This is a genomic window from Methylosinus sp. LW3 (assembly GCF_000527115.1).
Classification (GTDB): domain Bacteria; phylum Pseudomonadota; class Alphaproteobacteria; order Rhizobiales; family Beijerinckiaceae; genus Methylosinus.
Map to the genome: position 1 here is coordinate 3,823,100 of NZ_AZUO01000001.1, position 54,737 is coordinate 3,877,836.

General features: G+C 64.6%; 57 protein-coding genes, 2 tRNA genes and 1 pseudogene (2 of these 60 running past the window's edge). 27 read left to right on the forward strand and 33 right to left on the reverse strand.

Features of this window, described 5'->3' with window-relative positions; genetic code table 11:
- The 8 genes from moaA to METLW3_RS25915 all read left to right on the forward strand — a co-directional run.
- Positions 1–308: the final stretch of a GTP 3',8-cyclase MoaA gene (moaA, locus tag METLW3_RS0119195; protein WP_024881440.1), read on the forward strand. 733 nt of this gene lie to the left of the window's left edge; the window shows 308 of its 1,041 coding nt (coding positions 734–1,041); its start codon lies beyond the left edge, outside the window; it ends in the stop codon at positions 306–308.
- Positions 305–1,072, forward strand: a complete 768-nt coding sequence (locus METLW3_RS0119200) for a transporter substrate-binding domain-containing protein (RefSeq protein ID WP_024881441.1) — start codon at positions 305–307, stop codon at positions 1,070–1,072. The genes moaA and METLW3_RS0119200 overlap by 4 nt, the downstream gene beginning before the upstream one ends.
- Before the next feature lie 65 nt (positions 1,073–1,137).
- A complete protein-coding gene (locus METLW3_RS0119205) occupies positions 1,138–2,013 on the forward strand; it encodes an NAD(P)-dependent oxidoreductase (protein WP_036309046.1) in 876 nt (291 codons plus the stop codon).
- Positions 2,014–2,186: 173 nt separating this feature from the next.
- Complete coding sequence (locus tag METLW3_RS0119210) at positions 2,187–2,417, forward strand: hypothetical protein (protein ID WP_018267602.1); 231 nt, start codon at positions 2,187–2,189, stop codon at positions 2,415–2,417.
- Between the two features lie 89 nt (positions 2,418–2,506).
- On the forward strand, positions 2,507–3,352 hold the full coding sequence (locus METLW3_RS0119215) for a DUF692 domain-containing protein (RefSeq protein WP_024881443.1): 846 nt from the start codon (positions 2,507–2,509) through the stop codon (positions 3,350–3,352).
- Positions 3,349–4,140 carry a DNA-binding domain-containing protein gene (locus METLW3_RS0119220; RefSeq protein WP_024881444.1) on the forward strand — a complete coding sequence of 264 codons (792 nt, stop codon included), beginning with the start codon at positions 3,349–3,351 and terminating at the stop codon, positions 4,138–4,140. Before METLW3_RS0119215 ends, METLW3_RS0119220 begins: the two co-directional genes overlap by 4 nt.
- Positions 4,141–4,364: 224 nt before the next feature.
- Positions 4,365–6,692 (forward strand): UvrD-helicase domain-containing protein, encoded by a 2,328-nt coding sequence (locus METLW3_RS0119225; protein ID WP_024881445.1) that lies wholly within the window; start codon positions 4,365–4,367, stop codon positions 6,690–6,692.
- 299 nt (positions 6,693–6,991) lie between these two features.
- Positions 6,992–7,537, forward strand: a complete 546-nt coding sequence (locus METLW3_RS25915; RefSeq protein WP_024881446.1) for a transcription termination/antitermination NusG family protein — start codon at positions 6,992–6,994, stop codon at positions 7,535–7,537.
- A gap of 77 nt (positions 7,538–7,614) precedes the next feature.
- Here METLW3_RS25915 and METLW3_RS0119235 read toward each other — a convergent pair whose 3' ends face one another.
- From METLW3_RS0119235 to METLW3_RS0119290, 12 genes are all read right to left on the reverse strand, one after another.
- On the reverse strand, positions 7,615–8,028 hold the full coding sequence (locus METLW3_RS0119235; protein WP_245267418.1) for a hypothetical protein: 414 nt from the start codon (positions 8,026–8,028) through the stop codon (positions 7,615–7,617).
- 17 nt (positions 8,029–8,045) lie between these two features.
- On the reverse strand, positions 8,046–9,398 hold the full coding sequence (locus METLW3_RS0119240) for an O-antigen ligase family protein (protein ID WP_024881448.1): 1,353 nt from the start codon (positions 9,396–9,398) through the stop codon (positions 8,046–8,048).
- An 18-nt stretch (positions 9,399–9,416) separates the two neighbouring features.
- Positions 9,417–9,935, reverse strand: coding sequence for a hypothetical protein (locus METLW3_RS0119245; protein WP_024881449.1), 519 nt, complete (start codon positions 9,933–9,935; stop codon positions 9,417–9,419).
- Between the two features lie 70 nt (positions 9,936–10,005).
- Positions 10,006–11,328 carry a hypothetical protein gene (locus tag METLW3_RS0119250; protein ID WP_024881450.1) on the reverse strand — a complete coding sequence of 441 codons (1,323 nt, stop codon included), beginning with the start codon at positions 11,326–11,328 and terminating at the stop codon, positions 10,006–10,008.
- Between the two features lie 103 nt (positions 11,329–11,431).
- Complete coding sequence (locus METLW3_RS0119255; RefSeq protein ID WP_024881451.1) at positions 11,432–12,721, reverse strand: sialidase family protein; 1,290 nt, start codon at positions 12,719–12,721, stop codon at positions 11,432–11,434.
- Positions 12,722–12,785: 64 nt separating this feature from the next.
- Complete coding sequence (locus METLW3_RS0119260; protein ID WP_245267419.1) at positions 12,786–13,172, reverse strand: energy transducer TonB; 387 nt, start codon at positions 13,170–13,172, stop codon at positions 12,786–12,788.
- A gap of 54 nt (positions 13,173–13,226) precedes the next feature.
- Positions 13,227–13,742, reverse strand: coding sequence for a hypothetical protein (locus METLW3_RS0119265; RefSeq protein WP_024881453.1), 516 nt, complete (start codon positions 13,740–13,742; stop codon positions 13,227–13,229).
- A 27-nt stretch (positions 13,743–13,769) separates the two neighbouring features.
- Positions 13,770–14,138, reverse strand: a complete 369-nt coding sequence (locus METLW3_RS27030; protein WP_024881454.1) for a hypothetical protein — start codon at positions 14,136–14,138, stop codon at positions 13,770–13,772.
- 27 nt (positions 14,139–14,165) lie between these two features.
- Positions 14,166–14,885: a hypothetical protein gene (locus METLW3_RS0119275; protein WP_024881455.1), complete on the reverse strand. Its 720-nt coding sequence runs from the start codon at positions 14,883–14,885 to the stop codon at positions 14,166–14,168.
- The gene (locus METLW3_RS0119280) at positions 14,882–15,412 is read right to left on the reverse strand and encodes a biopolymer transporter ExbD (protein WP_024881456.1); all 531 of its coding nucleotides are present in this window, start codon (positions 15,410–15,412) and stop codon (positions 14,882–14,884) included. The genes METLW3_RS0119275 and METLW3_RS0119280 overlap by 4 nt, the downstream gene beginning before the upstream one ends.
- Positions 15,412–16,053 carry a MotA/TolQ/ExbB proton channel family protein gene (locus METLW3_RS0119285; RefSeq protein ID WP_024881457.1) on the reverse strand — a complete coding sequence of 214 codons (642 nt, stop codon included), beginning with the start codon at positions 16,051–16,053 and terminating at the stop codon, positions 15,412–15,414. Before METLW3_RS0119285 ends, METLW3_RS0119280 begins: the two co-directional genes overlap by 1 nt.
- A gap of 178 nt (positions 16,054–16,231) precedes the next feature.
- Positions 16,232–16,612, reverse strand: a complete 381-nt coding sequence (locus METLW3_RS0119290; RefSeq protein WP_051465462.1) for a hypothetical protein — start codon at positions 16,610–16,612, stop codon at positions 16,232–16,234.
- Between the two features lie 139 nt (positions 16,613–16,751).
- Between METLW3_RS0119290 and METLW3_RS0119295 the strand changes: the two genes are divergently transcribed.
- Both METLW3_RS0119295 and METLW3_RS0119300 read left to right on the forward strand, forming a co-directional pair.
- Positions 16,752–17,117: a DUF2946 family protein gene (locus tag METLW3_RS0119295; RefSeq protein ID WP_024881459.1), complete on the forward strand. Its 366-nt coding sequence runs from the start codon at positions 16,752–16,754 to the stop codon at positions 17,115–17,117.
- An 80-nt stretch (positions 17,118–17,197) separates the two neighbouring features.
- A complete protein-coding gene (locus METLW3_RS0119300) occupies positions 17,198–19,705 on the forward strand; it encodes a TonB-dependent receptor (protein ID WP_024881460.1) in 2,508 nt (835 codons plus the stop codon).
- A 67-nt stretch (positions 19,706–19,772) separates the two neighbouring features.
- On the opposite strand, the gene gor is transcribed toward METLW3_RS0119300, so the two are convergent.
- The 5 genes from gor to METLW3_RS0119325 form a co-directional block, all read right to left on the reverse strand.
- Positions 19,773–21,140: a glutathione-disulfide reductase gene (gene gor / locus METLW3_RS0119305; RefSeq protein ID WP_024881461.1), complete on the reverse strand. Its 1,368-nt coding sequence runs from the start codon at positions 21,138–21,140 to the stop codon at positions 19,773–19,775.
- 92 nt (positions 21,141–21,232) lie between these two features.
- Positions 21,233–21,784: a DUF2059 domain-containing protein gene (locus tag METLW3_RS0119310; RefSeq protein ID WP_051465463.1), complete on the reverse strand. Its 552-nt coding sequence runs from the start codon at positions 21,782–21,784 to the stop codon at positions 21,233–21,235.
- A 47-nt stretch (positions 21,785–21,831) separates the two neighbouring features.
- Positions 21,832–22,548 (reverse strand): ribose-5-phosphate isomerase RpiA, encoded by a 717-nt coding sequence (gene rpiA, locus METLW3_RS0119315; protein ID WP_024881463.1) that lies wholly within the window; start codon positions 22,546–22,548, stop codon positions 21,832–21,834.
- A gap of 111 nt (positions 22,549–22,659) precedes the next feature.
- The gene (locus METLW3_RS0119320; RefSeq protein ID WP_024881464.1) at positions 22,660–24,474 is read right to left on the reverse strand and encodes an ATP-binding cassette domain-containing protein; all 1,815 of its coding nucleotides are present in this window, start codon (positions 24,472–24,474) and stop codon (positions 22,660–22,662) included.
- Between the two features lie 80 nt (positions 24,475–24,554).
- The gene (locus tag METLW3_RS0119325) at positions 24,555–25,958 is read right to left on the reverse strand and encodes a M23 family metallopeptidase (RefSeq protein WP_024881465.1); all 1,404 of its coding nucleotides are present in this window, start codon (positions 25,956–25,958) and stop codon (positions 24,555–24,557) included.
- A 240-nt stretch (positions 25,959–26,198) separates the two neighbouring features.
- Between METLW3_RS0119325 and METLW3_RS0119335 the strand changes: the two genes are divergently transcribed.
- Positions 26,199–26,288: transfer RNA gene (locus METLW3_RS0119335), tRNA-Ser, on the forward strand.
- A 373-nt stretch (positions 26,289–26,661) separates the two neighbouring features.
- On the opposite strand, the gene METLW3_RS0119340 is transcribed toward METLW3_RS0119335, so the two are convergent.
- Positions 26,662–27,135, reverse strand: a complete 474-nt coding sequence (locus tag METLW3_RS0119340) for a hypothetical protein (RefSeq protein ID WP_024881467.1) — start codon at positions 27,133–27,135, stop codon at positions 26,662–26,664.
- Positions 27,132–27,740 carry a TetR/AcrR family transcriptional regulator gene (locus METLW3_RS0119345; RefSeq protein ID WP_245267420.1) on the reverse strand — a complete coding sequence of 203 codons (609 nt, stop codon included), beginning with the start codon at positions 27,738–27,740 and terminating at the stop codon, positions 27,132–27,134. The genes METLW3_RS0119340 and METLW3_RS0119345 overlap by 4 nt, the downstream gene beginning before the upstream one ends.
- A gap of 428 nt (positions 27,741–28,168) precedes the next feature.
- On the opposite strand from METLW3_RS0119345, the gene METLW3_RS0119350 reads away from it, so the two are divergent.
- Positions 28,169–29,125, forward strand: a complete 957-nt coding sequence (locus METLW3_RS0119350) for an S-adenosyl-l-methionine hydroxide adenosyltransferase family protein (RefSeq protein ID WP_051465465.1) — start codon at positions 28,169–28,171, stop codon at positions 29,123–29,125.
- Here METLW3_RS0119350 and METLW3_RS0119355 read toward each other — a convergent pair.
- The 4 genes from METLW3_RS0119355 to METLW3_RS0119375 form a co-directional block, all read right to left on the reverse strand.
- Positions 29,106–29,510 carry a rhodanese-like domain-containing protein gene (locus tag METLW3_RS0119355; protein WP_036309047.1) on the reverse strand — a complete coding sequence of 135 codons (405 nt, stop codon included), beginning with the start codon at positions 29,508–29,510 and terminating at the stop codon, positions 29,106–29,108. The genes METLW3_RS0119350 and METLW3_RS0119355 overlap by 20 nt on opposite strands.
- 78 nt (positions 29,511–29,588) lie before the next feature.
- Complete coding sequence (locus METLW3_RS0119360; protein WP_024881471.1) at positions 29,589–31,370, reverse strand: ABC transporter ATP-binding protein; 1,782 nt, start codon at positions 31,368–31,370, stop codon at positions 29,589–29,591.
- 360 nt (positions 31,371–31,730) lie between these two features.
- A complete protein-coding gene (locus tag METLW3_RS0119370; protein ID WP_024881472.1) occupies positions 31,731–32,579 on the reverse strand; it encodes a DUF6456 domain-containing protein in 849 nt (282 codons plus the stop codon).
- The gene (locus tag METLW3_RS0119375; protein WP_024881473.1) at positions 32,576–32,947 is read right to left on the reverse strand and encodes a helix-turn-helix domain-containing protein; all 372 of its coding nucleotides are present in this window, start codon (positions 32,945–32,947) and stop codon (positions 32,576–32,578) included. The genes METLW3_RS0119370 and METLW3_RS0119375 overlap by 4 nt, the downstream gene beginning before the upstream one ends.
- A 141-nt stretch (positions 32,948–33,088) precedes the next feature.
- On the opposite strand from METLW3_RS0119375, the gene METLW3_RS0119380 reads away from it, so the two are divergent.
- Both METLW3_RS0119380 and METLW3_RS0119385 read left to right on the forward strand, forming a co-directional pair.
- Entirely contained in the window at positions 33,089–33,424 is a 336-nt protein-coding gene (locus METLW3_RS0119380) for a hypothetical protein (protein ID WP_024881474.1), read from the forward strand.
- Between the two features lie 116 nt (positions 33,425–33,540).
- Positions 33,541–34,434 (forward strand): hypothetical protein, encoded by an 894-nt coding sequence (locus tag METLW3_RS0119385; protein WP_024881475.1) that lies wholly within the window; start codon positions 33,541–33,543, stop codon positions 34,432–34,434.
- A gap of 2 nt (positions 34,435–34,436) precedes the next feature.
- Here the strand turns inward: METLW3_RS0119385 and yidD are convergent, their stop codons facing one another.
- On the reverse strand, positions 34,437–34,763 hold the full coding sequence (gene yidD, locus METLW3_RS0119390; RefSeq protein ID WP_051465467.1) for a membrane protein insertion efficiency factor YidD: 327 nt from the start codon (positions 34,761–34,763) through the stop codon (positions 34,437–34,439).
- 186 nt (positions 34,764–34,949) lie between these two features.
- Here yidD and METLW3_RS0119395 point away from each other — a divergent pair.
- A tRNA-Met gene (locus tag METLW3_RS0119395) sits at positions 34,950–35,026 on the forward strand.
- Here the strand turns inward: METLW3_RS0119395 and METLW3_RS27650 are convergent.
- A complete protein-coding gene (locus METLW3_RS27650; protein ID WP_084484901.1) occupies positions 34,983–36,605 on the reverse strand; it encodes a recombinase family protein in 1,623 nt (540 codons plus the stop codon). The genes METLW3_RS0119395 and METLW3_RS27650 overlap by 44 nt on opposite strands.
- Before the next feature lie 46 nt (positions 36,606–36,651).
- Between METLW3_RS27650 and METLW3_RS0119415 the strand changes: the two genes are divergently transcribed.
- The 3 genes from METLW3_RS0119415 (at position 36,652) to METLW3_RS0119425 (ending at position 37,767) form a co-directional block, all read left to right on the forward strand.
- Positions 36,652–36,939 (forward strand): hypothetical protein, encoded by a 288-nt coding sequence (locus tag METLW3_RS0119415; RefSeq protein WP_024881479.1) that lies wholly within the window; start codon positions 36,652–36,654, stop codon positions 36,937–36,939.
- A 139-nt stretch (positions 36,940–37,078) separates the two neighbouring features.
- Entirely contained in the window at positions 37,079–37,330 is a 252-nt protein-coding gene (locus METLW3_RS0119420; protein ID WP_024881480.1) for a type II toxin-antitoxin system Phd/YefM family antitoxin, read from the forward strand.
- A 2-nt stretch (positions 37,331–37,332) separates the two neighbouring features.
- On the forward strand, positions 37,333–37,767 hold the full coding sequence (locus METLW3_RS0119425) for a type II toxin-antitoxin system VapC family toxin (RefSeq protein WP_024881481.1): 435 nt from the start codon (positions 37,333–37,335) through the stop codon (positions 37,765–37,767).
- A gap of 49 nt (positions 37,768–37,816) precedes the next feature.
- Here METLW3_RS0119425 and METLW3_RS0119430 read toward each other — a convergent pair whose 3' ends face one another.
- The 7 genes from METLW3_RS0119430 to METLW3_RS0119465 all read right to left on the reverse strand — a co-directional run bounded on the left by METLW3_RS0119430 (position 37,817) and on the right by METLW3_RS0119465 (position 43,158).
- Entirely contained in the window at positions 37,817–38,485 is a 669-nt protein-coding gene (locus METLW3_RS0119430) for a hypothetical protein (protein WP_024881482.1), read from the reverse strand.
- Positions 38,482–39,648 carry a toll/interleukin-1 receptor domain-containing protein gene (locus METLW3_RS0119435; RefSeq protein ID WP_024881483.1) on the reverse strand — a complete coding sequence of 389 codons (1,167 nt, stop codon included), beginning with the start codon at positions 39,646–39,648 and terminating at the stop codon, positions 38,482–38,484. The genes METLW3_RS0119430 and METLW3_RS0119435 overlap by 4 nt, the downstream gene beginning before the upstream one ends.
- 15 nt (positions 39,649–39,663) lie before the next feature.
- Positions 39,664–40,161 carry a TIR domain-containing protein gene (locus tag METLW3_RS0119440; protein ID WP_024881484.1) on the reverse strand — a complete coding sequence of 166 codons (498 nt, stop codon included), beginning with the start codon at positions 40,159–40,161 and terminating at the stop codon, positions 39,664–39,666.
- Between the two features lie 115 nt (positions 40,162–40,276).
- Positions 40,277–40,933: a uracil-DNA glycosylase gene (locus METLW3_RS27655; RefSeq protein WP_084484863.1), complete on the reverse strand. Its 657-nt coding sequence runs from the start codon at positions 40,931–40,933 to the stop codon at positions 40,277–40,279.
- Positions 40,930–42,072, reverse strand: coding sequence for a nucleoside triphosphate pyrophosphohydrolase family protein (locus METLW3_RS0119455; RefSeq protein ID WP_024881487.1), 1,143 nt, complete (start codon positions 42,070–42,072; stop codon positions 40,930–40,932). The genes METLW3_RS27655 and METLW3_RS0119455 overlap by 4 nt, the downstream gene beginning before the upstream one ends.
- Positions 42,065–42,796, reverse strand: a complete 732-nt coding sequence (locus tag METLW3_RS0119460) for a hypothetical protein (protein WP_348625822.1) — start codon at positions 42,794–42,796, stop codon at positions 42,065–42,067. Before METLW3_RS0119460 ends, METLW3_RS0119455 begins: the two co-directional genes overlap by 8 nt.
- The gene (locus METLW3_RS0119465; RefSeq protein WP_024881489.1) at positions 42,691–43,158 is read right to left on the reverse strand and encodes a TIR domain-containing protein; all 468 of its coding nucleotides are present in this window, start codon (positions 43,156–43,158) and stop codon (positions 42,691–42,693) included. Before METLW3_RS0119465 ends, METLW3_RS0119460 begins: the two co-directional genes overlap by 106 nt.
- A 1,021-nt stretch (positions 43,159–44,179) precedes the next feature.
- Here METLW3_RS0119465 and METLW3_RS0119480 point away from each other — a divergent pair.
- From METLW3_RS0119480 to METLW3_RS27660, 6 genes and pseudogenes are all read left to right on the forward strand, one after another.
- On the forward strand, positions 44,180–45,397 hold the full coding sequence (locus METLW3_RS0119480) for a hypothetical protein (protein WP_024881492.1): 1,218 nt from the start codon (positions 44,180–44,182) through the stop codon (positions 45,395–45,397).
- A 157-nt stretch (positions 45,398–45,554) separates the two neighbouring features.
- Complete coding sequence (locus METLW3_RS0119485) at positions 45,555–47,684, forward strand: ParB/RepB/Spo0J family partition protein (protein ID WP_024881493.1); 2,130 nt, start codon at positions 45,555–45,557, stop codon at positions 47,682–47,684.
- Positions 47,685–47,750: 66 nt separating this feature from the next.
- Positions 47,751–48,842, forward strand: a complete 1,092-nt coding sequence (locus tag METLW3_RS0119490) for a toprim domain-containing protein (RefSeq protein ID WP_024881494.1) — start codon at positions 47,751–47,753, stop codon at positions 48,840–48,842.
- Between the two features lie 271 nt (positions 48,843–49,113).
- Positions 49,114–50,052 carry a DUF2493 domain-containing protein gene (locus METLW3_RS0119495; protein ID WP_024881495.1) on the forward strand — a complete coding sequence of 313 codons (939 nt, stop codon included), beginning with the start codon at positions 49,114–49,116 and terminating at the stop codon, positions 50,050–50,052.
- A gap of 159 nt (positions 50,053–50,211) precedes the next feature.
- The gene (locus tag METLW3_RS0119500; RefSeq protein ID WP_024881496.1) at positions 50,212–50,682 is read left to right on the forward strand and encodes a hypothetical protein; all 471 of its coding nucleotides are present in this window, start codon (positions 50,212–50,214) and stop codon (positions 50,680–50,682) included.
- A 551-nt stretch (positions 50,683–51,233) separates the two neighbouring features.
- A pseudogene (locus METLW3_RS27660) lies at positions 51,234–51,383 on the forward strand (DUF736 family protein); the annotation flags it as partial.
- 142 nt (positions 51,384–51,525) lie between these two features.
- Here the strand turns inward: METLW3_RS27660 and METLW3_RS0119515 are convergent.
- The gene (locus tag METLW3_RS0119515; protein ID WP_024881498.1) at positions 51,526–51,828 is read right to left on the reverse strand and encodes a DUF736 domain-containing protein; all 303 of its coding nucleotides are present in this window, start codon (positions 51,826–51,828) and stop codon (positions 51,526–51,528) included.
- A gap of 398 nt (positions 51,829–52,226) precedes the next feature.
- On the opposite strand from METLW3_RS0119515, the gene METLW3_RS0119520 reads away from it, so the two are divergent.
- The 3 genes in view from METLW3_RS0119520 to METLW3_RS0119530 are tightly spaced (each overlapping or abutting the next) and all read left to right on the forward strand, a layout consistent with a single transcriptional unit that may run on beyond the window.
- Positions 52,227–53,453 carry a tyrosine-type recombinase/integrase gene (locus METLW3_RS0119520; RefSeq protein ID WP_024881499.1) on the forward strand — a complete coding sequence of 409 codons (1,227 nt, stop codon included), beginning with the start codon at positions 52,227–52,229 and terminating at the stop codon, positions 53,451–53,453.
- Positions 53,447–54,367, forward strand: a complete 921-nt coding sequence (locus METLW3_RS0119525) for a tyrosine-type recombinase/integrase (protein ID WP_024881500.1) — start codon at positions 53,447–53,449, stop codon at positions 54,365–54,367. Before METLW3_RS0119520 ends, METLW3_RS0119525 begins: the two co-directional genes overlap by 7 nt.
- On the forward strand, positions 54,364–54,737 hold the 5' portion of the coding sequence (locus tag METLW3_RS0119530) for a tyrosine-type recombinase/integrase (RefSeq protein WP_024881501.1). Its footprint extends 634 nt past the window's final position; 374 of the gene's 1,008 nt are visible here — the first part of the coding sequence; it begins with the start codon at positions 54,364–54,366; its stop codon lies beyond the right edge, outside the window. The genes METLW3_RS0119525 and METLW3_RS0119530 overlap by 4 nt, the downstream gene beginning before the upstream one ends.

Genomic DNA, 54,737 nt, shown 5'->3' on the forward strand with positions numbered 1-54,737 from the left:
GGCCTGCCCGCTACATGCGCGTCGCCGAGACTGGCGGGCGCGTCGGCTTCATCACGCCGCTCTCGCATAATTTCTGCGAATCCTGCAATCGCGTGCGCGTCACCTGCACCGGCACTCTGTTCATGTGCCTCGGCCAGGAGGACGCCGCCGATCTGCGCGCGCCGCTGCGCGCCGATCCGACCGACGCCTCGCTCAACGCCGCCATAGACGAGGCGATCGCCCGCAAGCCCAAGGGCCATGATTTCATCATCGACCGCTCGACGCGAGCGCCGGCCGTCGCGCGGCATATGAGCACGACCGGGGGATGATCCGGCGCCTCGCCACCGCCGCGGCGACCATCGCCCTTCTTCTCTGCCCGGCCGCCGCCGAGCCACGCCATTTGCGCATCGCCAGCGAAGGCGCGCGGCCGCCCTTCAACTATCTCGACGCCAATAATCAGCTCGCCGGATTCGAGATCGATCTGACGCGCGAGATCTGCCGCCGCATCGAGGCCGATTGCGTCTTCATCACCCAGGAATGGGAGAGCCTCGTCTTCGGGCTCGAGAATCGGCAATATGATCTCGTCGTCTCGGCCATGGAGATAAACGAGGAGCGGCTGCGCAAAATCGACTTCTCCAAGCCCTATGCGCATACGCCCTCAGCGCTGATCGCGCAGCGCCAATCGCCGCTCGCGAACGCCGATCCGAAAACGCTGCAGGGCGCCCGCATCGGCGTCGTCGCGGATGGGCCGCAGCAGGCCTATGCGGAGGACAAGCTCAAGGAGAGCGAAGTGCAGCGCTATGCGACGCTCGAGGCCGCCATGCTGGACCTCGCCGAGGGCCGCGTGGACGTCGTCGCGGAGGAAAAGCTCGCGGCCATGGATTTTCTGCGCGAGCGCAAGGAAGGGCGCTGCTGCCGCATCATCGCCGATCTGCCGCAGGACGCGGCCTATTTCGGCGGCGGCTTCGGCTATGGCCTGCGCAAAGGCGCCACGGCGCTGAAGAGCGCAATCGACGCGGCGATCGACGCGATCGTCGCCGACGGAACCTATCGCACGATCCGCAGCAAATATTTCGATTTCGACATACGCTGAAACGGGGACGGCCGGCCTCGGCCTTGCTTCCTCGCTCTCGCATCTCACCCGCAGAGGACCGACCAATGACCGAGCTGACCGTCGCCTTCATCGGATTGGGCGTGATGGGCTATCCGATGGCCGGCCATCTCGTCACGCGCGGCGCGCGCAAAGTCGTCGTCTACAATCGCACGCCGGAGAAAGCCGAGCGCTTCGCCGTGCAATTTTCCGCGAAGACGGCGCCGACGCCGCGCCTCGCCGCCGAAGGCGCGGATTTCGTCTTCTCCTGCGTCGGCAATGACAATGATCTGCGCCAGGTGACGATCGGCGAGGACGGCGCCTTTCGCGCGCTGAAAGCCGGCGCGGTCTTCGTCGATCACACCACCGCCTCGGCGGAGGTCGCGCGCGAGCTCTACGCGCACGCGAAAAAGGGCGGCTTCGGCTTTCTCGACGCGCCGATCTCCGGCGGCCAGTCCGGCGCCGAGAATGGCGCGCTCACGGTGATGTGCGGCGGCGATGCGGAGGATTTCGCCCGCGTCGAGCCCGTGCTCGCCGCCTATGCGCGCGCCAGCCGGCTGATGGGACCGTCCGGCGCCGGGCAGCTCACCAAAATGGTCAATCAGATCTGTATCGCCGGCCTCGTCCAGGGCCTCGCCGAGGCGCTGGATTTCGCCAGCCGCGCCGGGCTGGACGGCGCCGCGGTCGTCGAGCTCATCAAGAATGGCGCGGCGCAATCCTGGCAGATGGAGAATCGCCACAAGACCATGCTCGCCGGCGAATATGATTTCGGCTTCGCGGTCGAATGGATGCGCAAGGACCTCGGCATATGCTTCGCCGAGGCCCGCCGCAATGGCGCGAGCCTGCCGGTCGCCGCGCTGGTCGATCAATTCTACGCCGAGGTGGAGAATATGGGAGGCCGACGCTGGGACACGTCGAGCCTCATGGCGCGCCTGCGCAGATAGGGCGCAGACGGCGAGAATGGAAAGCGCGAGCGCGGCTGCCAACCGGAGGCGGATGCGCGAATCGGAGCGCGCTTTCAAATCGTTCGGTGAGTGTTATGGTCGCGCCGGGCCTGGGGAGGTCCAGGTCGCGCTCTTTAGTCCCCTGGGGCGGAGAGCGATGATGGGAGAAAAAAATGAAAGCCAAGATCGTTTCGGGCTCGACCATCGCCGCGGCGGCGATCGCTCTGGCGCTCGCGGGCGGCGTTTCGACGCAGGCCTCCGCCAAGCATTCCAAACATGTCTGCAATATGGAAAAAGGCCAGTGCGGCGGCAAGACGAAGTGCATGACCAAAAAGGGCGTCTGCAAGCATCATAAGGGGCATAAGGCCTCCTGCAGCGCCAAGGGTTCCTGCGCCGGCCGCTGAGCCGATCGAAGCCGTCGATCGCGCGCCATTCGGGGCGCGATCGATTCTCGCGGCGGGGGCGACGCGAAAGAGCATTTGGAGCGCGAGAGATGAGCAGACCCGCCCCATTGGGACACGGCCTCGGACTGAGGCCGATCTATTATGATGAAATTCTCTCGACGCGCCCTGCCGTCGACTGGTTCGAGATCATCTCGGAAAATTACATGACCGGCGGCGGCCGGCCCACCGCCATGCTGGAGCGCGTGCGCGCCGATTATCCGATCGTGATGCATGGCGTCGCAATGTCGCTCGCCTCCACCGATCCGCTCGACTTCGATTATCTGCGCGAGCTGAAGACGCTGGCCGAGCGCGTGGAGCCGGCCTTCGTCTCCGACCATCTCGCCTGGACCGGCGTGCATGGCGTGACGCTGCACGATCTCTTGCCGATTCCCTATACGGAGGAAGCGCTCGCCCATGTCGCCGAGCGCGTGATGCGTGTGCAGGATTTTCTCGGCCGGCGCCTCGTCGTCGAGAACGCCTCCACCTATGTCGCCTTTCGCGAATCTGAGATGAGCGAATGGGCCTTCGTCAATGAGCTGGCGCGGCGCGCCGACTGCCTGCTGCTGCTCGACGTCAACAATGTCTTCGTCTCCAGCTTCAATCACGGCTTCGACGCCAATGCGTTCATTGACGCCATAGACCCGGATCGCGTGGCGCAATTCCATATGGCCGGCCATACCGACAATGGCACGCATCGCATCGACACGCATGACCAGCCGGTCTGCGACGAGGTGTGGGCGCTCTATGAGCGCGCGCGGCGGCGCTTCGGCGCGGTCTCGACCATGATCGAGCGCGACGATAATTTCCCGCCCTTCGAGGAATTGCTCGCCGAGCTCGGCCATATGCGCGAGATCGCCGCGCACATAGACGCCGAGAGCGCACGGAGCGCCGCATGAGGCTCGCAGAGCTGCAGGCCATGTTCCAGGCCGGCGTGCTCGCCGGCGCCGAGGATGGCGCGCAAATTCTCGAATCGGTGAAGAATTCGCGCCAAGCCGACCGCACCACGCTCTTCGGCGTCTATGTGAACGCCTATCACGCGCGGCTCGCGGAGTTCCTGGCGGCGGACTTCCCCGCCCTGCGCGCGCTCATCGGCGAGGAAGCCTTCGACGCGCTCGCCGACGCCTATATCGGCGCGCAGCCCTCGCGCGAGCGCAACGCCCGCTGGTACACGACGCGCCTGCCGGATTTTCTGCGCGAGAGCGAAGCGTGGCGCGACGATGCGCGCGCGATCGACCTCGCGCTGTTCGAGCGCGCGCTCACCGACGCTTTCGACGCGCCCGACGCCGAAGCTCTGCCGATCGAGGAGCTGGCCGCCTTCGCGCCCGAGCAATGGCCGCGCCTCTCCTTCGCCTTTCACCCGAGCCTCATATTGCTGGAGCTCGAGACCGGCACGATCGCGACGCATGAGGCGGCGATGGAGCAGCAGGAGCTGCCGCCGCGCGGCGAAGGCCGCGGCCATGTCGCCCTATGGCGCGCCGATCTCGACTCCGTTCATTGCGAATTGGAGGCGGACGAGTTCATGGCGCTGTCTCTGGCGATGGAGGGTCACGCTTTCGGCGACATTTGCCAAATGGCCGCCTTCCGCGATCACGCCGACGCCTCGCCCGAGCGCCTGGCGCAAATGCTCACCGGCTGGTTCCAGGAAGGGCTGGTGGTGGGCGCGGAGGCAGGCGAGGAGGGCTGAGCGGCTTTCTCCGCCGCCATTCGCGCCGAGCCTCTCACCCCGGCCCTCTCCCCGCTGACGCAGGGAGAGGGAGCGCACGGCGTCCGCACGCCATAACGACGCACAAGCTCTCGAGGCGTGACGGTCGCGCCCTCGCGGTCCCCACATTTGGGGGCATATCGCGAATAGGGCGGTGATTCGCCTTCCGTTCTCCTATATTCTCCCCGCTTCGAAGGAGAATCGCCTTGTCACGTCAAGCGCCGCCGGAAGACTTCACGCCGCTCGAGGGAGGCGTCGCCGCGCGCGCCGCTGCGCTCGCCGGACGCGGGCGCTTTCTCGAGGCGCTCAACCCCGAGCAGCGCGCCGCCGTCGAGACCATCGACGGCCCGCTGCTGGTGCTCGCCGGCGCCGGCACAGGCAAGACGCGCGTGCTGACGACGCGCATCGCGCACATACTCTCGAGCGGACGGGCGCGGCCTTGGGAAATCCTCGCCGTCACCTTCACCAACAAGGCCGCGCGCGAGATGCGCGAGCGCATCGAGAGCTTGGCCGGCCCCGGCGCCGAGGCGCTGCAGTGGCTCGGCACATTTCACGCGATCAGCGCGAAAATCCTGCGCCGCCATGCAGAGCTGGCGGGGCTCAAATCCAATTTCACCATTCTCGACACCGACGATCAGATCCGCCTGCTCAAGCAGGTTCTGCAGGCCGAGAACATAGACGACAAGCGCTGGCCGCCGCGCGGCCTCGCGCATCAGATCGACGCCTGGAAGAACCGCGGCCTCTCGCCGGATCAGGTCCCCCTCGGCGAGGCGCAGAGCTTCGGCGACGGCAAGGGCAAGAAGCTCTATGCGCTCTATCAGGAGCGCTTGAAGGTGCTGAACGCCGTCGATTTCGGCGATCTTCTGCTCGAGACTCTGCGGCTCTTTCGCGAGAACGCCGATGTGCTCGACGAATATCGGCAGCGCTTCAAATATATTCTCGTCGACGAATATCAGGACACCAACACAGCGCAATATCTCTGGCTGCGCCTCATCGCGCAGGGGCGGCACAATGTCTGCTGCGTCGGTGACGACGATCAGAGCGTGTACGGTTGGCGCGGCGCCGAGGTGGAGAATATTCTGCGCTTCGAGAAGGATTTTCCCGGCGCGAAAATCGTGCGGCTCGAGCGCAATTATCGCTCGACGGGGCATATTCTCGCGGCGGCCTCGCATCTCATCGCGCGCAATGAGGGGCGCCTCGGCAAGACGCTTTTCACCGAAGGCGCCGATGGCGAGAAGCCCAGCGTCACCGGCGTGTGGGACAGCGAGGAGGAAGCGCGCGCGATCGGCGAAGATATCGAGCAATTGCAGCGCAAGGGGCATAATCTCGAGGAGATCGCCATTCTCGTGCGCGCGTCTTTCCAGATGCGCGAGTTCGAGGAGCGCTTCATCACGCTCGGCCTGCCCTATCGCGTGATCGGCGGCCCGCGCTTCTATGAGCGGCTGGAGATACGCGACGCGCTCGCCTATCTGCGCTGCGTCGCGCAGCCTTTCGACGATCTCGCCTTCGAGCGCATCGTCAACACGCCCAAGCGCGGATTGGGCGACGCCACGCTGCAAGTGCTGCACGAATATTCGCGCCGCGAGAGCACGCCGCTGATGCAGGCGGCGCGCATCATCGTCGAGACGGAGGAGCTGAAGCCCAAGCCCCGCGCGACGCTGCGCGCGCTGATCGCCGATTTCGATCGCTGGCGCAGCCTCATCGAGACGACGCCGCAGAACGAGCTCGCCGAGACGGTGCTGGACGAATCCGGCTACACGCAAATGTGGCGCGACGACAAGACGCCGGAAGCGGCGGGCCGACTGGAGAATTTGAAGGAGCTGGTGCGCGCCATGGAGGAATTCCCCGATCTTTCGGGCTTCCTCGAGCATGTGTCGCTGGTGATGGAGACGGACGAGGCCGCCGATCAGCGGCGCGTGTCGATCATGACGCTGCATGGTGCCAAGGGGCTCGAGTTCGAGACCGTCTATCTGCCCGGCTGGGAGGAAGGCCTGTTTCCGCATCAGCGCTCGCTGGACGACAATGGCCGCGCCGGATTGGAAGAGGAGCGCCGCCTCGCCTATGTGGGAATTACGCGCGCCAAGCGGCGGCTCAAGATTTTCTTCGCGACAAATCGCCGTATCCACGGCCTGTGGCAGACGACTCTGCCCTCGCGTTTTCTCGATGATCTGCCGGCCGCCAATGTCGAGGTGAAGGAAGCTTCCGGCGGCTCGCAATATGGCTCTTACGGCGTGTCGCGCTTCGCCAATATGGACAGCTATGGCTCGAGCTATGCGACGCCGGGCTGGAAGCGCGCGCAGACCGCGCGCGAGAGCGGCGCGAGCAAGTCCGCCTCACGCCGCGCGCCGCTGACCATAGAAGGCGAAGTGCTGGCGAAATCCTCCGCGAGCGCGCGCTTTACGATCGGCGCGCGCGTGTTCCACCAGAAGTTCGGGCCGGGCACAGTGGCCAATGTCGACGGCAACAAGCTGCAGGTCGATTTCGACAAGGCCGGACGTAAGATGGTGCTCGAGAGCTTTGTCGAGCGCGGATAATCACGCAGGCTCGGCGCGCCGTCCACAGGCGCCGGGCGTTTACAATTTGTTACCGGGCCGTATATGATCGCCGCATTGCGTCAACAGAAAGCGGATTGATCATGATGTTTGTCGAGCCGCCGCTCGTGAAGAGCGCCTGACCTTCCGACGCGAAGCCGCATAGACACCTCCTCGTCCTATGATGAGCGAGAACGTCATCGTGTTTCGTCGCGTCTTTTAGATTTTAGACGCTCACAGAATCCGGCGTGACCTCCGCGTCGGCCGATGATCTTTGTCTTTGTCTCATTTCGAGGTTCCTCATGGCGTCGTATCAAAATTCAGATCATGTCGTCGAAGGCGTTTCCAACCGCCGCGCGCACGGCTGGGCGGTGGTGAGCACGCAAGCTCACCAAGAGCGTCTCGCTCTCGAAAATCTGATGCGTCAACAATACCACGTCTATTGCCCCTTCGTGCTCAAGCGCGTCCGCCATGCGCGTCGCACGCGAGAGGTCTCGCGGCCGCTGTTTCCTGGCTATATTTTTGTGGAGCTGGCGCCAGAGACGCGCTGGAGTCCGATCTGCTCGACCTTCGGGGTGAGAGCGCTGGTTCGTTCCGGCGAGAAGCCGAGCTTTCTTCCCGGCGATTTCATCGATGATTTGAAAATAAGGGAGATCGACGGCGTGATCGTCGCGCCGTCACGCCCCTTCGAGATCGGCCAGAAGGTGCGCATCACCGGCGGCGCGTTCCACGATTTCATCGCCACGATCATCGACATGGACGAGCGTGATCGCATCGTCGTGCTGATGGAATTGCTCAGCCGTCCGGTCAAGGTCAAATTGACGTCGGAGCAGGTCGACGCCTGCTAGACGAGAAATCACTCTAGATTTCATTGTTCTGTCGCGTTTTCTTCACGCGAACCGTTCCCACTTCGCTCGAAAACACTCTAGAGCGACGCATCGCGACAAGCGGATACGCCCATGGCGATGAGCGCTTCGCCGGACAGCATCTTGGCCCTGTCGAAATCCGTGTTGTCGAGCGCGCCGGATCGCATGACCCACTCGCGTACGCGCGGGGGGTAGAAGGCGAGCATCTCGAGTGAGCCGAGACTGTCGGGGCGCGGATCATCGGGCAAATGCGCGGCGTGGAACCAGAATTGCGCGCCGGGCTCCACGCAGACATTGCGCAGGCCGAGAAAGATCGTGCAGGCGGAAGCGCAAACGCCGCGAATGGCTTTCGGCGCGCCGCGCGCGTCGAGCCGGCGCGCCTCATCGATATAGGCGCGCAGATTGCCGCCGGCGTCACGCGGCGTCGCCAGCGGCGCGCCCTGACATCCGGCGAGCATGAGAGCGAGCGCCACAGATCCGCGCCGCGCGCTCATAGCTCGTGGACGAGCTCCGTTCGCCGCGACGCATGCTCGTCGCGGCGCGCGGCGCGGCTCGACTTTTTGCAGATGACGGCGCAGCACATCGCGAAGACGGCGGCGAGCGCCGAGGTTCGCATTGGATAGTCGATCGTCGAATGCGCGAACAGCAGCCCAACGACGATGAGAGCGGCGAAACGCTCTTTTCTCAGCGTCGCATCACTCTCGCGGAAATTGCGCAAAGCGGCGATCAGCGTCGCGGCAAGCCAGCAGAGGACGAGCAGAATGCCGACGAGCCCGAGCTCCATCGCCAATTCGAGAATGTCATTGTGCGCGTGATTGACGATCGCCGGGACGATCATGCTCGTCGGCTCGAACAGCGGATAGACGCGATCGAATGTGCCGAGGCCGGAGCCGAGCGGGAAGAACGCCTGCATCGTCTCGAAGGAGACGCGAAACACCTTCCAGCGCGCATCGGCGGCGATATCCGCGCCCATGAAGCGATCGATGATTTGCGTGAGCCCGAAATAGGGCGCCAGCAGGCCGGTGACGATGAGCGCCGGCGCGATGACGAAATAGATCGCCGCCTTGCCGGCCCGCGCGCCGCCGAGCCGGTCGCCGAGAATGAGCGCATAGGTGAGCGCGGCCGAGACGAGGCCGAATAGCAGAGCCGAGCGCGAGCCCGTCATCATGAGGCCGAGCGTAAAAAGCATGAGCAGCGCGAACACCGCCAGCACGCCATAGGCGGAACGCCGCGACAAATATCGCTCCAGCGCATAGGCGGCGAGCGGCGTCAGCGAATAGAGAAAGGCCGCCGTGTGATTTCTGTTGACGAAAAGGCCGACGTCGACGCCGCTGTGGAATCGAAGCGCGCTTTTTTGGCCCTGCACGATCTGCATCACCTCGAGCAGGACGGTCGCGACGCCGATGCATGTGGCGAGCAGCATCAGGCGCCGCCGCTCATCGGCGTGGCAGGACAAGACGCCGAGAAAAATGGCGATCGGCGCGGTCAGAGCGAGAAGGCTGATCGACGTCGCCCATGGCGCGACGGAAAGGCCGAGCCATGGCGGAGAAAGCTCGGCGATGCGATAGGTGTCGGCGACGGCGTCACGCCCCGGCAGCATGTTCCAAACCGAGGGCGCGAGCGGAATGAGCTGCAGCAGCGGAACGGCGACGATGACGCCGAGCAGGGCCGCGATCCAACCGCGGCCCGCGAGGCTCCTGCCTATGTCCGGCAAGACCAGCGCCAGCAGCGGAAGCGCCGCGAGCTGCACCACGACATCCGAGACGCCGCCCTTTTGCGTCGCGCCGCCGAAGATCAGCGACGCCGCTATGGCGGCGCCGCAGAGCATCTCGGTCTTGCGCATGAGCGACCCGCGCTCGCGTCAATTGCTCAAGGCTTGCAGCAGCAGAAGCGCGGCGTTGCGCTGCTGCTCGTCGTTGTTGTTGCCCGTGTTGGAGACGCCGACTCCGACGCCCACGCCCACGATGATCGCGGCGAAGCCGCCGGCGACATAAGGCCCCGGATCGAAAGATCTCTCCTGGCCGACGGTCTCGGGATTGGACGAGACGCGCTTCGCGCAAATCGCGCCGTCGTTTTCGGCGATCGTCACCATCGCGCCCGCGTCGGCGCGCACCGCCAGCTTATCGCCGAGCATTATGCTCGCGGAGCCTTCGCGCACGAGAATGCGATCGCCGGGCGACAATGACGCAGCGTCGCGCAGCTCCGTGAACGAGCCGCCGCGCGACAGAAGCACGCCGCCCTTCACATTCGTCAGGCGCGCTTCGCCGACGGCGCAGACGTTGTGGCGCTGATTCGGCTGTGAGCCGACGGCCGCGCTCTCGGCGTAAGCCATTTGCGCGCAGCAGCCGAAAATGGCGATCGTCGCTAAAATTCTCTTCATTGAAACCCCCGATAAGCCAAATCGCCCGAGCGGAGCGTGATTCGACGCTAGCATTCGCGCTATCGTCGGTCTATTTGCGGTCATGCACGATGGCGCCTGCCGAATTGCTCGATCTAGACGCGCTCGCGAGACTTTCGACTGCGAGATTCACGTAGTCGGCGCTGCCGCTGACATCGGCGTCGGAGGCGATTCGCACCGGAATCTCGAGCTTGAGCCATTGCGCATCGCAGCCTTCGCTCGGCACGGTGAACTCGACGCGAAACGCGCGCAGCGGAGTAGTCTTCTTCAATAGCCGCGTCGTCGCCAGCGTCTGCGACGTATTCGCCGCGCAATAGATTCGCCAGCGCAGCCCCAGCTCATTGTCGAGATCGTCGGTTCTGGCGGCGCCGGAGAAGGCGTATCTTCCGGGCGCGAGCATGAGCATATGCGCCACATTGGAGAAAGCCACGCGCGCGCCGTAGAATTCGACGCTCAGCGTCTTGCGCCCCTCCTCCTCCGCCACCGCGATCGTCGCGCCGCTCGTCGGCGCGAATGTCCAATCGAAGGGGAGATTGGAGACCGGATATTGAAAGCGCTCATTGTAGAGCAGGCCGAGCTGGGCGAGCCGCTCCTGCGGCAGATGCGCGAGCCAGGCCGCATAGGCTTCGTCATAGAGACCGTCGCGCAGCAGCCGTGCGAGAAGCACGCTCATCTCCGCATCGGAAGGGCGCGCTTTTGAGGTCTGCAGCCGGCCGAAGAGACGAAGCATCACATTCGGATCTTTGATGAGGGGCGCCAGCTCGGCGACAATGACGGCGCGCCAGGGCGGAGCCGCCGCCAGCTGCCGAAAGAAACGGTCCTCCACCGCCGCACCGGAGCTCAGCATCGCCTGCAAGGACGGCGCGAGCTGTTGCGCCAGCGACGGACGCGCACGCAGCAACGTGTCCAGCTCGTCCAGCGCCTCGAGCAGCCGTCCATTGGCGAGCGCGCTGTCATAGAGCCAGGCGTGCGCGACGAGATCGATCGGCAGATGCGCGGCGGCGAGGCGCAGAATTCGCTCGGCGCGCTCCGCATCGCCGAGCTGCGCCACCGCTTTGCCATAGAGCGACAAGGCGCCGGGCGCGAGTGGATCGACGGCCAGCAGCCGCGCCGCGATCGACCGCGCCCTCTCGGCGCGCCGATCATCGTTCGGCGCCAGCTCGCGCTGAGCGAGCTGGATGAGCGTTGTCGGATCGGCCGCATCGAAGACGAGCGCCGCGCGCGGATCATGCGGCGCCAGCAGGGCGGAGAGCCCATGGCAGACGATGCGCCAGGCGAGAAAGGCGATCACGAGATAGGCGAGGACGTGTCGAGGCTCCAGCCGGCCGAGGCCGCGGGCGACGCTCTCCGCGCCGAAAATGATCGATCGCTTCATCGAAGGCGGCGCTCTCGCTGCGCCCGCGGCGCATCGCGGGCGTCGCCGACATAGCGCGCAGAAGGCCGAGCGATCTATCCGGTCTTGTCCGTAGTGGCGGGACTCAGCGCTTCGTCGCGAGCCCGGCCGTGGCCTTGGGCGCCTGCGCCGCGGCGTGGCCGCGCTCCAGCGGAACGAGCCTGTAGCCCTCCTGCTGCGTGAGCCAAGAGAGATAGGCGACGCCCTTGCTCTCGACGAGCAGCGGGTGGTCCGACGCTTCCGCCGTTTGCGCCAGCGCGCGCGGCGCGTCGAAGCTCTTGCCGCCGTCGCGCGAGCTCTGCGCGAGGATCGTCGTCAGCGTTCCGTCGAACTCCTTCCAGGCGCGGTAGAGCTTGCCGCCGCTGACGAGCAGTTGCGGACGCTGCGGCGCGCGCTCGGCGTCGCCGATGCGCTCGGGCTCGGAGAAGCTCTTTCCGCCATCCTCGCTGCGCGCATAGAACAGGCCCTGACGCGTCTTGCCGCGCGTGAACCATGCGATGTGCCAGCGCCCGGCGGCGTCGATCGCCATCGCCGGCCCTTGATGCGGGCAGGTGGTCGCCCAATCGTCGAGGCTGACGCGCGAGCCGGTGAGCGTCTTGCCGTCGGCGGAGAGCTTGGCGGCGATATGGTCGCGGCGATTATTCTCGAACACATGCCGCCACATGAAGACGGGCTGGCCGTCGCGATCGAGCGCGGCGCCGATGCGGCAGCATTCGCAGCTGTGATCGAGCAGAATGCTCTTGCCGGAAAAGCTCTTGCCGCCATCGTCGGACCAGGCGACCGCTATGCCGCTGCCCTCGAAGCTCTCGCCGGCGGCCTTCGCTTTGGCGGCGTCGCGCTTGTCGAGCCAAGCGGCGTAGAGGCGCCCTTTGGGGCCGACGATGAAGGTCTCGAAGCGCTGGCCCTTGTCGTCGACGAGCGGCTGCGGCGGCGCGAAGCTCTTGCCCTCGTCGGTCGAGCGCGTGACGAAGACCGTGCCCTCATAGCTCTTCTCGGGCCGCGTGGTGAAGCTCGCCACCAGAGTCCCATCGGCGAGAGCGACGATCTTGGGCCGCGCCTCGCCATTGTCGTCCAGCGTTCCGGCCGGCGCCGCGATGACGAAGGGCGGCGCGAAGCTCTTGCCATTGTCGCTGGAAACCGCGCCATAGACCTTGCCGGCGACAGAATAGGTCAGCCACAGCCGCCCATCGGCGCCGAAGGAGGGCGTCGCGCTGACCGCGCATTTGGGCAGCGGATCGGCGCAGGCCGGCGGCGCGGCATGGGCCATATGGCCCATTTTCTCGCCGCGGCCGGCTTTTTCCTCTGCGGCTCCCTTCTCCTGCGCGAGAGCGCTCGAAGCGGCGACCAAGGCGAGGGCGAGCGCGGCGGGTTTCATGGCGGTGTCTTTCTCAGCGGAAGTGGAATGTCTCTCGACGGACGGAAAGCCCGCCATCCCCGCGTCAGTGAAAGTTGAATCTCTGCGAGCCCTCGAAGGAGCCGCCGGGCGGCGGCGGGGCGATCAGGCCGGAGAGAATCTTGCGGACGATCTCCGCATGTTTCGGGCTGCTCGACTGGGCGATCGTCACCTGATCCACCTTACCGGCGGCGTCGATGTGGAAACTCGCCGTCGCCGAGCCGGGACCGGCGGGACTCGCCGTCGGCGTGCGCTTGGCGATCTCGCTATAGAGCAGGCCGAGGAACTTGCTCTGGGAGAGGCCGGAGGGAGCCGACGCCGCCGGGGCGGTGGCTGCAGGCGCCGCCAGTGCGCCGGGCTTATCCGTCTCCGTCGCCAGAGCGCCGGCGGCGGGAAGAGCGAGGAGAAGAACGAGCGTCGCGCGTTTCATCATGGGTCCGCATTTGGTTTTGCGCGGCGGCGACAGGGCCGCCGCGCGGGGTCCGCATCAGTGGAAGTTGAATTCCTGCACCGCGGAGAAGGAGCCGCCGGGCGGCGACACGGTGTGAACCGCGGCGAGGATTTGATTGACGACGGGCTCGAGCGCCGGATTGGAGGCGCTCTGCACCTTGTGCGACACGATGCGGCCGCCGGCGCCGACCGTGAAGGCGACATGGATCGAGCCGGTCTGCGCGTCGGAGGCCTTCGGCGTGTGGCGCTTGATCTCGGCGGCGAGCAGCTTGACATAGGCCTGCTTGGAGAGGGCGGGCTTCGCCTTCTCGGCCTGCTTCTTGTCCTTGCTCTTGTCCGCGTCCTTGCTCTTTTCCTTGTCGGCGGCCTTTTGCGGCTTGGCCTTGTGCTCGGCTTCCGTGGCCTTGTGCTCGGCCACTGCGGGAGCAGGAGCCGCGGCGGGAGCAGGCGCGGCGGCGGATTCGGCCGCAGCAGGAGCCGCCGCTTCGCCCTCGACCGCGAGGGCGGAGCCGGAGACGAGCCCGGCGATCATCAATATCGCTATTCTTTTCATTGAACGTCCCTCGATCTTTTTTTGCGCTCAGTTGAAGTGAAAACTCTGGGAGGCGACAAAGGCCCCGTTGGGCGGCGGCGGCGCGCGGAGCGATTCGATGATGCGCCGCGCCAGGGTCGCGTGAGCGGGCGATGAGCCCGAGGCGGCGATGATCGTAATGCCGCCGCTTTTCCCGACGAGGAATTTACAAAACGCACCGCCGCGGCCGATGGTCGCTCGATGCGGCGTGTGACGACGGATCGCCTGCGCCAGCAGCGATTTGTACATGCGATCCGCCGCCGAAGGCGACGCATTCGCCGCCGACTCCACGGGAGCGCGCGGCTTTGCGGCGGCGTCTGCTGCGGCGAGGACGGAGACGGAAATCAGACCGGCGATCGTCAGCGACGACAATCTCATTTCGCGTCTCTCGATCTTTTCGTCGCCTCAGTTGGCGTGGAAGTGGAAGCTCTGACTTGCGACGAACGATCCGCCGGGAGGCGGCGGCGCATGGACCGAGCCCAATATTCGCCGCGCGAGAGCGGCATGGGCGGGGGACGAGCCGGAGACCGAGATGCTGGTGATGCCGCCGCCGGAGGTCACATGGAAGGTGCATTGCGCCGTGCCTTCGCCGAGCCCTGCTGTGCCAGGCGTATGGCTGCGGATCGCCGCCGCGAGCAGCGCCTTATAGGCGCTCTGCGACATGCCATTGCTCTGTGACTGCCCTTCCGGCGCGCCCAACCGGCGCTGGGCGACGGCCTCGCGCTTCTTGTCGCGGTCGACGTCCTTCTTCTTCTCGACGATCTTCTTCTTTTTCTCGACGATCTCTTTCTGCTGCGGCAGCGACGGCGCATCGGGCGCCATCACTTGCGGCGGCGGAATGGCGAGATCGGGCTGCTCGATCTCCTCGGGCGGCGGCGGCTCTTCCTCCGCAGCGCTCACTTCCTGCGCTTCGAAGAAATCGCCCTGCGGAATGAGCTCCATGCTGACCGAGTCGAGGCTGGCGATGCTCGGGACCGCCAGTTTCAGCAGAAGCCAGCCGATCGCCGCATGGGCAACGATGACGCCTGCGAAGCTCGCCGGCCGCAGCCAGGCGGGCGTGACGGGCGGCGGGGTGCCCAGGGACGTCCCGTCATGCTCGAAAGAGGAGAGGATCGCATCCGTCATTTCGCCGCCCCTCCCGCGGGAACCGCCGCCGCAGGAACCGGGCTCGTTGCGGCGGGCTTCGCTCCAGCCGCCGTCGCGGCTGCGGCCGGCGTCGCCGCGCCCTTCGGCCGCGAGTCGGTGAGTATGGCGATGTGGGTGATGCCATTGGTCGCCAATTTGTCCATCACGGCGATCACCTCGCCGTAATTGGCCTCCTTGTCGCCACGAACATGAACGATGCGGCTCGTGTCGGAGCCCATCATCGCCTTGATGCCGTCGACGAGCGCCTCGGGGGAGACCTCATCGGCGCCGAGCGCCACCTTGCCGTCCTTAGAGACGGCGACGACGATCGGCTCCTTGGGATTGAGCGGCTGCGCCGCCTTGGACTGCGGGAGATTGACCTTCATGCCCTTGGCGAGCAGAGGCGCCGTCACCATGAAGATGATGAGCAGCACCAGCATGACGTCGACGAGCGGCGTCACATTTATCTCGGCGAGCGGCTGATAGAGGCTGTCGCCATTCTTGAAGCGCGTCGGAAGTCCGGCCATCACGCGGCCTCCCGCTTTCTGGCCGTGACGATGTGGCCGCTGGTGGCGTCGAGCGCCTTATCCTCGACATAATGGGCGACCTGCTGGCCGGCGCGCGCGAAAGCCGCGCCGATACGGTTATAGCCGACCGAGGCGGGGATGGCGGCCGCGAGGCCATAGGCGGTGGCGGCCAGCGCCTCGGCGATGCCCGGCGCGACCACCGCGAGGCTGGTGTCCTGCGATTGGGCGATGCCAGCGAAGCTGGTCATAATGCCCCACACCGTGCCGAACAGGCCGACGAAGGGCGCGACAGAGGAGATGACGGCGAGATTGGGCAGACCGCCTTCCGCCTTGGTCATCAGCTCGCGGCCGACGCGGCTCATGATCTCGGCGACGCGCTCGCGCTTCTCGCCGATGGACTCGCCGGGAAGATCGAAGGAGGCGGCGTGCTCGCCCGCGACCTCGATCGGCGCGAGCAGGCCGGCCGGCCCACCCGAGCGCGCAGCGCGCGCCGATTTGCCGATGCGCACGACGGCGACGACGCCCTCGACGATCAGCACCCAGGTCCAGACCGACGCCAGCAGCAGGACGGCCATGACCACCTTGCCCACCGGGCCGGCGTTCATGAACATGGTGACAGGAGAAATTGAGCCGTAATCCATAGGACGCACTCGCGCTTGGGGTTCCTCGATCTCGCGACGCCGCCGCGGATCAGCAGATTGTTGTTGCTTATGATTTTGTTCGTCCGACGGCGATGTCTCGCTCTCTCGAAAGGAGGGGGGCGCCGTCGAAGCCCTGCTTCGTCGATCCCGCGCCGCTCGCCGCGGAATCGGTCTGTCGTCAGATCAGAGCGACGAAATCGGCGGGCGGCGCGCGCGCGCCATTGACCGCCTGCGATAGGGCGAAAGACGGCTGCGCGGCGGCATAGGCTCGATAGACGGCGGGCCGCGCCGCGGTCTCACGGCGCAAGGCGCCAAAAATACGGCCAGGAAGAACCGCCGGACCAGAATGCGCGGCGAGGCAACAGGGGCAGTTCGCCCCTTTCTTGATCGGCCTGTCCGGCGTTCCGACATCCGCGTCGGCGAGCGCGTCATGACACATGGCGCGAGCGGCCTGATCGCCCGCGTGGACGGCGGCGCTCGAAAGACGATGCGGCGCGCCAGAAACGAGGAGGGCGAAAACGAGCGCGCAAACAGCGGCGATCGCGCAGATCGCGCGCATTTCTCTGCGCTGTCCCCCCGTGTGTGACATAAATGTCTCTTAACGGATTTTTTAACTTCTGACAATCTGCGGGGTCTTGGATTTATTTGGCGAAGCGCGCTAATTCGCAGCTGGTTTATCGATAGAGTTAACGCGCGCGATGGCGGCGGTCGCAAAGCTCCTCTTCCTTCTCGCCCTGCTGGGCCAGGCGCTGACAGCGCCTCTCGGCGGCATGCGCGCGCATGGCGAGTCGGCCCGCCTCTGCCTCGTCGCCCATGTCGAGGGGAACGACGCGGCCGAGGAGTTCGGCAAGCAGGCTCCCAAGAGCGACCAATCCCATCGGCATGGCGCCTGCGCCTTCTGCGAGCTCGGCGCCGGCGCGCCGCCGCTTCTGACCACTATGGCGTGGGTGGCGACGCAGCCTCCTCGCGCGCACGCCGCCGGCGCCTTCGTCGCATTTGCCGGAGCGCCCTTCTCGCGCGATGACGACAATGCGCCGACCCGCGCGCCGCCTCCCTTCTCCTGACGCGACAAAACCGCGGCGCAAAAAGCGCCGCAATTCGACGCGCGCCCTCGAAGAGAGGGCGTCAGGGAAGGACATCACAAATGTATCGCCACCATCTGCTGCGCGGCGTTTCCGCCGGCGCTCTCTTCGTCGTCTGCTCCGCCGCCATTCTCCCGGCCCGCGCCCAGGAGTCGCTGCCGACGATCGATATCAGCGGCGAGGGACAGCCCGCGCAGTCACGCCGGCCGGCGCCGACCTCCGTGTGGTCGCCGACTCTGCCCGACGGCAAGCCGGCCTTCGTGCAGAAGTTCGCTCTGCCGAACACTGTCGCCAGCGTCACCCGCAAGCAGATCGACGAGACGATCAACGTCATCGACACGGAAGACGTGGTCAAATATCTGCCGAGCCTGTTCGTCCGCAAACGCAACAGTGGCGACACGCAGGCCGTGCTGCAGACGCGCACCTGGGGCGTCGCGTCCAGCGCCCGCTCGCTCGTCTATGCCGACGATCTGCTGCTCACCGCTCTCATCGGCAATGACAACAGCATCGGCGCCCCGCGCTGGGGCCTCGTCGCGCCGGAGGAGATCGAGCGCGTCGACATGCTCTATGGGCCGTTCTCGGCGCAATATCCGGGCAATTCGATGGGCGGCGTGCTGCAGATCACCACGCGCATGCCCGACAAGCTGGAGGTCACCGCCAAGCAGAGCGTCTCGCTGCAGGACTTCTCGCTCTATGGAACGAGCAAGCTGTTCCACACCGAGGTGACGAGCGCCACCGTCGGCGACAAGATCGGCGATTTCTCCTGGTTCCTCACCGGCAATTACGCTCACGGCACCACGCAGCCGCTCACCTATGTGACGTCGAGCAGCCTCTATGGCTGGCCGGGCGCCTATTTCGGCAACACCAAATTCGGCGGGCCGGCCACCGTTCTCGGCTCCTCCGGCAATCTCGAGAACGATCAGGTCAACGCCAAGCTGAAGCTGGCCTATGACTTCACGCCGACTCTGCGCGCGACCTACACGCTCGGCTTCTGGAGCAATGACGGAACCTCGATTCCGCAATCCTATGTCTCCGGTGGGCTGCAGGCCTTCGGTTCGGCGAGCGGAACGGGCAGCATCGGCTCCTCGGCGATGCAGAGCTTCGGCAGCGGCTATTACCGCGTGCAGGAGAAGATGCTCACCAATGCGCTGGCGGTGAAATCCAACACGGGCGGACCCTTCGATTTCGAAGTCTCCGCCTCGCATTTCACCTATCTGCAATCCGATCAGCGCTCGCCCTATACGGCGGCGCCGGTCGGCTATTCCTCGACCGGCAAGGATGTCCGTTACAACGGCACCTATTGGACGCTGCTCGACCTCAAGGGCATTCTGCGGCCGGACGGCGTGCTCGCCGGGCACGACATCAGCTTCGGCCTGCATGGGGATCAGTTCCATCTGAACAATCCCACCTGGCTCACCACCAATTGGACGAGCGGCATGGCCTCGTCCTATGGCGTCGCGGCCTCGATCGGCAATGGCACGACGCGCACTCAGGCTCTGTGGGCGCAGGACGCGTGGAGGATCTCGAAAGAGTTCAAATTCACCGTCGGCGGCCGCTGGGAGCATTGGGTCGCGTCGGACGGCTATAATCAGTCGCTCGGCTCCATCAACGCCAATGGCTTCGGGTCGACGGCGACGGCGGCGAGCATGCTGCCGATCTATCAGCCGACGCTCTATCACACGCGCTTCTCTCCCAAAGGCTCGCTGCAATGGACGCCGGACGAGGATTGGACGGTCACCGGCTCGATCGGCCTCGCCAATCGCTTCCCGACCGCCAAGGAGCTCTATAATCTGACGACGATCCCGGGCGCGACGGGAACGGTGGTCAATCCCAACCCCAATCTGCGGCCGGAAGTGGCGCTCAGCAAGGAGCTCGCGGTCGAGCGCAAGATCGGCGCGGACGGCTCGGTGCGCGTGTCGCTGTTCGACGAGGAAGTGCGCGACGCGATCATCTCGCAGAGCACTTTCGTCACCGGGCAGAATTTCACGGCCTCGCAGACTACCAATGTCGATCGCGTCCGCAACAGCGGCGTCGAGCTCGCGGCGCGCAAGGACAATGTCGTCATCAAGGGACTCGAGCTCGTCGGCAGCGTGACCTATCTCAACGCTCGCGTCATCTCCGACAGCAAATGGGCGCCTTCGGGCGGCACGAACTACGACAATTGGGCGCTCTCGGTCGCCGGCAAGCGTGTGCCCAATGTGCCGGATTGGCGCGCCACCATGGAGGCGACCTATCGGCCCGACGATCATTGGGCCTTCACCGTCGCCGCCCGCTATCAGGGCCAGATGTGGACGACGCTCGCCAATAACGACATCGCTCATGGCGTCTATCAGAGCTTCGACCGCTTCTTCGTCGTCGACACGAAGATCCACTACAAGTGGAACAAGCACATCAGCTTCGACTTCGGCATCGACAACATCGGCAATTACAAATACTTCCTGTTCCATCCCTTCCCGCAGCGCACCTACACGATGTCGGCCAAATATGAGTTCGGGCGCGACAAGGGCGAGCGCGGAATATTCTTCGAGGGAGACGAGCCGCCGCTGTTCGACGTGTCGTTTGTGAGATGATCGGACGAGGCGATCCGGGTTCTTCTCGGATCGCCTCGCGACGCAGCGAGCCCTCGGGCTCGCTTTTTTATTCGACGACGCGGCTCGGCGTGCGCATCGTCACCAGCTCTTCGGCGAGCGTCGGATGCAGCGCCATTGTCGCGTCGAAATCGGCCTTGCGCGCGCCGAGCCGCAGCGCGATGGCGAGCAGCTGCGCCATCTCACCCGCCTCCGGTCCCAGTATATGCACGCCGACGACGAGATCGCTGGCGGCGTCGACCAAAATCTTCATGAAGACTTTTTCCGCGCGCTTCGACAGCGTCGCGCGCATCGGCCGAAAGCTCGTCTCGAAGACATTCAGCCGACCGTATTTCGCATGCGCCTCGGCCTCGCCGAGGCCGACGGTTCCGATCTCCGGCGTGGTGAACACGGCCGTCGGCACCAGATCGTGACTGACGCGGACATCCTTGCCGCCGAACACAGTGTCCGCGAAAGCATGGCCCTCGCGAATGGCGACGGGCGTCAGATTAATGCGATCCGTCACATCGCCGACGGCGTAAATGGACGCAATATTGGTGCGCGAATAATCATCGACGATGATCGCGCCGCTCTCCTTCATCGCGACGCCCACCGCCTCGAGCCCCAAGCCCTGCGTCAGCGGCGCGCGGCCGGTCGCCAGCAGAGCGGCGTCTATGTCGAGACGCGCGCCATTCTGCAGCGTCGCGACGAGTCCCCCGACCGTCTTCTCGAGCTTGGTGGGCAGAGCGCCGCGGTGAATCTCTATGCCCGCATTGACGAGCCCCTCGTCGAGCAGACGTCGCAAATTCTCGTCGAAGCCGCGCAAGGGCAGATCGGCGCGCAGCGACAAATGGACCTTGGAGCCGAGCCGCGCGAAAACGCTGGCGAATTCCACGGCGATATAGCCGCCGCCGACGACGAGCAGGCTCTTCGGCAGTTCCGGCAGATCGAAAATCTCATTGGATGAGATAGCCAGCTCAAGGCCCGGAATGTCCGGCCGCAGCGTCGGCGCGCCGCCGGTGGCGACCAGAATATAACGCGTCGAGACGCGCTTGCCGCCGGCGAAGGCGACTTCATTCGGCCCGGCGATCACGCCGCGCTCGCGAATGACCTCGACGCCGGCCTTCTCGAGATTTTGCGCATAGAGGCCGGAGAGGCGGGTGATCTCCGCCTCCTTGGCGGCGACCAGCGCCTTCCAGTCGAACGCCACTTCGCCGACGCGCCAGCCGAATCCGGCGGCGTCCTCGAAATCATCGTGGAAGCGGCTCGCCATCACATAGAGCTTTTTCGGCACGCAGCCGCGGATCACGCAGGTTCCGCCGATGCGAAACTCCTCGCATATCGCGACTTTCGCGCCATAGCCGGCGGCGATGCGCGCCGCGCGAACGCCGCCCGAGCCTGCGCCGATGACGACGAGATCATAATCATGCTCTGCCATTTCGAACCCCGGAATCTGTGACCCGAGGGCGAAAGGCCCGCACGGGTCCCGCCAGAGCTCGCCCGCTCCAGATTTCTCCGTTCATGGGGCGGCTAGAGCTCGTGGCCCTTCTTGCGCATCTCTTCGCGCACGCGCGTCATCATGTCGACGGAAATCTTCTGCGACCACGCCTGCATGGCGACGAACATGTCGCTCATCAGCACCGGCTGCATGCCGACATATTTGCGGCCCGAGGCGCTTTTGAAGAAAGCGGCGACGTCCTCGAGCTCCTTGGGCGAGAAACGCTGCGTGTAGAGCTGCGCGGCGCTGTCGACCATCTCCTCGACCTTTTTGTCGAACTCCGGCCGCACGGCGGCGAGCACGAGATTGAGGTCCGGCACCATTTCGGGCCGCGTGCGCGTCACCGAAAGGGCGATCTGCTCGAGATATTGCGGAATGATGAGCCGGAAAGACGAGGCGACGCCAGATTCGACGAGAACCGCTCGCGCCAGCGCCAGCTGCGCCGGCGTGGCCGCGACCGTGGGAGCCGAGGCGATGGGCGGCGAGACGGCCGCCGCAGGGGCGGCGCCCGGCCGCTGCTCGGCGGCGATGGCGGCGGTCGCCAGAATGAGCGCGGCGAAACCGATCGTCAGACGAAAAATCACTCGGGACATCTCCTCGTGAAACCAATTCGGCGGCGTGCGTCGCTCGGTTACGCCGCGCCCAGCCGGCCCAGCGTCGAGACGCCGTCGCGGCCGGCGACGACCACCGCCGTGGCGAGGCCGATGAACAAACCGTGCTCGACGACGCCGGGAATGGCGGAGAGGCGATCGGCCAGCGCGTCGGGATCGGAAATCGCGCTGAATGCGCAATCGAGGATCAAATGGCCGCCGTCGGTGACGAAAACATGGCCGTCAGGCTTCAGCCGCGGGCCGACGGTCCCGATTAGGCCGAGATCGCGCGCGACCCGCTCGACATGCAGCCGCGTCGCCTTGGCGCCGAAAGGATCGATCTCGACCGGCAGCGGAAAGGCGCCCAGAGTCTCGACCCGCTTCGATTCGTCGGTGATGACGATGAAGCGTTTCGACGCTGCAGCGACGATTTTTTCGCGCAGCAGCGCGCCGCCGCCGCCCTTGATGAGGCGCATTTTAGCGTCGAACTCATCGGCGCCGTCGACGGTGAGGTCCAGTTCCGGCGCCTCCTCCAGCGTCGCCAGCGGCACGCCCAGCGCGGCGGCCTGCGCGCGCGTGCGCTCTGACGTGGGAACGCAGAGCACATCGAGCCCCGCTTTCACCTTTGCCCCGAGCAGATCGACGAAATGCGCCGCCGTGGAGCCCGTGCCGAGCCCGAGCCGCATTCCCGGCTCGACGGCCTCGAGGGCCACGGCGGCCGCCTGTCGTTTCAGCTCATCGGCGGAAGGGGCGGGCATGGGCGGCGTCCTCTGTCGGTCGATAGGGAGAAAAGGCCGGATAGTCGTTTCGTCGGCCGAAAGCAACGGCGGGGCGGCCGGCTATTCCTCAAAGGCGGAGGGTGAGGCGCCTCACCCGCCGATCTCCTCCCGCTTGATCTCCAGCTCTAGCCAGCTTTCCTCGGCGGCGGCGAGTTCTTCCTCCACTTTCGCGAGGAGCTTGCCGGCTTCGGCGAATTTCGCCGGATCGCGCGCATAGAGGCCGGGATCGTCGAGAAACTTCTGCAGCTTCTCCCTCTTGCCGCGCAATTCCTCCATTTTCGCCGGCAGCGTCGTCAGCGCATGCTGCTCGGCGAAGGAGAGGCGCGGCTTGGCGGCGGATTTCGGCCTCGGCGCGCCGGCTGCTTTCGGCTTCTCCTCGCGCGGGGCCGCGGCGGCGCTTCTGGCCTGAACGCCCTCGCCGCGCTGCGTCACCATGTCGGAATAGCCGCCGGCATATTCGAGCCAGCGGCCATTGCCCTCCGACATCAGCACCGAAGTGGCGACGCGATCGAGAAAATCGCGATCATGGCTGACGACGATCAGCGTGCCCGGATAATCGGCGAGCATCTCCTCCAAGAGATCGAGCGTCTCGAGATCGAGATCATTGGTCGGCTCGTCCAGCACCAGAAGATTGGAAGGCTGCGCCAGCGCGCGGGCGAGCAGCAGCCGCCCGCGCTCGCCGCCCGAGAGCCGGCCGATCGGCGTCCGCGCCTGCTCCGGGCCGAACAAGAAGTCCCTCATATAGCCGATGATATGCTTGCGCTGGCCGTTGATCTCGACGAAATCCGAGCCGCCGCCGGTCAGCGCATCCTTCAATGTCGTCTGCGGATCGAGACTGGCGCGGCTCTGGTCCAGCGTCGCCATCTCGACCGAAGCGCCGATCCGCACATGGCCGCCGTCGGGCGCCAGCGTCCCCGTCACCAGCTTGACCAGCGTGGTCTTGCCGGCGCCATTGGCGCCCACGATGCCGAGCCGATCGCCGCGCATCACCCGCGTAGAGAAATTGTCGACGATCACGCGCTCGCCGAAAGACTTGGAAATTCCGCGCGCTTCGACGACCAGCGCGCCGGAGGCCTGGGCCTCGGCGACGTCGAGCTTGATATCGCCCACCGGCCCGACGTGCCGGCGCCGCGTCGCGCGCATCTCGTGGAGGTCCGACAACCGCTTCTGATTGCGCTTGCGCCGGCCGGTCACGCCATAGCGCACCCAATGCTCCTCGGCGACGATCTTGCGGTCGATCTTGTGCTGCTGCTTTTCCTCTTCCTCGAACTCGCGGTCGCGCCAGGCCTCGAAATCCTTGAAGCCGCGCGACAAATACCGCGTCCGCCCGCGGTCGAGCCAGACCGTGGAGCGCGTCAGATCCTGCAGGAAGCGGCGATCATGGCTGATGACGACGATCGCCGAGCGCAGCCCGGCGAGCCGCTCCTCGAGCCAGAGAATCGCCGGCAGATCGAGATGGTTGGTCGGCTCGTCCAGCAGCAGCACGTCCGGCTCCGGAGCGAGCGCGCGGGCGAGCGCCGCCCGCCTCCCCTCGCCGCCCGAGATGCTGCGCGGATTTTCCTCGCCGGTGAGGCCGAGCTCGAGCAGCAGCGCCTTGGCGATATAGGGATCGTCGGTCGGGCCGAGGCCGGCGACCACATAATCGAGCGTCGATTCGAATTTCGAGAGATCGGGCTCCTGCGGCAGATAGCGCAGGCTCGCGCCCGGCTGCAGGAAGCGGGCGCCGGAATCCGCCTCCACCTCGCCGGCGGCGATGCGCAGCAGGGTCGATTTGCCCGAGCCATTGCGGCCGACGAGGCACAGCCGCTCGCCGGGCGAGACGGAAAGATCGGCCGATTCGAAAAGCGGCTTGCCGCCGAGCGTCAGCCCGACATTCTGGAGCGTCAAAAGGGGTGGCGGGGCCATGGGGTCCGATGTGTCCGCGCCGGCGGGACGAGGCCGGCCCCGCGTCTTTTATCGCACTCGCCCCATAACGCCAGCCCGGCTCAATGGCTCTCCGCCAATGTCGAGGCCGCGCGCAGGAAGCGCGAGGGGTCGACCGGCTCGCCGTCCACCCGCACTTCATAGTGCAGATGCGGCCCGGTGGAGCGGCCCGTCGAGCCCAGCCGCCCGACCGTCTCGCCCGGAGCGACCTCCTGGCCGACGGAAACGGTGATGGCCGAGAGATGCGCATAGCGCGTGGCGAGGCCGGAGCCATGGTCGATCTCGACCATCTGCCCATAGCCGCCGCTCGGCCCGGCGTTGACGACGACGCCGCCCGCCGTGGCGCGCACGGGCGAGCCGTAATCATCGCGCAGATCGACGCCCGTATGCAGCGCCGCCCGTCCGAAGAAAGGATCGGTGCGATAGCCGAAGTTGGAGGTGGTTTCCGGCGCTCCGGCGAGCGGCTTGCGCAGCGGCACGCTGGGCAGCGCGCTGCGCAGCCCCTCGAGCGTGGTGGCGGCCGTCTCGGCGGCGCCGAGCTCGCGCTCGAAGAGATCGCTGCGCTCGGCCGGCACGAAAGGACCGCCGGCAAAGGTCTCGGCCTGCGCCTTGGAGGCGCGGCCCTTGGGAAGAAAGCGCTCGATCGGCAGGCCGGCGACATCGAAAGCGCGCCGTAGCCGCGCCGTAGCCGCCCGAATCGGCTCGACCAGCCGACCGAGCCGTTGGGTCTGCTCGCGCTCGGCCTGATTGAGCGAGGCCTCCAAATGCTCGAGGCGCGACTGCATCGGCAGGCCGGCTTCCGCCGCGAGCCGGGGTGATTCGCTCGGGGGCGAAAGCTGGGCGGAGGCGCCGCTGCGCTCGGCCGCCGGCTTGGCCGGCGCGTCCTCCTCGCGTCGCAGCCGCAGCTCGAGACCCTCCGGCTGCGGCTTGTCGAAACCAGCGAAAGGCTCCGGCCGCTCCTCGGGCGCGGGCGCATAGGCGCTGGCGCCGGAGGGCAGTCCCACAGCCGGCGCGGCGACAGGAGGCGCGCGCCTTTGCGCGGTCACAGGAGGAGACGCGACGTCCTTGGAGGCGACGCCTTCGACGAGCCGCGCCACCAGCGCCGCCCGCGTCTCCAGCTTGGCCTGGCGGGCGACCAAAGTCTGCACCTTGCTCTCGACATCGCCCTGAGCGAGGAACTGCCGGCTCGTCGCCTGATCGAGCCGCAGCCGCATCGCGGCCAGGCGATCCTCATAGACGTAACGCATCTGCGTCTGGCGATCGACCAGCTCGGCGAGCATGTCGTCGCGAAAAGCGAGATAAGCGGCCGCGCAAGGGGCGAGCAGCCCCGCCCCGAGCAGAACGAGACCCGCCACGACGAGCGTCGGGGTCGACAGCTCCAGCCGCCGCCGCCGCGCGGCGAGCGAGAATTCGACGACGAAGGGAAGCCGCTTTTGACGCGGTCTGTGATCGTTGGCTTTCGGCATGCGCATGTTCCAGAGGGCCGCCCCGGCGCGCGAGCCGCGAGCGCGCGAAAGGGAGGCCGGCGGCCTGTTACACCTCATTAAGGTTAACGATCGGCAAATCTGCGCCGTCTGCCGATCGTTAACCTTCGCGCCTCGAGCGAGGCTGGGCGAAAGGATCGCGTTTCGAGCCTTGATCGCCGAGGCGAACGCGTGCTATTGGGCGCTTCGCCGCGAGCGGGGCAAGTCCCCGCTTTCGCCTCCGGAGAGGTGGCTGAGTGGTTGAAAGCACCGCACTCGAAATGCGGCATACGGGCAACCGTATCGGGGGTTCAAATCCCTCCCTCTCCGCCAATCTCTGGCTTTAAATGCGCGTTAACAGAGAATTGCTCAGAACTCGGGGCTTTGCCACCGTCCGCTTCTCTACAGCGGCGCCATAGAATGGCGCCCAGAATGATGGCGTCGAGGTCGGGTGCGGGCACGTATCGGAGCGGTGATAAGGGCGCGGAGCAGGCTGCCGGCGGGGGGCGGCGGCAAGCGGTTGAAACCGGCTCGCTTCGCCGAAACCGCAAAGAATCTTTGATGTATATCTCAACTGTATCGCGCGCGCCCATAAGTTTTTGAAGTCGTTGAATGCGCACGAGAGAATCTCTGCGTTCAATCCTCTCTTGCGCCGCCATTTCGACGCTCGGCCATGCCGAAGAGCGTCGATCCACATGCGCAATCCCTAGCGAAGCGCCGCTTGCGCGAGATAGGCTTTCCAGCTCGCTGGGGTGACGACCTCTTCATAACGGCGCGCCTGGCCGGGATCCATGAATTCGATCATGAAGCAGCCGTCGACCCAGACTTCGACGAGCTGAAACAACCCATTGCCGCGGTCGCAACGACGCGCCGGCCAGCCTGCCGCCTGCGCGATGGCGAGGACCTCCTCGGCCGATTTCGCCACCGCAATCGCCAAATGCACCTCGGAAAGCCGGCTCGAGACAGAGGACGGACGCCAGTTTCCCTGCTCGTCGTCAAAGTGGAGCGTGCGGCCGCGCGGCACGATCTCGAGCTCGATCGCGCCGTCTTTCGACCACGCCATGAAGGCGTCGGCGCCGGCGGGCGGAAAGGGCAGAGCCTCGCCGCCCATGATGTCGGCGAGGACCTCGGCGGCGGTCTTGGGATCATCGGCCGGAATGCTGGCGTGAACGAGCTTCATGTCTCACTCCTCTCTTCTTCGATTGGAAACGGCGCATCGTCGGACGGACCGCGTCGACCGAGCAGCACGGCCAGCGCCTCGCCGGCCGCGCGTCCGGCCTCGACGCCGTCGAGCCCCCAAAAATCCCTGAGCGCCGCCCAGGCATAGGCGCTGTCGATCAGCTGCGCCACGGCGGCGCGGCGGCGCATCGCCTGCGGCTCCATCCCGGGAAGAGCGTCGGCGACGCAGGCGAGCATCGCTTCCTGCCGCTCCGCGTTGGAGCGCAGGCGGACCTCGAGGCCCGCCTCGGAAAAGGCGGAAGCGCGCACCAGCTGCGCGTTTTCGTCGAAGCGTGGAAACAAGCGGCCGGGCGTCGCGACCAGATCGTCCGCGGTTCGCGGAAAGCCCTTCGACAACACCCGCTGCTGCAGCCGCGGCCACACCGCCTCGATCAGATCATCGCGCGTCTTGAAGTGGCGGTAGACGGTGCGGTGGGTCACCCCGGCGCCTGCGGCGACGGCGGCGATGGTCACCGGCTCCGCGCCAGTCTTCGCCATCAGCTCGATCGCCGCGTCGAGAATGCGCTCTCGCGTCATCGCCTTATAGGCGTCGCGAACGGGAGTCATAGCTTGTGCTGTCATGTCATACTGTGTGACACATCAGTCGCCGCCAGTCAATCCCGGCGCGCGACGCCGGCGGCGCCCGTCTCTCGACAGCGCGCCTACTCGCCTTCCGACGGAGTTCGGAGGCCCAAGATGACCCGGGAAGAATTCGAAGCTCCGCTCGGGGCCGCGACGCCACCGGCCCTCGACCCCGCGCCTACCCCAAGAATCCCGTGCACAAATCATGGGAGGCGCTGGCCGCCGAGAGCTGGAGCAGCTTTACAGGCGTGCTATACAAGCCCCTAGGACGGCGTGCGTAAGTATTTTATATTATTTGCATAGCGCAATGCGCGATATCGCGTCTATCGTGAAAGAAGGGTTCGCATTTCCCGCTTCGACGCGCCCAGAAATTCAGCGCCGCTGGCGGTCCGGCCTCTGAAAATGGAACGCCCATGCTTCATTCGTCGATTCGCGCGCTCGCTGTCGCTCTTCTCTTCTGCCTCTCTTGCGGCGTCGCCGCGGCGCGTGCGCCGCTGGTGCTGTTCACGGATTTCGGAACGGCGGACGGCGCCGTCGCCGCGATGAAAGGCGTCGCCTATTCCATCTCGCAGGATCTTCTGGTCGCCGATCTCAGCCATGAGGATCCTGGAAGCGTATTCGCCGGCGCCTATCGTCTCTATCAGGCGGAGCCCTATTGGCCGAAAGGCTCCGTGTTCGTCGCCGTCGTCGATCCCGGCGTCGGAACGGGACGGCTGGCCATTGCGCTCGAGACGCTGAGCGGCCGCTTTTTCCTCGCGCCCAACAATGGGCTGCTGACATTGGTCGCCGAGCGCGAGGGCGTGAAGGAAGTGCGCGAGATCGACGAGAGCGTGAACCGCAGGCCCGGCTCCGAGCAATCCCACACATTTCACGGCCGCGATATTTTCGCCTATGCCGGCGCGCGTCTGGCGGCGGGCGCGCAGAGCTTCGAGCAGATCGGGCGCAAGCTGCCGCCGGAAGCGCTGGTCACGATTTCCTATCGCGCGGCGGAACGCAAAGGCGATGCGGTCAGCGGAATCATTCCCGTGCTCGACGCGCATTTCGGCAATGTATGGTCGAACATTCCGAAAACCCTGTTCGACGAATTGAAAATCTCGCTGGGTGAGACGGTGCGTCTGCGCATTCGCCATGGCGATCGGCTCGTCGCCGATCTCGACGCGCCCTATGAGCGCACATTCGGCGACGTTCCGCAGGGACGCCCGCTCGTTTACGTCAACAGCCTCTTCGACATGGCCGTCGCGCTCAATCTCGGCGATTTCGCCAAGAGCTATGGCGTCGACTCCGGCCTCGACTGGACGATCGAGCTTTCGCGCGCCGAGCTCGCACAAGCGCCCCGAGACGCAGCTGTTGTCAACAGGCGCAGCCCGTAACGCCGCCGGCGCATGATTGCGCGCCTTCGGTGGCGTAGCCGTCGCGCTTCCACCAGTCGAGACCGCCGATCAGCTCTTTGACGCGAAACCCCAGTCGGGCGAGATTCAAAGCGCCTTTGGTGGATGCGTTGCAGCCGACGCCGTCGCAATAGGTCACATAGAGGATATCGCGACGAAGATGCATCGTCGTCTCCGCGGTCATCGTCCGATGCGGAAAGCCGATGGCGCCGGGAATGTGCTCTTTTTCATAGGCCTCGGGCGAGCGCGCGTCGATGATGACGACCTCCTCCTCACATGCGCGAAGGTCCCAGGAGTCGATCTCATATTCGAGCTTTGCCGCATAATGGGCGATCCGCGCCGCGTCGATTTTCGATTCCTCGGCCATTCGAGTCGCTTCTCTGCTCTGGTGACGGCAATTCATTTTCGATCGAGGAAAATTCGTATCGCCGAAGGGGCGGGGCTCTCACCCCGCCCGCTCGATCGCCTCTTCCAGCGAGTCGCCGGCGCCGACCTGCGTGTCGAACAGGCGCCGATAGACGCCGCCCGAAAGGCGCAGCAGCTCCTCATGTGAGCCGTCCTCGACGATGCGGCCATGGTCGAACACCAATATGCGGTCGAGCCGCTGCACCGTCGATAGGCGATGCGCGACGACGATCGTCGTGCGTCCCGCCGACAATTGCTCGATCGCCGCGCGAATATGGAATTCGGACACGGAATCGAGCGAGGAGGTCGCCTCGTCCAGCACCAATATGGGCGTCGCCGCGAGAATGGCGCGCGCGATCGCCACACGCTGGCGCTCGCCGCCCGAGAGCTTCACGCCGCGCTCGCCCACCAGAGTCTCATAAGCGTCGGGCAGACGCTCGATGAAAATATCCGCATGGGCGAGACGCGCCGCTTCCGCGACCTCATATTGCGCCGCATCGGGTCTGCCATAGGCGATATTCTCGCCGAGCGGCCGATGGAACAGGATCGGCTCCTGCGCGACGATGCCGATCGCCTCCCGCAGCGAGGCTTGAGTGGCGAAGGCTATGTCCTGTCCGTCGATGAGAATGCGGCCCGCATCGAGATCGAACTGGCGCTGCAGCAGCTTGACGAAGGTCGTCTTGCCGGCGCCCGAGGCGCCGACGAGGCCGACGCGCTGGCCCGGACGGATCGTCAGCGAGAAATTCTCATAGAGATTCCTGCGCGCATTCGGATAGCCGAAGGTCACATTGTCGAAGACGATCTCGCCGCGCTTCACCACCAGCGGCGTCGCGCCCTGCGCATCGACCACATCGGGCTCCTGCGCGTCGAACGCGACGACATCCTCCATCTCATTGACGGCGCGCTGCAGATTGCGGACGTGCTCGCCAATGTCGCGCAAATAGCCGTTGATGAGCCCCTGTATGCCGATGAGGCTCACCACATCGCCCGTCGTCATGCCGCCCTGCGACCACAGCATCAGCCCGCAGCCGAGCAAGGTCGCCTGCATGGCGATCATCACCACGGCCTGCAGCAGCCCGACCGTCGTGCCGCGATACCAGGAGATCAGCGTGCGCTTGCGCCATTCGGCGACCAGCGCCGTGAAGCTCGCATCCTCGCGCGTCTCGGCGGCGAAGCCTTTGACGATCTGATTGCCGGTGATCGAATCGGCGAGCCGCGCGCTCACAGCGGAATCGAGCGCCTGCGACACTTGCGCCGCAGGGCTGATCCAGCCGAGCGAGAGGCCGATTCCTATCGCCAGAAACAGCGATATGCCGATCGCCACGACGAGGCCGAGCAGCGGCCAGCGCCAGGACAGGAGGCAGGTGATCGCCACGATCACCGTCGCCGCCGGCAACATGCCGAAGATCAGCGTGTCGCTGAGCGAATCGAAGGCCCAGACGCCGCGCGTGATCTTGCGCACCGTCGCGCCGGCGAAGGCGTTGGCGTGCCAATCGGCCGAGAAGCGCTGCACGCGCGCAAAAGCGTCGCGCACCAGCGCCGCCATGGCGTGAGCGGCGACATGGCAGACGGAGAAGGCGACGAAATTGCGCAGGCAATGAAACAGCAGCACCGTGCCGAGAAACACGGCGAGCGCCGAAAGCGCCGGAGCGAGCTCGCGGCTCTCGCCGGCGACGACATCGGCGAGATGGCCGGAGGCGACGGGCACGAAGACATCGACGACATTGGAGATGAGGCGAGCGACGAGCATCGCCGCGAGCAGGCGCGGCGAGAGAAGCCAATAGCGGAGCGCGAAGCGCAGCGTGGTCAAATAGGCGGACATGAATCCTGCGGGACGCGAGATGTCCCGATCCCTTTTTCGTGAATGGGCGCGAGGCGACGCGAGACGAGGCTGCGTCGCGGCTGTTTCCGGAATGTCTTTCGTGAGAAAGTCGTCAGCGCCGACAGGATCGGCGGAGCGACATGCGCGAGAGAGCAGCCCGGTATTTTCGAACCGGGCTCATTGCCTGAACTCTCTAGGCGCGGCCCGGGGAACGATGAGACATGACGAATTTCATCATGGCGACTCCCCGATAGAGATGACGAGCGTCGCTGATGCGACGCGCCATATTGCAGTGCAATATGGCGAGATTCATGCGCCCAAAGCTCCGCTCTGTCAACCGCGCCGCCGGAGCTCGGCGCATCAGAGGGTAGGACGATAATCCTCAACGCCCCAATGCAGCAAATGGCGCGCGCGCTCCGGCCCCTGCGCCTCACTGGCCAATCCATAGTGCAGAGCGAGCCGCTCGAGCGCGATTTTCAGCACCACTTTGGCGGAACGCTGCGGCCAGCCTCGCTCGCTCTCGATGAGCTCGAGGCCTTTCAAATAGCCGCAGACATCGGTAAGCAATCCGCCGAGCTCCGGCCCCACCGCATCGAAGGCGTGAGAGAGTCGCCGGCGCGCATCGATCGCCACATTGGCGATATCGGCGCCCGCGCCGCCGCCGCGCGCGGAGCCGATCGCCGCCTCCCAATCGGCGGTGACGCGCTGGAGAATAGCGGCCTGCGTCACATCGCGACGGAAGCGCTCGCCGGCCTCGATCTGCTCCGGCGCGAGAAAGGGACGGCCGTCGCGATCCTTGCGGCGCGCGAGCCAGGCGAGCGGGCTCTCGCCCTCATTGACCAGCGTCGGGCGCGCGCCCTTCTCCACCACGCGCGGCGCGAGCGCGCTGTGCTGCGCGAAAAAGGGGTTCGCCTCGGCCGGCGCCGCGAGGCGTCTCAGATGAGCGCGCCCCTCATCTGTCAGATGCAGACGGCGCGCCTCGCCGGCGCCGTCCCAGCGCGCCAATCCGCGCGCCGCCGCTATATCGGCGATGCTTTGGGCGAGACGCGCCCGCGCGACAGTGACGCCCTTGCGCGGCGCGGCGACGATGATCGACCGGGCGCCGAGCGGGTCGGCCATCGCCTGCGCGCCGGGCTCGCTCATCGCCTCCAGCAGACGGCGCAGCGCGCGCGCGTCGGTCTCGTCACTATGCCGCTGAGTGGTGCTCATGAATCGTCTCCCGTCGGATGCGAGGTGAAGGAAAAAGCGATTGTCTCGATGAGGCGCCGCTGCGCGCGCAGGGCTTGTTCCAGCGCGGCCACGGCGCGATCGAAATCCACTTCGTCGCGGCGATCCTCTATGCGCGCGCAGGCGTGACGAACGCTGGCGCGATCACGCGCAAAAGCGCGCCCGCAGGCCGAGAGGCTCGCGCCGAAAGCGACATGATCGAGATAGACGGCGAGATGGCGCGCGTCGGCGACATTGGCGCGCCCACGGCTTGCGCCGCGCAGAGCCTCCGGCGCGACGCCGCAGGCCGCGGAAGCCGCGGCGACGCAGAGCGCCGATGAAGGAAAATGAGCGTTTCGTCGGAGAGGCATTCTGTCTCGCCTGTGCGGGGCGTCAGCGGCGCTGAGCCGGCGACCTCTCTGACGCTATCATGAATTTAATCCTATACAACGGATAAAAAACTTATCCCCATCCCCCGCCCCTCGCCCATGCTTCGGCGCGGGAGGACCCTCATGCGAAATCCGCCATCACCCGATCGCCTGCGCGCCGCCGCGCGGGAAAGCCTGCAGAGCGCCCTGCGCGCAAAAGCCGACGCCTATCGCCGCGAGGAATTTCTGCGCTCGTTTCATCGCCTGTCGCGCAGCGTCATCGCCGCCGAAACGCCGCAGGCCGCCGCCGTGGTGCTGAAGGAGCTGGAGCGCGCGCTGCGGGCCGAACGCGCCCGCGCCGGCCATTGGACCTATGATCTCTCGCGCCATATCGCGCTTCTCGTGGCGCATCGCGCCGAGCAGGCGCGCGCGCTGCGTCTCGCCCGCGCGGCGCTAAGAGACGCTCGCGCGCATCCATGAGGCCGACCGAGCCGGCCCGCTCTTTGTCGGCCGCCGGGATTGAGCTAGAAAAGCCTTTCCATTGGTATTTGCGTTCGAAGCTCCATTCCCCGAGCGGGCATATCGAAAGACCGACCATGTTCTTGGAAAGGCTGCTCGCTCTGGCGACGGGCGCGATCGTCGCGCTCTGTCTCGGCCTCGGACTGGCGATGATGGCGCTAGGCCCCGGCCGCAAAATCGCCGAGCCGGCCCATATCGCTGAGCCGACTCATATCGCCGAGACCCGAGAGGCGCCGCTCGCCGAAGCCGCGTCGGAGCCCGCGCCCGAGCCGGCCGACCCGCGCCCTTCCGCCCGCGCCCCCCGCCTCGCCGCCCGCGAGCGCATAGAGCAGGCGATCGCCGCCACAGAGGAATACAGATCGTTTTTTCAGCGCATGCGCCAGGCCTTTCCGACCGATTACGCCGCCGCCATAGAGACTTTCGCGCAGGAGCGGAGCGTCGGCGCGGACACGGCGAGCGTCGATTTCTATCTCGCCGAATCCGTGCGCCGGCTGCGTCAGTCGCGCGGCGTGCTCGCCGCCAGGGCGGAGCCGCTGGTCCTCGCCCGCGTCTTCGATCTGCAGCTCGATGTGCTGCGCGCCATCTCCGCCGAGAACAAGAAGCTCTGCGCGGCCTTTCTCTATGGCGGCGTCGATCAGGATTTCCACAGCTTCGCGGCGCGGCGGCGCGCGCTGGTCGCGGAGATGGCGGTGGTCGGCCTCGAGGCCATCGCCAGCGGCCAAGCCAAGCAGCTGGAGCGCTCGGCGCCGAGCGAGGAGGATTTTCGCGCATTGGAGAAGGCGCTGGCTGCGCGGGGCCTGCGCAAGCCGGAGATCGACTCGCTGCTGGACGGCAAGACGCCCGATCCGCCCTTCGACGACAAGAAGACCTGCGCCCTCGGCCAAACCTATCTCGAGGCGCTGCGCGCTCTGCCCGAGCCGATCCGCCTGCGCATCTACGGCCTCGCCGTGGAGCTGATGGCGCGCTCCTGATCTTACCGCGCGCGATCTCCGTTCTCGACGGCCTCGCAGACGAGCGGCCGCCGCCACGCCCCATAGCGCCAGGGCGCGAGCGAATGCGCCGCCGCCGGCGCCGACAGCGGAACCGGATCATAGCCATCGCCGCCGCCCGGCCGGCAGCGGCACAGACGCGCAAAGCCCATCCAGCCGCCGGCCCACAGGCCGTGGCGACGGATCGCCTCATCCGCATATTCGGAACAGCTCGGCAAATAGCGGCACTCGCGCCCGATAAAGGCCGAGAGGCTGAGCCGATAGAGCAGGATGAGCGCGCGAGCGGCCCGCGCGGGAAGCGATCCGAGCATGCCCCATCCTATCACGGCAAGCATTGCGCGACAGAATCGATCGCGGCGAGCCCGACGCGGCTGGACTAAAAGCCACGCGCCTCCTAAGCCGAGGCGGTCTCCGCGAGCGACAATTCCCCGGACGACGGCTTGACACTTTTGAGGAGGGTCGACTATATCCGCCGACGCTCGTCCGAGAGGACGCGGGGCGGAGTAGCTCAGTCGGCTAGAGCAGAGGAATCATAATCCTTGTGTCGGGGGTTCGAATCCCTCCTCCGCTACCACCGATCCCCCCGACGCCGCGATCCGCATGTTGGGGTAGACGTTGGGGGCGCCCATCAGCAAAGCTAGGCGACCCTGTAGCTCGATTTTGAGCCCCTCCTCGGAGGGCCTGACGATCACCTTCGCCACCAGCTCACGGATTTTTTCTGCCGCCTCCTCGTTGTCCGGGGTCACGCCACGGCCGAAAACGTCGCCCAGCTGCCCGACCAGTTCCTCGTAATGCCGTAGCGCGGCCGGGTGCAGGCCAACTATCTTGTCCGGCTCCGGCTGTGTCTCGAGTTCGGCGATCAGCGCGAGCTTTTGCGCCTGAGCCTCCTTCATCCTGGGCCCGAGGACATCGACCGGCACTCGCTCGGTCTCATAGTCCGACCACATCCTGTCGAGAGAACGCTGCACCTCGGCCAGCCTCTTCTCCAGCTTGCCGCGCTGCCGGACTTTGTCCGCCGCCAGTCGTTCGCGCTCTTCTTGGTAGGTGCGCACGAACTCCTTCAGCAGCTTCGGCACCTTGAGATGCTGTTGCAGACCGGCGAGGACGGCTTTTTCGATCTCGTCGAGATAGAAAATCTTCCGGTTCGTGCAGGTTCCTGCCTCCCGCATCGTCGAACAATGGACCCTGACCCGCCCATGATCGCGATCTTTCATCGATAGTCCGCCGCCACAGCACCCGCATTTCAAAAGACCGGAAAGCAGAAACTTGGCCTTTCGCTGCTTTTGAGGCGCCTCGAAGGTCCGCTCGGCCTTCCGCTGCTGCGCCGCCTCGAACAAATCCTTGGCGACGATCGCCAAGTGCGGCGCATCTGAACGCTTCCACTCCTCCTGGGGGTTCGAGCGTGAAACGCGTCGACCGGTATCCGGATCCTTGATCATCCGCACACGGTTCCACACGACGACGCCCGCGTAGAGCTCGTTGAGAATGATTCCGTGATGCCGCTTCTTGTTCCCGTTGATCGTAGACGGCGTCCAATTGTCCCCGCGAGGCGGTTTCGCGCCTTCCTTGTTCAGCGCGTGGGCGATCTCCCGTGGGGTCTTTCCGCGCACATAATCCTGGAAAATACGACGAACGACCGCGGCTTCGGATTCGACGATCTCCAATTCGCCCGGCTTGCCGGCCACAGGCCGATAGCCATAGGCCCGCCCACCGGCGTGGCGCCCGTCTCTCACGACGCCCTGCATTCCGCGTCGAACCTTATGAGCCAAGTCTGTCAAAAAAAGCGACCCGAGAAGTCCCCGCACGCCGATCTGAATCTGATCCGCGACTCCTTCGTGAACCGCGCGCAACTCAACTCCCAGGAAATTGAGCCGCTTCCAAATCCCTGCAAGATCTTCCTGGTCGCGCGAAATACGATCCAACGCTTCGATCAGAATGACATCGAACGCGTCGTCGCGAGCCGCGTCGAGAAGACGCATCAATCCGTCGCGGCCATACATCGAAGCGCCCGAACGCGCTCGATCGTCGTAAACGCCGACGATCTCCAGATCATTGCGTTCGGCGTAGGTTCTGCACACTGCCACTTGGTCTTCGATCGAGCGCTCGTGCTGTAGTTCCGTCGAAAAACGGGCGTAGATCGCTGCGCGTTTCATCGGCCTGCCTCCGCAATGAGGTCGCTTCGACCTCCCGGGCTTTCCGATGATCCTCCCGCGCCGCGCTTCGCGCAAGCGCTCGAATGATTTCGACCAGAGAAATTTGAATATCCGAATCGATTTCGACGCTTCCAGCCGACTGGCCGGAGCCTTTCAGCATCTTCGAACTATCCTTGCGCGTCTTGGATTTCGACATGGCGACGAGGATCATCGCAACGAAGATTTCGTGGGGGAAGCAGCCAAAGCCTATGGTCGTGAAATCGGCGGCGGCGTCGCGCAATTAGGACGGGCAATTGAGCCTCCTGGACCTGGGCTTTCGGAAACACCTGTGTAGTTTCCTGACAGTGGCTCGCCGCGTCGAATGCGTTCATATCGTCTGTCATAGATCCGCGGCGAACATGTGCGGCCGGCCGACGCTTGCCCTTGCCCCTCCGGCAATATATGACTACTGGTAGTCATATTTGGAGAGGACTATGAAGGAACTTCAGCTCAAGGACGCCAAGGCCACGCTTTCCGCGGCAGTCGATCGCGCAGTCGCGGGCGAGCCCACCGTGATTACCCGGTACGGCCGTAAGGAAGCCGTGCTCGTCTCATTCGAGGAATGGGAGCGCCTCGCCAAGGCGCCGAGCTTCGCCGACCTGCTGCTGGCATTCCCCGGCAAGCCGGGCGACGTCCCCGTGCGTCGCCGCAAGCCCGCGCGCGCCCTGCGCGGCGCCGCGCTCTGACCTTGTATCTGCTCGACACCAATATCGTGTCGGCGGATGCGCCGGCCAAGCGCCGCGTCGGCCCGGAAGCTTTCGCGGCTTGGGCGCGCGAGCGCTCCGAGAGCCTCTATCTCTCGACAGTGACCATCGCCGATATCGAAGCCGGCATCGCGCGCGCGGTCAGAATCGGCGCCACAACGAAGGCCGAGCGGTTACGCCGATGGCTGGCTGCATTGGAGCATTTCTACGCCGAGCGCATCTTGCCGTTCGGTATCGACGAAGCCCGCCAGGCAGGAGCGATCCTCGACCGGGCGCGGGCGCATGATCCCGGTTTCGAGGACATCGCCATTGCCGCCACGGCCGCGGTGCGCGGCTTTACCGTCCTCACGGCCAACGAACGCCACTTTGCGCCGCTCGGTGTCCCGTACGTTAATCCACTGAAGCAATTGCCTCGATGATCGAGACGGCGCGTTCGAGCTTGCATGCCCCCTCGTGAAGCGATGCCATCTAAGGCTTCCGGCTACCGGGCGCTGGGTGTTGCCAAAGCCGATCGGCAACTGCCGATGGCTGCTCGGTTGGGCTCCGATAACGCATCTCCTTAACGGAGACACCAAGGTGCCTGTGAAAGAGCGCTACATAGTCCAGGTCGTCCCGGAGGTCGGCGGGGACGTTGCCGATACGCTGTGCAACGTCGAGAACTGCACCACCCGTCGAAATCACAGGCAGCGGCGCGGCGTTCGGCTGCAACTGTTGAAGGAGATCAAACTCCTCGACGATACCACCCATCCCTCCGATGAATACGGCCGCAGTGAAGTTGAAATCCGAAAACATGCGTTCTCGCATCAGCCGCAGGCTCCGTTCGCGATCGCGCCCAGCATCGTCGGTGTAGGTAACGTTATCGAAGCGCTGATTGTCTTCAGGATATTCATCTTTGAAGTGCTTACTTTGGTAAAGCTTGACCCAGCTTCCATATTCGATACCGAGCCCTTCGGCGATGACCCAGATCATCGGCGTGATTGCAGGCTGCCCGCCCCATACGAGCAGACGTCGACCGAGCGTCACATGAACGAGCGCCGACACCGCAGCCGTGATTGCGACCGTATCTGCCGTCTTGGCGTATTGCGGGCCCCGTCTGGGGTCAGGCACGCCCGCAGACAGGAAGACAGCGTCGGTCACGCTTGCCCCTCCCATGCCGCAAGCGTCCACGCTGCCTCCGCGACCCGAATGGCACGAACCACACTGATGTTCTGGTCCAGCCATTTGAGGTGTGCAACCCACTGATCGCGGATTCCAATGTGGTCATACACGAGGATCGGCCTTTCGCGCTGATCTGCTTTCATGGCTTTCTCGGCAACGTCGTTGAATAGGTCTGCAGTCGGAATTCCGACGATAGGATAAGCCCAAAGCTTGCTATTGTCCGGTAACCGTAGTGAAATTGCGCGGTGTGCGCCAACACCCTCAACCGCACCGCCGATCCTCTCGACTTCCGCGCGGAGCTTGCCAGTGATTGACATATATCGGGCAGCGATACTGCGGCTTCGTAGGCTCTCAATAGCGAGGGCGATCTGGTCGGCAACGCAGTCCACGATTGGCCCGTCGCCACCACTCAGTTCCGCTCGATCCAAATAGATTGTCTCGGCAAAATCGGTGTGCTTGGTCGGAGTATGATCCGGCCAGACCACACGGAGCACATGGATCTCTTTCGCCCGCGCCCGGCCAAGCTCTTGACGCGTCCATTTGCTCTCGAAATAGGTGGGTGTGTCGAGCATGACCATAACATCGGAGTCGCAGAGCCGGTGCCACAGCACGTCCTGGAATGGGTCGCCCGGGTGAATGTCGTGCGTATCGAGGAAGACGTCGAAACCACGCCCGCTCAGTAAGTCGTGGAGTTGAACGGCCGCATTGCGAGACTCCACCCTTCGGTAGCTCACGAACACCCGGCGCTGGCGCCGGAGAAGGCCGACACATTCCAGGAGTGCCACGGCCAGCTCCATCATCTCAGGATCATCGGCTCGGCGGCGAAGACCATTAGCTCCCTGGAGAAAGGTGGGTATCATGGCACCAAAATCGCCAGCCGCCGGTACCGTTGGGATCACCGGCAGGCTCGAAGCGTTGGCACGACGCGTCAGCTCCCGATCAGCTTGCACCGCGCCGCCGAAGTAGGCCGCCGCGGATGCGGCGTGCCCATCGCGCTCGTCAAAGGAGTTCCCGACCCGGATCATGACGTCACGACCGATCTCCAACTCGAAGTCGGCAATGAGCTTCGCTATAGCCGCCGCGAGTGTAACGCGGTCGGCATCCGTCACATCACCCAGCAAACCAATCTCATACGTGCTCACGTAGTTTCCTCAGTGCTAATTGCTGGCACGAATGCGGATTGCTTCTTCGATCCATGCTTCAATATTGTTTGTGATTGAGGCATAAACGGCTTTGCTATCGGCTCCGCTCGGGACCTTAAGCGGCGCGACCTCGGCAAGGGTCCGCGTGGTGCCGGTAAAGGTGACTTTCGAAAGCGGATTCATCCCAGCAGCGGATGGACGACTCTTGGTGTCGAGCAATTTGTCGATACGGATACCCAGGACCCCTCGTTTGTCGTTCCAGCCCTTCGAGATCTCGTGAATGATCCATGGCCGGTTTGCCGTCTCTGCGCCGACTAATACGACTACACAAGTCTTACCTTGCATCTGATCGCCGATCCACTTTTCGATTGATTCATCGCCCTTGCGCTTGACCTCCTCCCAATCATTCGCAGAGCAGAGCGCCTGACCTTCGAGGGAATTTATGTTGCGCACTTGTTGAGTGCGCCAGAAGTCGTTCGCAAAATGAAAGCTGAAAAAGACTCGTCTCGCCATCAGATGCTCCCATATTTGATGTCATCTTTATCGCGACCGAATTTCTGAGAGGTCGAGGCGCGTCCTGAACCAAAATTTTCTGACGCATTGCAGGGTCCGGGTTTGGTCCCCTATGCTAGAGCAACCGTCTGAGCGGGGGAACAGGGTCATAAAGCTCCTCGATTTGGCGCAAGAACTGGGTCTGTCCTCCGTAACTTGGGTGCCGGACACTGATCACTGGTGCGATATTTACGACGCGGCTGGCTGCGGCAGCCGCATCGTTCCCAATCGCGATGATACGTGTCGGCCTCAGCAATACGATAAGCGCTTGGAGGACATCCTCGCCAGCACGCCGCTCGCGAGCGTTATGCTGGCGATTCGAAAACGGATCATCCGCTTCGTGAGGGTGGAGCGGAAACACGTTCCACAGAAATATTCTGGAATCAATCTGATCTAGCATGCTCCAGATGACTGCAGCAGTCCTCTCGGCAACCGGCGCACCAATGGTAGGTCGCTGGCTTACAATATCCCAGCGCCTTGCATGTCGTTCGATATGGACATCATCAGTTAGCGCAAGTCCAGTTCGGCGTCCGCCGCGATACCCAAGATCTCGACCGACCCAGATCGCGTCGATTGGCTGTCGCGCCGCATTTTCCACCATCGCCGACAACACCGTTGCGCGACGGTTAGGCGCGTCAGGGAGATCATGAATTTCACAACGATCGACGTAAGGATTGAAGCAATCATCGAATCGCAAGGCAGCGACGGCATTCACGAAAGGGTGCAGTTTCATTCTATTGACTCAAGCGGCTCATAACGGATTGTGCGGCGTGCTCGATCGCCGACGACCCACCCGCCTTCGGCGGCACGGATTTGGCAGAAGACTGCATAGCCTTCGAGGATAGCCTGTTCCCAAAGCTTTAGTGGGCACTGTGATACCTCATAGCCGTCCACGAACTCACCGATGGTTTTGAGCATACCAAGGGAGACTCGGTCCTGTCCCTCGAAAAAGTTCAACTCCTTCGCTCGAGCGAAAATCCAGGCGGTCACGCCCTCCTCGACCACGATCGCGCGGCCGCCATCTTGTACCTCGTCGTAGTCAGGCTTGCTCTTGCGCTTATGTTTGATCAAGGCGCGCATGACAGGCGACCAGTGAAGGATCGCACAATATGCGAAGTGAAATACGTCGTGGAACCGATAGCCATCCGGATCCGCGATATTGTCTGTCAAAGGGTCACCAATGAAGACGCTGTTCCACTGCAGATAGCTCCTGCCGCTGCCCCGTTGGTTGATGCGGATTCTGAAGTTTCGTGGTAGCTGTTCTTCAACTCCGAATTCTGCATCGAAGTCGACCAGATCCTCTGGCCTTGGCGCGATGAACGCACCCCTGGCCTTCCGCAAATTACCCCGTGCAACATCAGCGAATACTAACTTGGTTGCGTGTAGCGCATCGAGATAATCTCTCGCGAATGACACGATCTTCGAACGATCTGGCATGATTTCCAGCAATGCTGCCGCCGAGCGCCCAAACCTGAAAAGTGTTGAATCGACCGTGTCCATCGACGTTGGCATTGCTACATGGGCGAATGCCCCTTCGACCATATCGCTTGCAGCACCGATTGTCTTGAAGCGCTCGCCACTCGCTGCCTCGGCAAAAAGTTCATCGAGCGGAATGTTCAGCCGCCTGCAAAGCGCGGCGAGATACCAGAGCGTGTCACCGAATTCTTCTTCAGCGGCCCGCTTAAATCCGGGATAGGCGGATTTCTCCCGAATATGCTTCTTCGCAGTCGACATGATACCGCCGACTTCACCATAAAGGCCTTGCAGGATCGGACTAACGTCTGACGGATCAAGCACATCCGTGTCGGCAATCTGGACGGCATAATCCGATAATAGAAATGAACCTGTGCTATGGGTGATTCGGTTAGCCACGGAGCGAAATCCATTCTTGCGGCGGCCCTTGATAGCCGCTCACCTCGAGGCCCCGCACCCATTGTTCCAGGGCTTCAACCAACTGCGGATCGTCGAAACAGGATCGACCAATGCCGCTCTTGCATAGAGGTCTGCCGTCCCGGTCCTGGAGATCATCGGGGAAGGCAGGGCCTGTGCCACCGAAGTAAATGAAATCATTGCTAGCCAGCACGCGGTTTACGCCCGTGTCTCGCGCCACATGCTGGGGGTGGAGGTGGCCATCTTCGTACGAATGGAATGAATCGCGCTGGCACCATTCGCCGTCAGGCGTGTTACGAAAATAGATGTTATCACCGCAGCTCTGCTTGCGGCTGCCCGAGCGAAAGGGCTTCTTCGCTTCAAAGCGTGCATCCTTGGAATAAGCATCGAATGTCGAGGTCTCGGTCACACGCATGGCGTAAACGAGATGCCATCCGCGCCTAATTCTACGGTCGTTGCTGGCGCTACCAACAACCCAATCGCCGACCTCGGCCCTGCGCCGTATGTCTGGCTTGCACGTCGCAAGTGTGCAGTAGCCATAGAAGGGGTTCGGTGCGAAACCGCTATCGTAGCGCACCACGTACGAGTAGATGCGAGCCATTAACAGGGATGGCGCTTCAGGGGCACCGGCGCGCAGGGACCGCCATCCGGCTTTTCCCAGCTGTCCTTGCCGTTGATCGCGTCGATGATCGCATCGCCGTTCCATCCGACCATGGCGTCGGCATACTCCTCCAATGCAGCAGGAAGATCGCACTCTTTCTCGCCATGCTCCCATACACCGATAATCCGCTTACCTTGCTTGGCGGCATACTCAATTTCCCAGTTGACCCACTCGCTGTCCTTTGTCTGCGGCGACACATAACAAATGAACGTGCCTGCCCAATTGATGGCAGGGGCCAGAATCTGAGTTTTGATGTAATTCGGGTCCGAGGCGTTGTTAAACTTACCGACGTGGATCGATGAGTCTCGGACATCCATCCCCTTCGGCGCGAGCAAATCTTTTAGCTTTTGTAAGCCCTGATCGTCCTTGTGGACGTGACTAATGAATACATTCTTAGTTTCCGTCATAGCTCCTCCGTCCATTTAGCGCAATGCATCGCTCCGCATCACACGGTCCGGCACCCTCGGCAATCGACAAGCTACTCTCGACTTATCAACCCCAATCGACTTCACGCCTCGCAAAAGCACCGTCCTTATGCTTTCGACCACAAGGTGGATGGAATCTTCCTTTTCAGCTTGCTGGTGCGTCGTCACTTGAAAAGCTCGGATGCGGCACCCGAGCGGACGGCTCAATCGACTCAACCTGAGCTGCATTTTTCATGAAATCATGTCTTCATGCAACCCCACGGGGTGAAGCGGTAAGGACTCGCATTTGAAGCCATTGCTGTCAAAAACCGCCGACAGAGGCCAGCGGAGCGCCCCATGCCTTCTGTCATCGTTAGCGCTTCTCCGGCGGTCGCTTGATCCATCCTTGTCGATGGGCCATGCTTCACTGTGATCCGCGTCATTGCTTGGATCGATTCTATCTTCGAGAAAGCCCCATGATTGCGAAGAAGCTGTCGAGCCTTTGGCTTTTCGTGGCGCTGACCTCCTGCGCGGCAGTCGATTTTAATCAGGCGCGACCGGGCCAATTCTCCGGAAGCGTCTTCGTTATGTGGGTAGGAGAAGGCGATGGGAGCGGCGACGGCAACTTCCTCTTCGTTCCCGATCCGCGCGACCGACTGACTTTTCGTCGCGCCGATCCCAAAGAATCGCGCTACATAGCGAAGATTGCACAAAGCACTCGGCTCGCTCGCGGGTCGTGACGGCCTATCCACAGAGCCGTGCTATCCCAAATGCCGTCGGACGCAGTGGAAGATGCGGCCGTGGTCGACGCCGCGTTGTCGTTAGCTGTCGGCGCGACAATTACGGTGCGGGCGGCCGTCGATGTTAGGCCCCTTTTCCTGCCAAAGAAATGGAACCAGCGCGTTTTCGCCGGCTATCGGTTCATCCCTCACATCCGGTCCGAGAGTGAGAGAGCGGCCCAGGCCGGCTGACGGGTCGAGGGCCGAGAGAGAGTCTCGCGGCGCCCGTCGCGGAGTCCTGGATCATGAACATCGAGATTTCCAAGCCTACGGCCGGTGTGGACGGCGCTTCTGAGTTCGGCGTCTCTTCTGGTTTCAAGGTCGATCTGTCTCGCGGCGAACGTGTGGGCCGGGTGTCGTCCGAATGGTTCTCGCGGCCGGACGACGAGCGATATCTGTCGCTGTCGGATCTCTTGATCGCCGTTCGCGGCCGCGCTGAGCACAGCCACGCCCGAACGGTGGAGAGCGCCGCGATCCGCGTGGAGGCGCGCCGCGCCGACGCCGAGCGCCTGACGCTCGTGCTGCCCGGATCGGCTGCGCTGGTGGCGCCGACACATTGGAGTTTTGGCCAGCTCTGTTCGCTGGTCGGCGCGCCCGCGGGGTATCTGCGCGAGCTGCCGGCGCCGCTCGCCGGCGTCAATCTCCAGCATGGCCTGCTCGCGCACCGCGCCGAACTGGTCAAGACGCTCGAAGCGGAGGACGGCAGGATCGAGCTTCGCGCGGTCACGGGCCCGGATTACGGCCGTATCTGGGATCACGAACTGGTCGCCGCGGTGATGAAAATCGCGGGAAACGGAACAGGCGACACGCGTTGGAAAGTGCCCGGCGTTCTCGACTGGGCGACCATGACCTATAATCCGTTCGTGGATGTCGCCAAGGAGACGACGACGCTCTATGCGAGCGATCGTGACGTGTTCCTCTTCCTCGTCGACGACACGCATCCGATCGAAGCCGGCCGTTTGCCGAACGGGGATCCGGATTTGTACTTTCGCGGCTTTTATTGCTGGAACAGCGAGGTCGGATCGAAAACGCTCGGCATTGCCTCCTTCTATCTTCGCGCGGTTTGCATGAATCGGAACCTTTGGGGTGTCGAAGGATTCGAGGAGATCAGCATCCGTCACAGCAAATTCGCGGCGCAGCGCTTCGCCCATGAGGCGGCGCCGGCGCTCGAGAATTTCGCGCGGTCGTCGCCGGCGCCTTTCATCGCGGGCGTGAAAGCGGCGCGCGAACGCATCGTCGCCCACAAGGACGACGAGAGGGAGACGTTCCTGCGTAAACGCGGCTTCAGCAAGGCGGAAACGGCCAAAGTGATCGCGGCCGTTCTCGAGGAGGAAGGGCGGCCGCCGGAGAGCATTTTCGATTTCGTGCAGGGGATCACGGCTGTCGCGCGTTCCAAGCCGCATCAGGACGCGCGGCTGGAGCTCGAAGGCCGCGCCAAGGCGCTACTCGCGCGCGCCGCCTGACGGCCAGATATCGCTGCGCCGGATACTTTCGGCGCTGCGCCTCGACGACATTGGTGGCGCGGCCCGAACCCGAGAGGTAGAGGGCTGCGCCGCTCTTCGTGACGAGTCGCAGGATCGAGAGAAAGTCCCTCGGCCGCTCGTCGCGGAGTTCACTCCTATGGCAACCGCGGTTCAGAAAATCCATCTCAGCGCCTCGCGCGATATTCCCTTCAATAAGCTCCTCCTATCCCAGTCGAACGTCCGGCGGATCAAAGCCGGCGTCTCGATCGAGGAACTCGCCGAAGACATCGCCCGGCGCACGCTGTTGCAGAGCATCACCGTCCGTCCGGTGCTCGACGCCGACGGCTCGGAGACCGGCATGTTCGAGATCCCGGCCGGCGGCCGGCGCTATCGAGCGCTCGAGCTTCTGGTGAAGCAGAAGCGCCTGGCGCGCACGGCGCCGATCCCCTGCGTCGTGCGCACCGATGGGACGGCCGAGGAGGACAGTCTCGCCGAGAATGTTCAGCGCGCGCCGCTGCATCCACTCGACCAGTTCCGCGCCTTCCTCACGCTGCGTGAGAAAGGCCAGAGCGAGGAGGAGATCGCCGCCGCTTTCTTCGTCGGGGTTCCTATCGTCAAGCAGCGCCTGCGTCTTGCTTCCGTGTCGCCGAAGCTGCTCGACATCTATGCCGAGGACGGCATGACGCTCGACCAGCTCATGGGTTTCACCGTGAGCCCCGACCACGAGCGTCAGGAGCAGGTTTGGGACGCCATTCAGCGCTCCTACAATAAGGAGGCCTATCAGATTCGCCGCTTGCTGACCGAAGGCGCGGTTCGCGCCTCGGACAAGCGCGCGCAATTTGCCGGCGACGATTATGCCGCGGCCGGCGGCGCCGTCATGCGCGACCTGTTTCAGAGCGATGACGGCGGCTGGCTGCAAGACGTCGGCCTTCTCGATCGTCTCGTCGCCGAGAAGCTCGAGCGCGCGGCGGAGGTCATCCGCGCCGAGGGTTGGAAATGGGTCGAGGTCGCAACCGATTTTCCTTACGGCCATACCTATGGGTCGCGTTGCATCCAGGGCGAACGTCCACCCCTGACGCCGGAGGGAGAAGCCGCGCTCGAATCGTTGCGCACCGAAGCCCAGCAAATTGAAGCCGCCTTCGCCGACGAGGATCAAATTCCCGAAGATGTCGATCGTCGTCTCGGCGAGATCGAAACCGCCATGGCGGAGATCGAAGACCGTCCGGTGGCCTATGATTCCGCTGACGTCACCCGAGCCGGCGCCTTCGTCAGCATCGACGGCTCCGGCCGGCTGCGCGTCGAGCGAGGCTATGTTCGTCCCGAAGACGACGTGCAGGTCGTCGAGGCGACAGTCGGCGATTCGGATGGCGAGGCCGACGCCGATGCTTCTGCGGCGGTGGCGTCGGCGGCGTCCAGGGCGGTCGAGCCCGACGGCGACAATATGGTTCGATCGGCGCCAGCGGAGGAAGAGGACGAAGGCATTCGGCCTCTTCCCGACAAGCTTCTGACCGAGCTCACCGCCTATCGCACGCTCGCGCTGCGCCGGGCCATCGGCGACGATCCCAGCGTCGCCTTTCTCGCCGCGCTGCATGTTCTCTGTCTGAAGCTATTCTACCGCTACGGCTCGGATTCCTGCCTGGAGATGGAGCCGAAGAACGTCGCCTTCGGAAGTATGGCCCCCGGCCTCGGCGACACGCCGCTCGCCGCCGCCGTCGACGCCCGCCATCGCGACTGGTCGTCGCAACTGCCTGCGGAACCCGGAGATCTGTGGGCTGCTCTGACGACGCTCGACGTCGCGGCGCGGCAGGCGCTCTTCGCGCACTGCGTCTCGCTCACCGTCAATGCGGTTCACGAGGCCTGGAACCGGCGGCCCCGAGCCGTCGCCCATGCCGATCGCCTCGCGCAGACCTTGTCTCTCGATATCGCCGCTGCGGGCTGGACGCCGACCGTCGATAATTTCCTCGGCCGCGTGACCAAGGCTCGCATCCTCGGCGCCGTTCGCGAGGCGAAGGGGGAGGCCTCGGTGCGACAGATCGAACATCTGAAGAAAGGCGACATGGCGGTTCAAGCCGAACAGATGCTCGTCGGAACAGGCTGGCTCCCCGAGCCGTTGCGCACGCCCGGCCGCATGTTCGCACAGTCGGACATGGCGGACGTCGCTGCCCATGACGAAGCGCCGATGGAAGAAACGGCGGCGATCGAGAGCGAAACGGCTATCGACGAAGACACGGCGCAGAGCGATGCTGACAGCGGGTCGACGGACGATCCCGAGACCTTCGCCGAATAGACCTCCCCGAGGCCGACCGAGGGACTCGCCAGCAATGGCGGGTCCCTTTTTCTTTGGAGGAGGTCCATGTTCGATTCACCGGGCGAGCTGGCGCAGCGTCTCGCGCGTGACGCCGAGGCTGTATGCCGCCATTATCTCTCAAACGGGCGTCGCGAAGGTAGCTACTGGCTTGTCGGCGACGCCTGCAACACGCCGGGCCGCAGCCTCTTCGTTCGATTGATCGGCGCCGACAGCGGCAAAGGCGCAGCAGGCAAGTGGACTGACGCGGCGACGAGCGAGCACGGTGATTTGCTCGACATTATCCGCGCGAGCTGTGGCCTCGCAAATTTCCGCGACGTCGCCGACGAGGCGCGGCGCTTTCTCGCCATCCCGCGTTCCGAACCGAGTCCAGAGCCAGCGCGGCGCAGACTGCCCCACACATCGAGAGGTTCACCCGAATCCGCACGACGACTGTTCGCCATGGCCAAATCGATCGGCGGCACGACCGCGGAAACGTATCTCCGTAAACGCGGCATTACGATTTTGCACGAAGCCGCCAGTCTTCGATTCCATCGACGCTGCTATTATCGCCGACAGAGCGACGGCGAGGTCGAGACATTGCCGGCGCTCATTGCCGCCGTCACCGATCTTTCCGGAGTCGTCACCGGAGTGCAGCGCACATGGCTCGATCCGACTGGCGACGACAAGGCGTCGGTGGACACGCCGAGGCGAGCGATGGGCCGTCTCCTCGGCAATGGCGTCCGCTTCGGTGTCGTGTACGATATCATGGCGGCAGGAGAAGGCGTCGAAACCATGTTGTCAGTTCGCAGCGTTCTTCCCACTCTGCCGATGGTCGCAGCGCTGTCAGCCAATCACCTCGCCGCCGTGATACTTCCTCACACGTTGCGCCGTCTCTATGTCGCGCGCGACGACGATCCGGCAGGAGACATGGCGGCCGAGACGTTGACGAGACGAGCCGCGGCGCAAGGGATCGATGCGGTGATTCTCTCGCCGACGCTCGACGATTTCAACGACGATCTGCGCTACCTCGGCATGGACGAATTGCGGGCAGCTCTTCACATTCAGCTCGTGCCGGAAGACGTAGCACGCTTCATGAGCCCGGTAGAGGGCGCAAAAGGCGATCGAACGCGCGTCGCCGCAACTCGACTTCGCGCATAATCGAATACCTGTCCCCCATCGGAAGAGCCGCCACCCACGGCCTTCGGGAGGGGCTATGTCCTGCGGCAATCGATCCTGCCGTGCAACGGCGGGCGGCGACAATTTTCCGCCGCCGGATAAATCCGGCTTTGCATCGCGACACAAAATTGCCGCCGCCCGCCGTCCTCCGCTCCGCTTCGGCCGCTCGGCGGTGCAGGCCGGCTCTGTCTTGCCGCTTCGGACGCCCACGAAGGCCGCGATGGGCGCGGCCGATCCGATAGAGGGCGACGCCATGACGATCAACCGCGACGATGCCGAACAGGAGCCTCCGCATGCCTCATCCCCGATCGACCGCGTTCTCACCGAGCTTCAACTCTATGGCCACCGTCCCTTCCAGGACGAGCCCGACAGCCGGCCGCTGCCCGAAGCCGCAGCCATCGCCGGCACGACCGCGGACATGTTCGACGCGCTCGTCGCGACCCTCACCGACACTCGCCTCGAGCCCGATCTCGAAGACCTGCTCTGGTCGAGCGTCAATCTCTTCCACCGGGCCATACTCCGCATCGAGCGCGAGCTCGACGACAATGAGCAGGCGCAACGCCGAAGCCAGAAGGAGCAGGACGGCTCAGAAATCCGCTCCGTCGAGCTCGAACGCCTGATCGCCGAGGGAATGACGCTCGTCGAGCGCCGCGACAGCATGGAGCTCTTCCGCGATCATGCCGCCGATCAATTCGAACGACACACAGGTTCGACCTGGCGCCCGCGCGCCGGTTCCAAGGTCAGTCATCGCGCGCTCACCTCGGCGATGATCGACAGCCGCGACTTTCTCGCCGCCCGACGCCGGGCGGAGAACGAGACGCTGCTTCCCGCCGGGCCGAAGGTCGCCTTCACCGGAGGACTCGATTTCAACGATCACCGGGTGATCTGGGATCGACTCGACAAGGTCTTCGCCAAGCACCCCGACATGGTGCTGCTGCACGGCGGTTCGCCGAAAGGCGCCGAGCGCCTCGCGGCCTGCTGGGCCGACAATCGCAAGGTTCCACAGATCGCCTTCAAGCCCGATTGGGCGCGTCACGCGAAGGCGGCGCCCTTCAAGCGCAACGACCAGATGATCGAGGCATTGCCGATCGGCGTCATCGTCTTCCCGGGATCGGGCATATCCGCCAATCTCGCCGACAAGGCAAAGAAGCTCGGCATTCCGGTTTGGACTTTCGACGGCGGCAGCGCGTGAGCGCCGCCGCGCTGACCTGTCTCCACCTCCGGCGATATACGCAAGCGCATCGCGGTCGACGACCGCGGATTCCAATTTCAACGAAATCGCGCTACTCTGTCGCTCGCGCCATGGCGGAGGAGGAGGCGCGACTTCGCGACTTTGTCACGGGGGTCCGCCATGCTCATCTTCGGCATTATGCTCAATCTCATCGGCCTCGGATTTATCTGTTGGCTGGTGTTTGCGCTTGCAGCGCACATCCTTCCTGTTTTCGTCGGCGTCACCGCGTTTATGGTTGCGATCGATAGCGGCGCCGGCCCATTCGGCGCCATGCTCGTCGGTCTGGTTTCGGGAAGTGCCGCGCTCGCTGCAGGGCGGATCGCATTCGCAGCGACGGCTTCACCGCTGCTCCGCGCCATTATCGCCGCATTCTTTGCCGCTCCGGCCTCTATCGCGGGCTATCATGTCGCTCTCGCTCTCGCCATCGGCATGACCTCTTCCGTCTGGCGAGAGATATTTTCACTGATCGGCGCAATCATGGTGGGCGGATCGGCGTGGACGAGCGTCGCTCTTTATAGTTCGCCCGTTCCCGGGCAGGCTTTCGCGGCGCGCTGGTCTCATTTTCGCGTCAGGCGAGCGAGCGAGCGATAGCGCTTTCGGCGGGTCGTCGTTTGGACGAACGCGGCGGGCGAATATCGTTCTTTTGAATTCGACGTCGGCGACCGCTGCCCGCTCGAGGCTTCCACTGCTCGGGCTCCTTCGCCGCCGACAGTGGACGCTGTGATTGCATTCATATCGCAGTCTGTTGTCGATTTCTAATGCAGCGCTTCGCCGATTGCCGCCGATCGCCTCTCTTTCCTCGCTCCGAATTGCGGAGCGCTTGTGCGGACGTCCATGCTCGCGCCAGTTCTCCTTATCGAAAGCGCTGTCGAGCCCCGTGCGACCATCGCTGCCTCTGTGATGGCCTGATCTGGCCGAAGAGCGGCTACGCCTCGATCGTCTGAGACGCAACGGCGGAGTCGTGACTTTCTTCCCCTGACGCCTGCGGCGTCATTCCTCGCGAGACAACAAAGTCACGCCGCCGCCGTCCTCCGCTGCGCTTCGGTCCGCGAGCGGATGCGTCGCCGATCGTCTTCGGCCTTTCGATCGCCATCGAGGCCGCGGTGGTCGCGGGTTCGGAAGCAATCGATAGGAGAACTATCATGGCGAACATCGGCTCCTTCAAGAAGTCCGGCAACGAGTACCAGGGCGAGATCGTGACGCTCAGCGTCCAGGCCAAGGGCGTGCGCATCGTCCCCGAGACCAACCGCGCCAGCGACAATGCGCCGAGCCATCGCGTCTACGTCAAGAGAATTGATTATGCGTAGCGCGTGATTATGCGGAGTCTGGCGCCGGGAGGACGGTTTTCTGTGGCTTTGGCGGCGATGTCGCTCCGCATAATAACGGGGCGAAGTCCACGACGCCCTGCTGTGTGGCAGGGCGTCGCGGCGCCGATCAGCGCGACCAGATCAGCGCGCATTCGCCGCTCTCGCCCTCGAACAGGTTGGCGTAGATGGGGGCGGTGAACGACGGATCGTCGAGCTTGACCGAGTGGTAGGTGCGGCCTTCCTTCGAGGTGCGGCGCCATGCGGCCCCGATCTCGACGCCTGAGACGACCACCCGGAGGTCGGGCGCCTTGTCGCTGGTGGAGGCGGGATCGCTGGGGATGAGGCGCGCCTTGGCGTCGATCGCGAGGGTCTTGATGGCGCCGGTGTAGACGCCATCGTTGCTGCGGGTGAACGAGCCGATCTGGGACATGATGTAACTCCTCTTGCTGTGTTCCAAGCCCGCGACCATCGCGGCCTTGTGGCGATCAGGAGCCCCATGACGGCCGCCCCGCACCTGCAAGGCCGCAGCGCCAGCGGAGGACGGCAGGAGCCGAGCTTGTTGTCCCGCGAGGAGCCTCCCGCAGGGAGGCGGGGAAGAAGGTCGGCGACGCCGTTGCGGGGACGAGGCCGGGTCGAAGACCGCATCATGGGGCCGATCCGCCAAGCAAAGGCCCGTTGGTCGCAGGGCTGACACTGCGCCCGAGGAGACATCCCCAGCATCGATCAGGCGCCGCGCTCGATGGCGATCACCGATCAGCGCGCGACCGCCGCTTTGGACAATAGACGCCCACGCTCCAAAGTCCGCCTCCACCAACGAGGAGGCAAACCATGCCAACAGGTGTCTATGTAAGGAAGAATGACGTCAAAGACCGATTGCGAGCGGGACTTGCCGCCGATCACGCTGACGATTTTACCGCGTGGCTGCGACAACGGCGCTATACCGACAAGACGATCGTCGAGCGGATCAGGCTGCTCGCCTGCTGGACGCATTGGGCGCGCGAGAAGGGTTATGCATTCGACACGGTCCGGGCCGCGCACGCCGCATCATCTGCGCTGATCGACGCTGGATATCGCCCGCGCTTCCGGGGCGACGTGAACGAGGACGCCGTCGAAACGGGCAAGCTCTTCATCGCCTATCTCGAGGATCGTGGGCTGTTGCCGAGGTTGCCACTGCCGCCGTCGTCGCCGCTCGTTGCCGACTACATGGCGTGGGCGCGCGATCAGCACGGGCTGGCCGAGACGACGCTCGGAACCTACGCGTACGCGATCATCCCCTTTGTCGCCGCGCTCGGCGACGATCCAGCGGCCTATGACGCCGCCGCGATCCGCGGCTATATGCTGGGCCGAGCAGGCTCCGTATCGACCGCTCGCCTCAACGGCATCGGCGTTGCCATCCGCGCGTTTCTGCGCTTCCTGATCGCGACGGGTCGCTGCCCGCCGGGACGCGACCGCGCCATGCCACAGGCGGCGGGGTGGCGGCTTGCCTCGACCCCGCGCTTCCTGCCCGAAGATGACATCGCGCGCGTCATCGCCGCGTGCGACGGAGAACGGCGGCTGCGCGACCGCGCGATCATCCTGCTGCTGGTGCGGCTCGGGATGCGCGCCAGCGAAGTCGCACGTCTCGGCTTCGACGATATCGACTGGCGACAGGGCCATATCCGGCTGCATGGCAAGGGGCGTCGCGAAGAGCTGCTGCCGCTCAGCCAGGAGGTTGGAGACGCGCTGATCGCCTATATCGAGCGTGGCCGGCCTGCATTTGCCGCGCGTGCAACGTTCCTCACCGAATATGCGCCACTCAGGCCGATCAACCGCAGCACAATAAAATGCGTGGTGCGGCGCGCGCTCGGGCGCGCGGGAGTCGAGAGTCAATGCAAAGGCGCACATGTGCTGCGCCACTCGGCGGCGACGTCGATGCTGCGGCACGGGGTGAGCCTCGCAGGCGTGTGCAGTGTGCTGCGCCACCGCTCGCCTGGGATGACCGCGCACTACGCCAAGGTCGACATGACGCTGCTGGCGACGATCATGCAGCCCTGGCCGGGAGACGCGTCATGCTGATCGATGATGCGCATCGCTATATCGCGCTTCGCCGCGCGCTCGGCTTCAAGCTCGAAAAAGCCGCCCGCCACCTCGATGCGTTCACCCGCCATGCTGTTGCGAACGGCGACAGTCATATCCGCAACGCAACGGCGCTCGCCTGGACCGCGGCTGTCTCGTCGACGCCGGGCGGCCGGTATCAGCGGCTGCAGGAAATAGCCGACTTCGCCCGCTTCCTGCATGCCGAGGATGCTGCGCATGAGATACCGCAGCATCGTCGGTATTATCGTCCATGCGTTCGGCCCGCGCCCTACATCTATACCTCCGACGAACTGGCGCGAATGCTTCATGCCGCCGCCAATCTGCGGCGTCAGAAGCCGAGCCCTCTCAGGCAGCATGTCCATGCGATGCTGATCGGACTGCTCGCCGCGACCGGCCTGCGCGTCTCGGAAGCGTTGAATCTGCGGCTCGGCGATCTGTTGCCGGACGGCATGCTGCACATCCGCCAAACCAAGTTCAACAAAAGCAGGCTTGTGCCGATGCACGCAAGCGTGGTTGCAGCGCTCGACGCCTATCTGCGCATCCGGGCGACAGTCGCTAGTGTGGACGATCATGTGTTCCTGACGGTCGGCGGCAGACCGATGGGGCTCGGAGCCGTCCATGCCGCATTCCATGTCGTCCTGAAAAAGGCCGGGATCGCGCCGGATCGTCCACGTCGCCCCCGCATCCATGACCTGCGCCACACCTTCGCGACGCGCGCGCTGGCGCGATGCGCGATGCGCCGCGAGGATGTCGCCCGCGACTTCGTGGCGCTCTCGACCTATCTCGGGCACGGCCATATCCGATACACCTACTGGTATCTGGAGGCGACGCCCGACTTGATGGGCGACATCGCCGCGGCCGCCGAAATGCTGGCTGCGGAGGTGATCGTATGACGCCGATCGCACCGCTCATCACCGCGTTCCTGCGCGAGCACATGCCTCGGCAGCGCGGGTATAGCGTACATAGCTGCGAGGCCTATGCGACCTGCTTCCGGCTCTTGCTGACCTTCGCCGCCGATCGCCTGAAGACGCGGCCATCGAGGCTTACGCTGGAAGCGATCGACGCCGCGATGGTGCTCGCGTTCCTCGCTCATATCGAGCAAGACCGCGGCAACAGCGCGGCGACGCGCAACTTGCGGCTCGCCGCGATCAAGGCGTTCATGCGCTATGTCGAACTTCAGTGCCCGAGCGCGTTGGCGCAGGTCGCGCAGATCGATGCGATTCCCGGCAAGCGCCATGACCACAAGCTCATCCGGCATCTGAC

Bases quoted from the DNA above. Each gene is read 5' to 3' on its own strand.
- METLW3_RS0119265 (WP_024881453.1), bottom strand. From the start codon at position 13,742: ATGAAAAGAATAGCGATATTGATGATCGCCGGGCTCGTCTCCGGCTCC.
- METLW3_RS0119255 (WP_024881451.1), bottom strand. From the start codon at position 12,721: ATGAAACCCGCCGCGCTCGCCCTCGCCTTGGTCGCCGCTTCGAGCGCT.
- METLW3_RS0119290 (WP_051465462.1), bottom strand. From the start codon at position 16,612: ATGCGCGCGATCTGCGCGATCGCCGCTGTTTGCGCGCTCGTTTTCGCC.
- METLW3_RS0119300 (WP_024881460.1), top strand. From the start codon at position 17,198: ATGTATCGCCACCATCTGCTGCGCGGCGTTTCCGCCGGCGCTCTCTTC.
- METLW3_RS0119275 (WP_024881455.1), bottom strand. From the start codon at position 14,885: ATGACGGATGCGATCCTCTCCTCTTTCGAGCATGACGGGACGTCCCTG.
- METLW3_RS0119355 (WP_036309047.1), bottom strand. From the start codon at position 29,510: ATGGCCGAGGAATCGAAAATCGACGCGGCGCGGATCGCCCATTATGCG.
- METLW3_RS0119520 (WP_024881499.1), top strand. From the start codon at position 52,227: ATGCCAACAGGTGTCTATGTAAGGAAGAATGACGTCAAAGACCGATTG.
- METLW3_RS0119515 (WP_024881498.1), bottom strand. From the start codon at position 51,828: ATGTCCCAGATCGGCTCGTTCACCCGCAGCAACGATGGCGTCTACACC.
- METLW3_RS0119295 (WP_024881459.1), top strand. From the start codon at position 16,752: ATGGCGGCGGTCGCAAAGCTCCTCTTCCTTCTCGCCCTGCTGGGCCAG.
- METLW3_RS0119495 (WP_024881495.1), top strand. From the start codon at position 49,114: ATGACGATCAACCGCGACGATGCCGAACAGGAGCCTCCGCATGCCTCA.
- METLW3_RS0119240 (WP_024881448.1), bottom strand. From the start codon at position 9,398: ATGCGCAAGACCGAGATGCTCTGCGGCGCCGCCATAGCGGCGTCGCTG.
- METLW3_RS0119480 (WP_024881492.1), top strand. From the start codon at position 44,180: ATGAACATCGAGATTTCCAAGCCTACGGCCGGTGTGGACGGCGCTTCT.
- METLW3_RS0119415 (WP_024881479.1), top strand. From the start codon at position 36,652: ATGATCCTCCCGCGCCGCGCTTCGCGCAAGCGCTCGAATGATTTCGAC.
- METLW3_RS0119245 (WP_024881449.1), bottom strand. From the start codon at position 9,935: ATGAAGAGAATTTTAGCGACGATCGCCATTTTCGGCTGCTGCGCGCAA.
- METLW3_RS0119285 (WP_024881457.1), bottom strand. From the start codon at position 16,053: ATGGATTACGGCTCAATTTCTCCTGTCACCATGTTCATGAACGCCGGC.
- yidD (WP_051465467.1), bottom strand. From the start codon at position 34,763: ATGCTCGGATCGCTTCCCGCGCGGGCCGCTCGCGCGCTCATCCTGCTC.
- METLW3_RS0119460 (WP_348625822.1), bottom strand. From the start codon at position 42,796: ATGGAACGGCGATGCGATCATCGACGCGATCAACGGCAAGGACAGCTG.
- METLW3_RS0119345 (WP_245267420.1), bottom strand. From the start codon at position 27,740: ATGACTCCCGTTCGCGACGCCTATAAGGCGATGACGCGAGAGCGCATT.
- METLW3_RS0119465 (WP_024881489.1), bottom strand. From the start codon at position 43,158: ATGACGGAAACTAAGAATGTATTCATTAGTCACGTCCACAAGGACGAT.
- METLW3_RS0119420 (WP_024881480.1), top strand. From the start codon at position 37,079: ATGAAGGAACTTCAGCTCAAGGACGCCAAGGCCACGCTTTCCGCGGCA.
- METLW3_RS0119370 (WP_024881472.1), bottom strand. From the start codon at position 32,579: ATGAGCACCACTCAGCGGCATAGTGACGAGACCGACGCGCGCGCGCTG.
- METLW3_RS27030 (WP_024881454.1), bottom strand. From the start codon at position 14,138: ATGAGATTGTCGTCGCTGACGATCGCCGGTCTGATTTCCGTCTCCGTC.
- METLW3_RS0119320 (WP_024881464.1), bottom strand. From the start codon at position 24,474: ATGGCCCCGCCACCCCTTTTGACGCTCCAGAATGTCGGGCTGACGCTC.
- METLW3_RS0119200 (WP_024881441.1), top strand. From the start codon at position 305: ATGATCCGGCGCCTCGCCACCGCCGCGGCGACCATCGCCCTTCTTCTC.
- METLW3_RS0119250 (WP_024881450.1), bottom strand. From the start codon at position 11,328: ATGAAGCGATCGATCATTTTCGGCGCGGAGAGCGTCGCCCGCGGCCTC.
- METLW3_RS0119385 (WP_024881475.1), top strand. From the start codon at position 33,541: ATGTTCTTGGAAAGGCTGCTCGCTCTGGCGACGGGCGCGATCGTCGCG.
- METLW3_RS0119350 (WP_051465465.1), top strand. From the start codon at position 28,169: ATGCTTCATTCGTCGATTCGCGCGCTCGCTGTCGCTCTTCTCTTCTGC.
- METLW3_RS0119440 (WP_024881484.1), bottom strand. From the start codon at position 40,161: ATGGCGAGACGAGTCTTTTTCAGCTTTCATTTTGCGAACGACTTCTGG.
- rpiA (WP_024881463.1), bottom strand. From the start codon at position 22,548: ATGCCCGCCCCTTCCGCCGATGAGCTGAAACGACAGGCGGCCGCCGTG.
- METLW3_RS27655 (WP_084484863.1), bottom strand. From the start codon at position 40,933: ATGAAACTGCACCCTTTCGTGAATGCCGTCGCTGCCTTGCGATTCGAT.
- METLW3_RS27650 (WP_084484901.1), bottom strand. From the start codon at position 36,605: ATGAAACGCGCAGCGATCTACGCCCGTTTTTCGACGGAACTACAGCAC.
- METLW3_RS0119215 (WP_024881443.1), top strand. From the start codon at position 2,507: ATGAGCAGACCCGCCCCATTGGGACACGGCCTCGGACTGAGGCCGATC.
- gor (WP_024881461.1), bottom strand. From the start codon at position 21,140: ATGGCAGAGCATGATTATGATCTCGTCGTCATCGGCGCAGGCTCGGGC.
- METLW3_RS0119485 (WP_024881493.1), top strand. From the start codon at position 45,555: ATGGCAACCGCGGTTCAGAAAATCCATCTCAGCGCCTCGCGCGATATT.
- METLW3_RS0119375 (WP_024881473.1), bottom strand. From the start codon at position 32,947: ATGCCTCTCCGACGAAACGCTCATTTTCCTTCATCGGCGCTCTGCGTC.
- METLW3_RS0119380 (WP_024881474.1), top strand. From the start codon at position 33,089: ATGCGAAATCCGCCATCACCCGATCGCCTGCGCGCCGCCGCGCGGGAA.
- METLW3_RS0119500 (WP_024881496.1), top strand. From the start codon at position 50,212: ATGCTCATCTTCGGCATTATGCTCAATCTCATCGGCCTCGGATTTATC.
- METLW3_RS0119220 (WP_024881444.1), top strand. From the start codon at position 3,349: ATGAGGCTCGCAGAGCTGCAGGCCATGTTCCAGGCCGGCGTGCTCGCC.
- METLW3_RS0119210 (WP_018267602.1), top strand. From the start codon at position 2,187: ATGAAAGCCAAGATCGTTTCGGGCTCGACCATCGCCGCGGCGGCGATC.
- METLW3_RS25915 (WP_024881446.1), top strand. From the start codon at position 6,992: ATGGCGTCGTATCAAAATTCAGATCATGTCGTCGAAGGCGTTTCCAAC.
- METLW3_RS0119260 (WP_245267419.1), bottom strand. From the start codon at position 13,172: ATGATGAAACGCGCGACGCTCGTTCTTCTCCTCGCTCTTCCCGCCGCC.
- METLW3_RS0119490 (WP_024881494.1), top strand. From the start codon at position 47,751: ATGTTCGATTCACCGGGCGAGCTGGCGCAGCGTCTCGCGCGTGACGCC.
- METLW3_RS0119205 (WP_036309046.1), top strand. From the start codon at position 1,138: ATGACCGAGCTGACCGTCGCCTTCATCGGATTGGGCGTGATGGGCTAT.
- METLW3_RS0119340 (WP_024881467.1), bottom strand. From the start codon at position 27,135: ATGAAGCTCGTTCACGCCAGCATTCCGGCCGATGATCCCAAGACCGCC.
- METLW3_RS0119325 (WP_024881465.1), bottom strand. From the start codon at position 25,958: ATGCCGAAAGCCAACGATCACAGACCGCGTCAAAAGCGGCTTCCCTTC.
- METLW3_RS0119280 (WP_024881456.1), bottom strand. From the start codon at position 15,412: ATGGCCGGACTTCCGACGCGCTTCAAGAATGGCGACAGCCTCTATCAG.
- METLW3_RS0119360 (WP_024881471.1), bottom strand. From the start codon at position 31,370: ATGTCCGCCTATTTGACCACGCTGCGCTTCGCGCTCCGCTATTGGCTT.
- METLW3_RS0119525 (WP_024881500.1), top strand. From the start codon at position 53,447: ATGCTGATCGATGATGCGCATCGCTATATCGCGCTTCGCCGCGCGCTC.